The sequence below is a fragment of the Dictyobacter formicarum genome (assembly GCF_016587435.1).
The window spans coordinates 173,015-230,685 of the sequence record NZ_BNJJ01000003.1 but is presented as its reverse complement, the minus strand read 5'-3'; the positions used below and the strand labels follow the sequence as shown (position 1 = coordinate 230,685).

General features: G+C 51.1%; 46 protein-coding genes and 1 pseudogene (2 of these 47 running past the window's edge). 21 read left to right on the top strand and 26 right to left on the bottom strand.

Annotation, left to right across the window (positions count from 1 at the left end; genetic code table 11):
- Positions 1-1,509: the end of a sigma-70 family RNA polymerase sigma factor gene (locus JMI88_RS06090; RefSeq protein WP_201360908.1), read on the top strand. 2,529 nt of this gene lie to the left of the window's left edge; 1,509 of the gene's 4,038 nt are visible here — the last part of the coding sequence; its start codon lies off the left edge, out of view; the stop codon is at positions 1,507-1,509.
- Positions 1,510-1,580: 71 nt separating this feature from the next.
- Positions 1,581-1,991 carry an MrfA Zn-binding domain-containing protein gene (locus tag JMI88_RS06085; RefSeq protein ID WP_201360907.1) on the top strand — a complete coding sequence of 137 codons (411 nt, stop codon included), beginning with the start codon at positions 1,581-1,583 and terminating at the stop codon, positions 1,989-1,991.
- A 222-nt stretch (positions 1,992-2,213) separates the two neighbouring features.
- Here the strand turns inward: JMI88_RS06085 and JMI88_RS06080 are convergent, their stop codons facing one another.
- Together JMI88_RS06080 and JMI88_RS06075 are read right to left on the bottom strand one after the other, a co-directional pair.
- Positions 2,214-3,170, bottom strand: coding sequence for a phospholipase D-like domain-containing protein (locus JMI88_RS06080; RefSeq protein WP_201360906.1), 957 nt, complete (start codon positions 3,168-3,170; stop codon positions 2,214-2,216).
- Positions 3,171-3,835: 665 nt separating this feature from the next.
- A complete protein-coding gene (locus JMI88_RS06075) occupies positions 3,836-5,914 on the bottom strand; it encodes an IPT/TIG domain-containing protein (protein ID WP_201360905.1) in 2,079 nt (692 codons plus the stop codon).
- 484 nt (positions 5,915-6,398) lie between these two features.
- On the opposite strand from JMI88_RS06075, the gene JMI88_RS06070 reads away from it, so the two are divergent.
- Positions 6,399-7,220 carry a hypothetical protein gene (locus tag JMI88_RS06070; protein WP_201360904.1) on the top strand — a complete coding sequence of 274 codons (822 nt, stop codon included), beginning with the start codon at positions 6,399-6,401 and terminating at the stop codon, positions 7,218-7,220.
- Between the two features lie 342 nt (positions 7,221-7,562).
- Here JMI88_RS06070 and JMI88_RS06065 read toward each other — a convergent pair whose 3' ends face one another.
- Entirely contained in the window at positions 7,563-8,468 is a 906-nt protein-coding gene (locus JMI88_RS06065) for an SDR family oxidoreductase (RefSeq protein ID WP_201360903.1), read from the bottom strand.
- A 976-nt stretch (positions 8,469-9,444) separates the two neighbouring features.
- Here JMI88_RS06065 and JMI88_RS06060 point away from each other — a divergent pair.
- Positions 9,445-10,626 (top strand): CaiB/BaiF CoA transferase family protein, encoded by a 1,182-nt coding sequence (locus JMI88_RS06060; protein WP_201360902.1) that lies wholly within the window; start codon positions 9,445-9,447, stop codon positions 10,624-10,626.
- Between the two features lie 131 nt (positions 10,627-10,757).
- Here the strand turns inward: JMI88_RS06060 and JMI88_RS06055 are convergent, their stop codons facing one another.
- The 5 genes from JMI88_RS06055 to JMI88_RS06035 form a co-directional block, all read right to left on the bottom strand.
- Positions 10,758-11,192: an Hsp20/alpha crystallin family protein gene (locus JMI88_RS06055; RefSeq protein ID WP_201360901.1), complete on the bottom strand. Its 435-nt coding sequence runs from the start codon at positions 11,190-11,192 to the stop codon at positions 10,758-10,760.
- Positions 11,193-11,297: 105 nt separating this feature from the next.
- On the bottom strand, positions 11,298-12,425 hold the full coding sequence (tal, locus tag JMI88_RS06050) for a transaldolase (protein ID WP_201360900.1): 1,128 nt from the start codon (positions 12,423-12,425) through the stop codon (positions 11,298-11,300).
- A 112-nt stretch (positions 12,426-12,537) separates the two neighbouring features.
- Entirely contained in the window at positions 12,538-12,984 is a 447-nt protein-coding gene (locus JMI88_RS40585) for a carboxymuconolactone decarboxylase family protein (protein WP_201361179.1), read from the bottom strand.
- 38 nt (positions 12,985-13,022) lie between these two features.
- Positions 13,023-13,226, bottom strand: a complete 204-nt coding sequence (locus tag JMI88_RS06040; protein WP_201360899.1) for a hypothetical protein — start codon at positions 13,224-13,226, stop codon at positions 13,023-13,025.
- Between the two features lie 15 nt (positions 13,227-13,241).
- A complete protein-coding gene (locus JMI88_RS06035; protein WP_201360898.1) occupies positions 13,242-13,424 on the bottom strand; it encodes a hypothetical protein in 183 nt (60 codons plus the stop codon).
- A 321-nt stretch (positions 13,425-13,745) separates the two neighbouring features.
- On the opposite strand from JMI88_RS06035, the gene JMI88_RS06030 reads away from it, so the two are divergent.
- The 7 genes and pseudogenes from JMI88_RS06030 to JMI88_RS06000 all read left to right on the top strand — a co-directional run bounded on the left by JMI88_RS06030 (position 13,746) and on the right by JMI88_RS06000 (position 21,931).
- On the top strand, positions 13,746-14,036 hold the full coding sequence (locus JMI88_RS06030) for a site-specific integrase (protein ID WP_201360897.1): 291 nt from the start codon (positions 13,746-13,748) through the stop codon (positions 14,034-14,036).
- A 414-nt stretch (positions 14,037-14,450) separates the two neighbouring features.
- Complete coding sequence (locus tag JMI88_RS06025) at positions 14,451-15,086, top strand: dual OB domain-containing protein (RefSeq protein WP_201360896.1); 636 nt, start codon at positions 14,451-14,453, stop codon at positions 15,084-15,086.
- Positions 15,087-15,137: 51 nt separating this feature from the next.
- Positions 15,138-15,635: pseudogene (locus JMI88_RS06020) on the top strand (SMI1/KNR4 family protein).
- A 16-nt stretch (positions 15,636-15,651) separates the two neighbouring features.
- Positions 15,652-16,209, top strand: coding sequence for a hypothetical protein (locus JMI88_RS06015; protein WP_201360894.1), 558 nt, complete (start codon positions 15,652-15,654; stop codon positions 16,207-16,209).
- A gap of 333 nt (positions 16,210-16,542) precedes the next feature.
- Positions 16,543-17,436, top strand: a complete 894-nt coding sequence (locus JMI88_RS06010; RefSeq protein ID WP_201360893.1) for a PrsW family intramembrane metalloprotease — start codon at positions 16,543-16,545, stop codon at positions 17,434-17,436.
- A gap of 374 nt (positions 17,437-17,810) precedes the next feature.
- Positions 17,811-20,171: an eCIS core domain-containing protein gene (locus JMI88_RS06005; RefSeq protein WP_201360892.1), complete on the top strand. Its 2,361-nt coding sequence runs from the start codon at positions 17,811-17,813 to the stop codon at positions 20,169-20,171.
- Positions 20,172-20,281: 110 nt separating this feature from the next.
- Positions 20,282-21,931, top strand: a complete 1,650-nt coding sequence (locus JMI88_RS06000) for an eCIS core domain-containing protein (RefSeq protein ID WP_201360891.1) — start codon at positions 20,282-20,284, stop codon at positions 21,929-21,931.
- Positions 21,932-21,936: 5 nt separating this feature from the next.
- On the opposite strand, the gene JMI88_RS05995 is transcribed toward JMI88_RS06000, so the two are convergent.
- The 15 genes from JMI88_RS05995 to JMI88_RS05930 all read right to left on the bottom strand — a co-directional run bounded on the left by JMI88_RS05995 (position 21,937) and on the right by JMI88_RS05930 (position 39,076).
- Complete coding sequence (locus tag JMI88_RS05995) at positions 21,937-22,299, bottom strand: hypothetical protein (RefSeq protein ID WP_201360890.1); 363 nt, start codon at positions 22,297-22,299, stop codon at positions 21,937-21,939.
- Between the two features lie 78 nt (positions 22,300-22,377).
- Complete coding sequence (locus JMI88_RS05990; RefSeq protein WP_201360889.1) at positions 22,378-24,846, bottom strand: hypothetical protein; 2,469 nt, start codon at positions 24,844-24,846, stop codon at positions 22,378-22,380.
- 20 nt (positions 24,847-24,866) lie between these two features.
- Complete coding sequence (locus tag JMI88_RS05985) at positions 24,867-26,531, bottom strand: phage tail protein (RefSeq protein WP_201360888.1); 1,665 nt, start codon at positions 26,529-26,531, stop codon at positions 24,867-24,869.
- 48 nt (positions 26,532-26,579) lie between these two features.
- Positions 26,580-28,730: a putative baseplate assembly protein gene (locus JMI88_RS05980; RefSeq protein ID WP_201360887.1), complete on the bottom strand. Its 2,151-nt coding sequence runs from the start codon at positions 28,728-28,730 to the stop codon at positions 26,580-26,582.
- Positions 28,731-28,732: 2 nt separating this feature from the next.
- Positions 28,733-29,122 (bottom strand): GPW/gp25 family protein, encoded by a 390-nt coding sequence (locus JMI88_RS05975; RefSeq protein ID WP_201360886.1) that lies wholly within the window; start codon positions 29,120-29,122, stop codon positions 28,733-28,735.
- Positions 29,123-29,154: 32 nt separating this feature from the next.
- Positions 29,155-29,583 carry a hypothetical protein gene (locus tag JMI88_RS05970; RefSeq protein WP_201360885.1) on the bottom strand — a complete coding sequence of 143 codons (429 nt, stop codon included), beginning with the start codon at positions 29,581-29,583 and terminating at the stop codon, positions 29,155-29,157.
- A 14-nt stretch (positions 29,584-29,597) separates the two neighbouring features.
- Positions 29,598-31,253: a phage baseplate assembly protein V gene (locus tag JMI88_RS05965; RefSeq protein WP_201360884.1), complete on the bottom strand. Its 1,656-nt coding sequence runs from the start codon at positions 31,251-31,253 to the stop codon at positions 29,598-29,600.
- Complete coding sequence (locus JMI88_RS05960; protein WP_201360883.1) at positions 31,250-31,879, bottom strand: CIS tube protein; 630 nt, start codon at positions 31,877-31,879, stop codon at positions 31,250-31,252. The genes JMI88_RS05965 and JMI88_RS05960 overlap by 4 nt, the downstream gene beginning before the upstream one ends.
- A gap of 6 nt (positions 31,880-31,885) precedes the next feature.
- Positions 31,886-32,866: an eCIS core domain-containing protein gene (locus JMI88_RS05955; RefSeq protein WP_201360882.1), complete on the bottom strand. Its 981-nt coding sequence runs from the start codon at positions 32,864-32,866 to the stop codon at positions 31,886-31,888.
- A gap of 76 nt (positions 32,867-32,942) precedes the next feature.
- Positions 32,943-33,086 (bottom strand): DUF6760 family protein, encoded by a 144-nt coding sequence (locus tag JMI88_RS40580; RefSeq protein WP_373323780.1) that lies wholly within the window; start codon positions 33,084-33,086, stop codon positions 32,943-32,945.
- 8 nt (positions 33,087-33,094) lie between these two features.
- Complete coding sequence (locus tag JMI88_RS05950) at positions 33,095-33,460, bottom strand: hypothetical protein (RefSeq protein ID WP_201360881.1); 366 nt, start codon at positions 33,458-33,460, stop codon at positions 33,095-33,097.
- A 1-nt stretch (position 33,461) separates the two neighbouring features.
- Positions 33,462-33,902 carry a phage tail protein gene (locus JMI88_RS05945; protein ID WP_201360880.1) on the bottom strand — a complete coding sequence of 147 codons (441 nt, stop codon included), beginning with the start codon at positions 33,900-33,902 and terminating at the stop codon, positions 33,462-33,464.
- Between the two features lie 12 nt (positions 33,903-33,914).
- The gene (locus JMI88_RS05940; RefSeq protein ID WP_201360879.1) at positions 33,915-35,882 is read right to left on the bottom strand and encodes a phage tail sheath subtilisin-like domain-containing protein; all 1,968 of its coding nucleotides are present in this window, start codon (positions 35,880-35,882) and stop codon (positions 33,915-33,917) included.
- 105 nt (positions 35,883-35,987) lie between these two features.
- Positions 35,988-36,854: a Pvc16 family protein gene (locus JMI88_RS05935; protein ID WP_201360878.1), complete on the bottom strand. Its 867-nt coding sequence runs from the start codon at positions 36,852-36,854 to the stop codon at positions 35,988-35,990.
- 14 nt (positions 36,855-36,868) lie between these two features.
- On the bottom strand, positions 36,869-39,076 hold the full coding sequence (locus tag JMI88_RS05930; RefSeq protein WP_201360877.1) for an AAA family ATPase: 2,208 nt from the start codon (positions 39,074-39,076) through the stop codon (positions 36,869-36,871).
- 414 nt (positions 39,077-39,490) lie between these two features.
- On the opposite strand from JMI88_RS05930, the gene JMI88_RS05925 reads away from it, so the two are divergent.
- Complete coding sequence (locus JMI88_RS05925; protein WP_201360876.1) at positions 39,491-40,534, top strand: zinc-dependent alcohol dehydrogenase; 1,044 nt, start codon at positions 39,491-39,493, stop codon at positions 40,532-40,534.
- Positions 40,535-40,631: 97 nt separating this feature from the next.
- On the opposite strand, the gene JMI88_RS05920 is transcribed toward JMI88_RS05925, so the two are convergent.
- Together JMI88_RS05920 and JMI88_RS05915 are read right to left on the bottom strand one after the other, a co-directional pair.
- Positions 40,632-40,985 carry a hypothetical protein gene (locus JMI88_RS05920; RefSeq protein WP_201360875.1) on the bottom strand — a complete coding sequence of 118 codons (354 nt, stop codon included), beginning with the start codon at positions 40,983-40,985 and terminating at the stop codon, positions 40,632-40,634.
- A gap of 417 nt (positions 40,986-41,402) precedes the next feature.
- Positions 41,403-44,738, bottom strand: a complete 3,336-nt coding sequence (locus JMI88_RS05915) for a lectin (protein WP_201360874.1) — start codon at positions 44,736-44,738, stop codon at positions 41,403-41,405.
- Between the two features lie 673 nt (positions 44,739-45,411).
- Between JMI88_RS05915 and JMI88_RS05910 the strand changes: the two genes are divergently transcribed.
- The 4 genes from JMI88_RS05910 to JMI88_RS05895 all read left to right on the top strand — a co-directional run bounded on the left by JMI88_RS05910 (position 45,412) and on the right by JMI88_RS05895 (position 50,388).
- A complete protein-coding gene (locus tag JMI88_RS05910; protein WP_201360873.1) occupies positions 45,412-46,530 on the top strand; it encodes a LacI family DNA-binding transcriptional regulator in 1,119 nt (372 codons plus the stop codon).
- A gap of 87 nt (positions 46,531-46,617) precedes the next feature.
- Complete coding sequence (locus JMI88_RS05905; RefSeq protein WP_201360872.1) at positions 46,618-48,474, top strand: GH39 family glycosyl hydrolase; 1,857 nt, start codon at positions 46,618-46,620, stop codon at positions 48,472-48,474.
- Between the two features lie 25 nt (positions 48,475-48,499).
- Entirely contained in the window at positions 48,500-49,039 is a 540-nt protein-coding gene (locus JMI88_RS05900; RefSeq protein ID WP_201360871.1) for a glycosyltransferase, read from the top strand.
- A gap of 353 nt (positions 49,040-49,392) precedes the next feature.
- A complete protein-coding gene (locus JMI88_RS05895) occupies positions 49,393-50,388 on the top strand; it encodes an alpha/beta hydrolase family protein (RefSeq protein WP_201360870.1) in 996 nt (331 codons plus the stop codon).
- Positions 50,389-50,605: 217 nt separating this feature from the next.
- Here the strand turns inward: JMI88_RS05895 and JMI88_RS05890 are convergent, their stop codons facing one another.
- Positions 50,606-51,397 (bottom strand): alpha/beta hydrolase, encoded by a 792-nt coding sequence (locus JMI88_RS05890; protein WP_201360869.1) that lies wholly within the window; start codon positions 51,395-51,397, stop codon positions 50,606-50,608.
- 465 nt (positions 51,398-51,862) lie between these two features.
- On the opposite strand from JMI88_RS05890, the gene JMI88_RS05885 reads away from it, so the two are divergent.
- The 5 genes from JMI88_RS05885 to JMI88_RS05865 form a co-directional block, all read left to right on the top strand.
- Entirely contained in the window at positions 51,863-52,333 is a 471-nt protein-coding gene (locus tag JMI88_RS05885) for an SRPBCC family protein (RefSeq protein WP_201360868.1), read from the top strand.
- A 159-nt stretch (positions 52,334-52,492) separates the two neighbouring features.
- Complete coding sequence (locus tag JMI88_RS05880; RefSeq protein WP_201360866.1) at positions 52,493-53,659, top strand: hypothetical protein; 1,167 nt, start codon at positions 52,493-52,495, stop codon at positions 53,657-53,659.
- A gap of 238 nt (positions 53,660-53,897) precedes the next feature.
- Entirely contained in the window at positions 53,898-54,689 is a 792-nt protein-coding gene (locus JMI88_RS05875) for an SDR family NAD(P)-dependent oxidoreductase (RefSeq protein ID WP_201360864.1), read from the top strand.
- Between the two features lie 204 nt (positions 54,690-54,893).
- The gene (locus JMI88_RS05870; RefSeq protein ID WP_201360862.1) at positions 54,894-55,937 is read left to right on the top strand and encodes a medium chain dehydrogenase/reductase family protein; all 1,044 of its coding nucleotides are present in this window, start codon (positions 54,894-54,896) and stop codon (positions 55,935-55,937) included.
- Between the two features lie 662 nt (positions 55,938-56,599).
- Positions 56,600-57,671, top strand: the beginning of a protein-coding gene (locus tag JMI88_RS05865; protein WP_201360860.1) for a protein kinase domain-containing protein. Its footprint extends 2,504 nt past the window's final position; the window shows 1,072 of its 3,576 coding nt (coding positions 1-1,072); it begins with the start codon at positions 56,600-56,602; the stop codon falls past the right edge of the window.

The following is a 57,671-nucleotide window of genomic DNA, read 5'->3' as shown; positions in this document are numbered from 1 at the left end:
ATGCAGTTTGGAACCCCTTATATGTTCCAGCAATATCGGGACCGACTACCGCTGACTACTCCCGGCTATCTGGAACAATTTCTCGCTACAGCGGATGCGCAGCAGCGTCGGAGCATATTGGCCGCTATGGCTCAGCAGTACAGTGAGGGCGACATTCGACATGTGTTTGAAACATTGTTAGTCGAAATAGAGTACGCTGAAGAAGAGCCAGGTGAAATTGAGGCAGAATTAGAAGCATTTTCTCTTTTTCAAGAGTGCCTGTTAAATTCTCCCATATCGCTCCTGCCTTTGTTGAAGCAGCGCGAGTCTTATTATACAAAGTCGGTGGTTCAGAAGTTCAAGAAATGGCTTTATCTTATCATTCCTTCTCTTATTGATCTAGCCAGTCAAATGGATGATAACACGAACACTATCCCTGTATCGGCGCTTACTGAGATATTGCCTACTTCAATCACGGATACATCAGTGTACCCTGAAGTTATTCATCAATTACAGGATGTTGGAGTCTCTATTTCTGAAGAATATGAGCATGAAGTTGATGAGTTTAGCCTTGAGCTTGAAGAAGAGCGTTCCAGACCAGTACATGTGGATGTTGAAAATGATGGTTTCTGGATGTATTTGCGCGAGATTGGGGCCTATAAGTTATTGAATGCCGAGCAAGAGAAACGTCTGGCATCGTACATTGTGGATGGGAAGTTGGCACAAAATGAGCTGTCTCTCATTGATGAGCAAGATTCTGTTGCTCCAATCATTCTCAATGCTCGTATCCAAAAAGGACAAACTGCTCGTGAGCAGTTGATTATTTCGAATTTACGCCTTGTCATAAGTATTGCAAAAAAGTTTACCGGGCGTGGCCTCGAATTACTGGATCTGATTCAAGAAGGAAATATAGGGTTGATGCGAGCCGTAGATAAATTTGATCCGTCGCTCGGTCATCGGTTCTCAACCTATGCAACATGGTGGATACGACAAGGAATTACGCGTGCCATAGCAGATCAATCAGGCATAGTACGTTATCCTGTCCATGTACTTGAAAATATAGAAATGCTGAAGCAACAAGAAAAATTGCTTATGCAAAAACTAGGGCGTGAGGCGACTGAGGAAGAGTTAGCATTGGCTTGCCAGCAGCCTGTTGAAAAAGTGCGCGAGTTACGCTTATTAGATGAGCGTTATAATCTTCTCTCCCTTGATGCACCAATCAAAGGTGATGATGAAGATGGAACGTCCCTGGGTGAAATGCTCGAACGCAAAAATGCAGACCCTCAAGATACTGTGTTGTTATCGATGAAACGGCAATATCTTGATGAGATCTTTACCACATTGAAGGAACGTGAGCGCAGAATTTTACAAATGCGTTTTGGATGGGATGATGGTGTTGAGCAAACACTTGAAGAGATTGGTCAAGAGTTTGGTGTGACACGAGAGAGGATACGGCAACTTGAGAGCAAGGCAATAAAAAGACTTCAGAAGCCAGATGTTCACCAAAAATTGGTTGATTTTCTCAATTAACGATATCAATGGTATAGCAATAGCTTTGCATAAATAAAAGAGCAGAACTCTAACTGTAGAAGAGAGAATATATGAGTACACTTCATCCACTGAAGACCGTCAAAGTTGTGAAAGATAGCTATCTGGCTCGGAATGCTTCGAGCCAACTCTGGCGCTCATTTCTCTATGCGCTTTTGGAAGGGGCTGCTCAGTCACTGCATATTCGCCGCGATGATATTGATGGTACCTTGTACTATCATGCCAGAAATGAACCACCAGCTCTGATCCTCTATAATAACGTTCCAGGAGGCGCTGGACATGTGAAACGGATTGCTGATGAACTGCCTGCAGTCTTTAAAGGAGCATTTGATCGCGTCAACAATCAATGCTGTGGACCAGAAACAAGCTGCTATGAATGTTTACGGAATTATCGTAACCAGGTATATCACGAAGAATTACAACGCGGCATCCCACGCGATTTTCTCGCTCAAATTCTTTACTAGGCTTGCTTGCATACATATTATTTGATATTGCCGCCTGGATAGACCTGCAAATATGATACTTTTAATAAATGCACAATCATCGACAGCCTGCTCAACAATCGTCAATATAGAAAACTTTTCTTCCTAACCGAGACTGCGAAGTTTAGGTAAGGCGGGTTGACCACGCTTATGGAGTCAACCCTCCTTAACTATTTACCGAAGAGCTCTTATTAGGAATGTCTGCTATGAATGATGGATTTTTGATGCCAGAGCCTGAGCGTGTTTCCAATCGGCATTGAATGTTGCGAGCAGGCTTGATACGACGCTGGTATTTGAGATCATGATACCAACCTCACGGCTGTAGTGGAGCGATTGGTGGCTGAGGTTCTGTGAACCTACAAATGCGAGCTGCCGATCCACAATAATCATTTTTGCGTGCATAAAATATGGTGGCGTCACATTGACTGCAACAGCAGGGGTCAGGGTACGATAGGTTTCATTGTTATCAGCCGATGGTGCACCAAGCGGTTGGGGTGAAAGCGGAGGTAACATCAACTGGACCGCGACTCCACTCCTGGCTGAATGCAGGATGATCTGCTTTAGATTGAGTGCGCCTTGGCCGGGAGGATCGTTGAGATATTCTATCTGGATCGCCAGGCTGTGTCTGGCGGTTCGCAGCAACAAAGGCAATAATGAAAGCGCGTTGATGTCAGAGACAATGAGATTGGACGTATCGGGTATCGTGGGTAGCGGACGACCGGCTTGATCCGCTAAGAAGATCGCTTTGAGCAGCGCAATGTCGCGGGGATCGGTATCACAGATGATGTATTCGCGATTAGCATAGCCCGCACGGTTGCCACCGAGCGCCTGTGCAGTAAAATTGGCGGTCATGATATACGCTTTCGCCTTCCCTGGCACATCAGCATCGACAATGATGAATTTAGCGTGATGGACAGAGACAGGCTGGCCATCTGTACGAATAGCTTTATTGGGAGTAGCCCAGGCAGGAAAATGCCGTGTGCCGGTGGGATCAAGGCTGGGCGGCAAGATTGGTTGATGATAAAGGAGACGGAGATCCAGGCCGGGATGGGTGGCCTTCTGCCTGAGCAGCATCTGCGCCACATGGTCGTTGTCGAATAGATACATTTCAATCCAAAGCGATTTTGTGGCTGATGTAATGATATCTTGAATGATTTTCATGCCTGAATCTGGTTGGATGCCAACGAGAGAGATATGTGAGTTGGCACCTGCGGGTAAAACGGGGAAATGAAAAGGGCTTTTTGCAGGAGCGTGGTGAGGCCAATGTGGGTCCATATATTATGCTAACTCGCTTTCCAAATTTCGTTTCTGCCCTTGCCGCTCCAGATACGGCGTCAGAGGGCCAACGTTTCGACTCCACAAGACGCTCGTAACCTCAAAGCAGATGGGATGGGTTGCTTCATCAATACTATAACACATTCTCTGAGCCATAGATATTGATCCAGGCGCGTTATTTACATTGAAGGGCTTGTGATCTTTTGTGCAGAATGTTCTATCTGTCTGGTTATTGCCCCTTTCTTTTTCTTATATCCATTTTGTTTGATATCTCAATAATGGGAGCGCTATGATTATTAATGCTATGATTTGGCATGTGTTATCATTGCATTGCTGAGTGCGCAATAATACTGCCTATCTGGCACTCGTTTTAAGATGTGCATAGAGATATTGATGATGGGTATCGAATGAGGAACTGGGTCGTTTTGAAATGCAACGAGGAGGCGACGAAAAGCACACTTTGTTTTTCGTCGCCTCCTCGTTGCATTATCACTTCTCTTACAGGGCAGCTAAGTCATCACAAATAGGGCGCTTCATGTTTCCCTGTATTATTATTGAGCGATAAAAGTTACGGTTACTACTATTTGTAAGTAGGATGGGTAACTGAGCGCTGTGACGTGGTAGGTCTGACCACTGACCAGGTCGTTGGCTTGAATGGTTTGTGTGAAACTGCCATTCTGGTCAGCATTGACAGCGGCGTACGTTCCTGGTGGATAGCCGATGTTATTGGGATTGTATGGGAATGGTCCATCCCAACCGATGGGGATGGTTACACCGGCAGGGAAATGGGCACCTGTAACGGTGATTGTTGTTCCCGATGGCCCTGTGGTTGGTGTAATGGTGAGCGTTGGTTGATAGTAGAAGGTGATGGCATCGGGATAGTATGAACCGGCTACCAGACCACTGGTGACACCAACGGCTTTTACTTTAACGTTTCCTGCGCCAGCACTTACCGTTTCGAGTGCAGGAACCGTAAAGGTTGCTTTATACGATCCATCTGCCTCGCTCGTGGTTGTGGCTACAACTGTATCGTTAAATGTAATATTGATTGTTTCACTGGCGGCAAAGTTTTTGCCAGTGAATGTCAGGGTATCGCCAGCGTTGCCAACGAGATCTGTACCATTGTCTGGTTGTGGCACAATAGTTTGCCATCCAATGTGCGTTCCTGTGGCAACCAGACCTGTTGTTTGCCCGATAGCTGCGAAAGGAACGGTTCCTTCATTTGGTGTGCTTGGCCATGTGATGTTTGCGCGTGCATAGCCGGTGGCATCAGTGGTAAGCGTTATCAGGTTGGTCTGGTTCGATTGTTGATAGCGATCTACAATTTTCACACTTTCATTGGCGCCAAATCCTGCAACTGAAACAGAGCCTTCAGAGGTATCTGCTCCATAAGAGTTACCAGTGAGACTTGCGGTTGGTGTGACATAGGTAAATTGTGCGCGTGTGTGGGCCGTGTCCGCCGTGTTCTTTGCATAGACGTAGTAGGTTGTGGTTGGAGAGTACTGGAAGGGGACCTGGATAGTTGTGCTGAAACTGCCTGTGCTATCTGTGGTCGCGGTTGTAATGCCATTTTTCGTGGTTTGGAAATAGACGTTTACCTGTTCATTGGCATTGAATCCACCACCATTGACCGTTAAGGTCCCACCTGGATTGCTTTTTGCGTTATAGCCATTTTGGGAATAGAGGCTAATTCCTGGCCCGATGTTCATAATAGTGCTGACCGATAGACCGCTTGTACTGCCTTGCGCCGTAAGTGTGTGTGGGCCTAATGGAGCTGATGGAAGAGAGAACCAAAATTTGAATGCACCAGTATTATCAGTACTATCATTATAGAGTTGCTGACCGCCATTCGCATCCCAGCTAAGATTGACATATTCACCCGGGACAAAACCAGTTCCATGTACCATGACCACCTGCTGGTTTTTGGCACCGCCAGGAGCCTTCAGCGTCAATGGATAAAGTTTGATGTGGGCAGTCACTGCGGCTGGAGTTTTGTTGGGGCGGACTATTGTGACAGGATATGATCCTTCATCAAGGTGTTCTGGTACGGTAAATGTGAAGGACAGCGAACCGCTCCCATCACTGGTTGTTGTGCCTTCTGGTGTGCCGGTTACGGCATCACCAAAATAGATCTTATCCGTTTCAAATGCAGTAAATCCTAGCCCTTGCATCGTAATCGGTAGACCGGAATTGCCGGTGAGGGATAGAAGCGTTGGGAGGACCTGAATGCTGGTTTGTGCTGTGACAGGAGTTGCGTCATTCCTGTATTCTGGATAAAGCAGTACCAGATAAGTGCCTTGCAAAACGGGATAGAAGTTTGAGATAAAGGTAATGGTTTGTGATACGTCCCCATTGGCATCTGGCCAGATGTAATCGCCAAGTGAGTATCCGGTGTTCCCCCGATTGGCTAGCAGGAGTTGATATGGAGTGGATGGGGGCAATCCATGTCCCGTGAGTGTCAGCGTTTGCCCAATGTAAGCTGTCTTGCTGCTGAGCGAGATAGTGGGTCCACTTGTCGTTGCTGCATGGGCTGTACTCTGATGTCCAAAGAGGTTAGTGCCGTTAGTAGAGAGGAAGGCAGTGAGTACAAATGTAACGACATACAAGAGAAAACGTTGTTTTGTGCGCATCAATACACCTTTTCGCTTCTTTGTAGTAAAAGATAAATATATTTATGGAGAAGCCTTAAAGAATATAGAGTAAATATAAAGGAAAGTCAATATTTATAGCAATTATCGCTGTATTGGATTATTTACTATTTAAAGAGGAAGGCAGACTTTTTTGCAAGTATCTTCAATTTGGAAGCATGCCAGGAATTAGTCCTTGTTAGGTGCTTCTCAATCCAGCATCTACAAGGACTAATGAACGAGAATGGTCGATACCAAAGATTATGATAATAATATGAGTTATTCATGTTATCTTTTGCTGCCTGGACGTCATTAAAATTTAATGAGTTGTAAAATGTATAGGTATTGCTAAAGATCTTCGATCATCTGTTTCTTCTAATATTGACAATTTTCTTGATGAATGTTATGTTTTACATAAGCTAGTTTTACTGCCCTCTCTGTTCATACATAAATAGGTCTTCCTCCCTCCTGAGGAAATACAAACACGATGCTTCATTTAGCTCAGACTGTCTGGCCCCGTTTCGGAGGCGATCAGACAAATTGTGCTCTATCACCTATTTCCGGCCCTCATACAACGCCGATTTGGCGGAAAATCTCATTGCCAGTACATCACTCTGTTCGTTCTCCAGATAGGGAAACTATCAGCGGCGTTATTGTTGCGCCTGATGGGACCCTTCGCATCTGTCATGCAGGCATGCTTTCTGCAGTCACATTCAATGGCACCATTTTGTGGCAGCTAGATCTTGGTGACGTTATGCCAGAGGATGAGCGTTTTGTCTATTCACTGCCAACCGCGCTCCAAACCGGAGAAACACTGCTTGTTCTTCCTGACGCTCTGTTAATTGTTGATCGATTGGGAAACATTCAGGGAAAAGTAAATAAGCTTCCCACTCTCAACCGTGAGCAGATTGCTGCTGTTGGATCAACTGATGGGTTTTCTGCGTTTGTCAGATCAGATGGAACGCAGATAGGCGAATACAACCATTCAGCTACATTTGCTGAGTATATTGATGGTGGTTGGATCGCTCTCTCAAAGCAGCGCCTGGCACGATTAACAACAGAGGGCAAGGAAGTATGGGGATGTGAAATCTCCCGCACGACCAATCTTATATTTGTTGAGCAACCACTAGTTGATAGAGATGGTTTCATTTTTGTAAGACATCAAGAAGGCTATCTGTGCTGTGATGCTTATGGACACGTGGCATTTAACGTGCAACTGTCTGCTCCACCACAGGGGCTTATGAGCATTATTGCCCCTGGCGTAACGGCTTATGTTATGGAGAGCGAGTTGTTCATTGGACAGAGCTGATCTCTCGATGGAGCGGTGCCACTGATGAATATGTTGTGCCAGATGAGGTGCCGCGCAGAAATTCCCTCTGGCACTGGGTGATATCTCATGGGTGTCTTCCTTCCACCGGTTCCATGCCCCTACTCCTTGAGTGAGCAGATCGAGGTATTCTTGGTCGGGCATAAGCTTCCTCTCCTGCTCAAAGTGCTTGCACTTTGAGTTGTCATTTCATTCTGGGTAACGTGAATATAATCTTACGCTATTTTTGTTAGCTCAACAATAGATTGTGAAGTGATCTCGAACTTTTGAGATTACTCCAAAAGTTCGAGATCACTCCGGTTTCCTCAAAAAGGAGCGTGTGGTTCACTTCTTCAGCTTCTGTTTCTCTTTCTTTGGTGCGAGGGTTGCCAGGGGGAGATTGAGCGTCTCGAAAAAGGATCGAGTCGCCTGTGTGACGGCGTCGTTTATCGCCTGGGGAGCCTGGCGTTGGGCAACCGGCGCGACAACAGTGTGCAATGGCCGCTCCCCCGCTGGTTGGGTGATGATTCTGGCCACCGCGTCGGTCACCTCCTGGGGATCGGGAGGTGTGGCGGATCGGTTCTCTGCGAAAAGTGGCGCCATAAACTTATCCATAGCAGCCTGATAAAGAGCAGCACGCTCTGTATCTGCTGCACTCTGATGCTTCTCTGCAATGGCGGTCGGGTAGGTTCCAGGCTCAATAATGGCGGCGTCGATGCTAAAGGGAGCGAGCTCATAGCGATATGACTCGGTGAGTCCCTCCAGGGCAAACTTCGTCGCTCCATAGAGGCCAAGAAAAGGAAGGGCCAGGCGTCCAGCAATGGAGCCTATCTGCAAGAGCAACCCGCTGCCTTGCCGACGCATGTGTGGCAGAGCCGCGCGGTTTACCCGTAACACGCTAAAAACGTTGGTATCGAATTGCTGTTGGGCTTGCTCAAGGGTGAATGCTTCCAGTGGGTCATTATACGCCATCCCGGCATTATTGACCACCACATCAAGACGCCCCGTGATTCCTATAAGGGACTCGATTGCCTGCTCCACTGAAGAGTCATCCGTGACATCGATTTCGATGATATGCAAAGCAAGATGTTCTCGTTCCGCCAGAGCTCGTAGTTCTTCTGCCACAGGTGCATTTTTTCCTGCCATAGCGCGCATTCCCGCAAAAACGGTATATCCCTGGCGTGCCAGGGTTTCGACCATCAGACGACCAAAGCCACTGGTACTACCAGTGACAAGTATTGTTTGCGCCATCGATATGTCTCCATTCTCCTCAAAACGGCATGAGCGTTTCTACTTTCTTTGGTGCAAAAACAAGCGAACTGCTAGAGGCAGTTCGGAGAGCAGCGATAGGAACATCCCAGGTTGCTCTCCCCAATGTCGCAGTTATGGTCTCCTAGAAGCCCCTCATCACATCTGTCGGCGCTTGCTTCCCCTTCAAACCCTTTACCTGCTTGCTGGAAGAGGATGGCATACTCTAGGATTTTGCTTATAACGTATCTCCCATTCTCTCAAAACGCAAACTGAGGCAAGAGGCAGATGTGAGCGTGCCCCTGTTGATCTGTCACGATGCACCTGACTTTTTGAGCGCGTGCCCTACCAAATTGTAGGTATCCTCGATTCGTCCCGCCCCCCACAACGGGCTGCTATCCAATGCCACGTGTAATGCCCGCGGCCCAAACGCCTGACTTTGGTTGGCAATCTCAATGGTTCGTTTACCTCCACCTGAGTAGTCTGGTGACCAGGAGCACCAGGGTGGCAATTACCAGGCCAACAATCAAGGGAGCGGGATAGTCTGGCTCGTCTGGCTCCAGACGAGCCACGGTGCGGCACCAGGGAACATGCGTACCTGCTTCGTCAAAAGAAAAAGGCAGCAGGAGATCGTTGACCCGCTACCTTTTTCACTCTTGCGCTGAAGTGATGTTTTTCTGGATCGCCTTAAACGGTATCTCCTATATAGTCGTTTCTTCTTCTCTAAGGATGTGTTTGCATTTTTTTCGAGGACATTAGAGGATTTCTGCTAGAAATGGAGGCAAAAGAACACGACGCATGGTTCTCCAACGAAAGGAACGGCAACCCTGCAGGGGTATCGGAAACGGAGCTAAAGTCAAATAAAAAATCAAGACAATCACCGCATGCACAATCATCTGAGCATTTTGCGAAGATCAGGTGGGAAGTGATATAACCTTAAAAAAAGCTGTTCTTTCTATGCGAAAAGAAAGGGGGCCTTGTGAGCCAGCCATTAGAAAGGATACGTGTGCTTGACCTTTCGCGTCTGCTGCCGGGTCCATATGCCTCGCAGATGCTTGCCGACTTCGGTGCCGATGTGATCAAAGTTGAGGAACCGGGCCGGGGAGACTATGCCCGCGAGATGGCGCCTGCAGACGAACGTGGCCTGGGTGTGCTCTTTGGCGCGATCAATCGGAACAAGCGCAGTATAACGCTCAACTTGAAAGTCGAGCAGGGATGCGAACTGCTGCGTGCTCTGGTGCGAAGAACTGATATCGTAATAGAAAGCTTTCGACCGGGAGTGATGCAGCGATTGGGTTTGGACTATGAACAGCTGAAAAAAATCAACCCCGATCTCATCTATTGTGCCATCTCCGGCTACGGACAAGACGGTCCCTACCGGGACAGGGCCGGGCACGATCTTAACTACCAGGGGTACGCCGGCTTGCTCGACTACCAGCGGGACGCACAGGGAGTTCCTTCTCTTCCAGCCACGCAACTAGGTGACCTGATTGGCGGGAGTTATAGCGCCGTTGTTGGTATCCTGTTAGCCCTGGTGGAGCGTGCGCACAGCGGGCGGGGGTGCTTCGTCGATGTTGCCATGACTGAGAACCTGTTGAGTCTGATGCCCCTGGTCACTTCGCTGTATCTGCACAGCGGTGTGAGCCTGTCGCCGGAGCGCTCGCCACTGAACGGTGCTCTCCCCTGCTATCACATCTACGAGGCAGGTGATGGCAAGTATGTTACTCTCGCCGCTCTGGAGCCAAAGTTCTGGCGCACCTTTTGTGAGCGCATTGGACATCCTGAACTGATAGATGCGCATATGCCGACCACTGCAGAGCAGCGGGATGAGACCATACGCGCCTTGCAAGCCATCTTCAAAACGCGCTCGCGTGATGCATGGGTTGAGGTATGTCGTGGCGACGATACTTGCCTGGGTCCCGTCTACAGCATCGACGAAGCCTTCAACGATCCCCAGGCACGGGCGCGCCATGTTGTGCGCACTGGTGAAGCAGGCGGAAAGGAGCTATCCACATTGGCGCGCTTCCCACGCCTGGTTGGAGGCGAGCATGTGACACCGCAGCCTGTCCCCCGCGTCGGTGAGCATAGTGAGGCTATTCTGCAAGAATTGGGATATAGCGCAGAGCAAATTCAAGCCTGGAGGAGGCAGGGTGTGATTTAACGTGTCTATGCTACCCTTCCTACCAGAGATCTTTATGAGCGAGCTGGAACGCGGTGTTCCGCAAAGATGCGACTCCGCGCCGTGCTCTGTCTCACCATGTTTCCTGAAAGGAGCGCAAACCGCTCGCCCCCTCATGGCTGAACACAGGTGGGAGGATGTCCGACATTGCCTTTGCGTTCCCCGTGTGTCGGCGTGATGCGGTCGAGCACGAGGCGTGCAGGGAGGGTGTGTTGGCTGATTGGCAAGGTCACGAGCAACACGCCATTGCCGTAGGTGACGTTGGCGCACATGGCATTGACCGGGATGGGGAGAGCCAACTCGCGGTGATAGACTCCCACGCTCCATTCATCGAGCAAGAGTTCCTTGACCCCTTTGAGCATGCCGCGCAGGTCTCCATGCAGGAGGAGGTGACCATCGGCGGTGACTTCGACGACGATGTTCTCGGGTTCCAGACCAGGCATGGGGGCGGCGACCATCAAACGCTCCTCTGTCCGGTAGATCTTGACCGGAACAAGCTGCTGCTTCATCTGCTCAGGCATACGCTTCACCTCTCCTCTTTCACTCATTGTTGGTTCCACTCATGACTTGAGAGCTTGATCTCCATCACAGGAGGCGCAAAAGGGAAGGGAGCCTCCTTTCTCATTTCCTGGAGCGAACAGCTCCCCTCGCCCCTACGATTGCAGCCCCTTGCGCTTGTTCTCAATGCACCCAAACAGCTTCTGGAAGGAGTCGATGAACTTCTGCACTCCCTCCTCTTGCAGTTGTCGCGTGACCTGGTCGTAGGAGATCCCGATCTGCGCGAGCGCCGCCAACTGCGTTTTCGCTTGTGGGAGCTGATCCTCGATGGAGAGGCGCGCGTTTCCATGCTCGCGGAAGCCTTCGAGCGTTGTGAGCGGCATGGTGTTCACGGTGTCGGGACCGATCAGTTCCTCGACGTAGAGGACATCGCGGTAGGCCGGATTTTTTGCGCTCGTGCTGGCCCATAAGGGCCGTTGGACACGCGCTCCCTCAAGCTGGAGAGCCGCAAAGCGTGGCCCGCCAAACAGCCGTTTGAACTCCTGGTAGGCCAGGCGCGCATTGGCGATGGCGGTTTTGCCCTCCAGATCTTTAAGCTGAGGCTTTGCGCCGGTGCCAGCAGCTTTGATCCTGTCTTCGAGCAAGGCATCCACGAGGACATCGACGCGGCTGACAAAGAAGCTGGCGACCGAGGCGATGCGACTGATGTCACGGCCATCGTCCAGGCGCTCCTCCAGGGCACCCAGGTACGCCCCGGCCACCTGGAGGTAGTTCTCGATGGAGAAGATGAGTGTAATGTTGATGTTGATGCCAGAGGCGAGTGCCCGGTGAATGGCAGGAATGCCTGCCGGTGTGGCCGGGATCTTCACCATCAGGTTCGGACGATCAATCGTCTGCCAGAAGCGGCGCACCTCTGCAAGCGTGCCTTTGGTATCATGGGCCAGATAGGGCGAGACTTCGATGCTCACAAACCCGTCCTGCCCTGCGGTTCGTTCATAGGTGGGACGCAGCAGATCAGCGACCTGCCGAACATCGGTCATTGCCAACGTCTCGTAGATGGCCGGGGCATCCTTGCCCTGTGCGATGAGCTGCCGCATCTGCTCATTGTAGGCTGTGCCATGATCAATAGCGTGTTCAAAAATGGTTGGATTGCCAGTTGCCCCAGAGAGGCCATCCTCGTTGATCAGTTGCTCAAAGAGACCAGAGTACAACTGTGCCCGGTCAATATCGTCCAGCCAGACACTTTGCCCCAGCGCTTCCAGTTGTCGGAGTGAATTACTCATGGCGGTGTCTCCTTTTCTGGGTGTCTCCTGCACCGATGACATCACAGAAAGTCCCCTCATGCCTCGTTGATGGTCTACCAAACGTCGAGTCAGGCAGGCTCTTTCGCGCCTGCTACCCAGGAACGGTGCGGAAGCTGATTGCCAGCCGGTTCCAGCCGTTGATGGCAATGATCGCCAGTGTCAAGTAGACCAGTTCTTCGTCGGTAAACTGCTTGCGAACTGCCGCATAGACCGCATCTGGCACGTGGTCAACGGAAACGAGCGTCACGGCCTCGGTCCAGGCCAGAGCGGCCCGCTCGCGTTCGGTATAGAAGGGGGCCTCACGCCAGGCCACCAGCTCATAGAGGCGTTGTTCGGTTTCGCCGCGCGACCGCGCGGCTTGGGTATGCAGATTGATTCAATATGCGCAGCCATTGATCTGCGACGCACGAATTTTCACCAGTTCAATGAGCAACGGCTCCTGGTTTGCAAGGGGGGATGACCGGACCAGGTGGTCTAAGCCCCCCATTGCTCTCCCTAAACCGGGAACAAGAGAGCCGTAATCGAGTCGTGGTTGCATCTCCATAGAGTACCTCCTGCTCTTTCGAAAGATGGTTGTCATGCTAACTTGCTTGTCGGGAACGCATAGCGCAGAAACAGGTGGCTCCCGCCTCGTTTGACGCTCACCAGGGTGCCCCAGAGGGGATGTTCGGGCGCAAAAAGGTGTCCCTCGACCAGTCCAGGCCGCGCCGTCGCGCTGTCTCGACCGGCAATCTGTGGAGCCAGCGTCAGGAACAGTTCATCCAGGAGTTGCTCCGTCAAGAAGGCTCCCAGCACCTATGGCCCGCCTTCGACCAGGATGATCTGGCACGAGCGCACCGCGCACACCGCCTGGGCAGAGAGCAGGTCGGTCTGGAGCACGCCTGTGACCTGCACCGCTGGAGGGATGCTCTGCTCGTGGAGACGCGTTGCGCCCTGTGTGGTCGTGACGATGAGCACAGGCACCTCCTCATGGTACAACAGATGGATGGCTGCCTATCGCCCCTCTGATCAGGACCAGATCCGGCTCCTCCCCAGGCAAGCAATGAAGAGATCCGGCTGAAGTCGATGCGTCCTCGCTCGAACGTTCGGTCTGAGCGCAGCATCCTGACGGCGGCAGGCAAGACGAAGCGGAGTTGTGCAGATCAGCTTTCTCTGGAACGCCATGCCCTGCTCATGCACAGCAGGAATACCCGAGGCGATGGGCTCGTTCCAATCTCAACTATATATCGTCCTACAATAGGAGCTACGATAGGAGTATAGCACATTGGAGAAGAGCGGGAAAGGAAGATTCCCCCCTCTTTGTATGAACAGGAAGAACGCGTGCCCTTCCAACTCGCTGTCCTTACACTGATTGCCTTGATTGGCTATCGCAACTTTTTGCAACACGAGCAACACAAATCCATCAGTACCATCAACCTGCGTATCAGTGCCTTGCGTGCCTGGTGCGCTTGGCTGGCCGATCAGGGATATCTGCCACTCGATCTGGCAACACGGATGAGGTTGGCCAGCGGGGAAGCGGGAAGCACTCGCGAGGGACTATCCCATACACAAGTCAATGCACTATGGAGGCATAAATTGGATATTGCTTAATCTATACATAACCTATGTCTGCGTTCCTTTCCTGGACAGTCTTCTACTTTATTGCCAGAGCTTTTAAAGGACAGGGAGAATAAGTAGAATATATTTATAGCTGTATGTTGTTCTATGTTCCGCTCCAAATCATTAGCGGATTGCTGCTTCTTATTCCATTTCTGGGTTTCTTTTTAAGCTTCGCAATCAGCATCTACTCGTATATTCTGATGATCTTTATGACCATGGCCGTCCATCGCTTAAGCGGAGGAAAAGCCAGCATGGCGGTACTTATCCTGCCAATTAGCGCGCTAATTCTATCGATTACCGCATTTATTCTGCTTTTTATTGTATTTAGCTCTATCATATCTGGTGCTCTTTCACAATAATTTGAGATTACTTTAACAGTACAGGAAAATTTCGCAAGGATGTGCAATGAAAGTTTGGATCACTGCAAAAATTGCGTATGGGAGCAAGATTTGTTTACATGGTTTGACAGAAGATAAGAAAAATGTTCGCTTGTTACGCAACGATGGGAGTTATTATCCTGCAGCCACAGGGTTCAACGTGGGACAAATTTGGGATATGACCTTTTCTCGCGCTCGTCGCTTGATTGCTCCTCATAGTGAAAATGTGATTGTTACTTCCTGTAAACTCATTGGTCAGGAGGCAGATATGAGAGCGTTTCTCTGTGCTCACGTTTCGCTCTGGCAAGGAGGTCCTGATCAGCTTTTCGGGGGTTCGTTACGATCGGTTTTAAATAAGAAAAAGCTCTTTATTTCAGAGGGAACATCCTTCCAACCGATAAGTATGGGATATTGGTTGTCCGATACCCCACTGATCAAATGGCATGATGAGGAAGACCATCCAGGCTATCGTTACTATACCTCTGAGACAGAACATCTCATTGATTATCAAGGAGCAGCCGTACAGGTGTTTAAAATTCCGGCAGATTCACTTGTACATGTTGCTTTAACTCGCTGGTGGGTGCCATCAAATCGCTATGCAGCCCATGAAAGCACAAAAGTGAAGCGCCGTTGTTATCTTTATATCGCTGGTTGGTATGAATAAACACAGCCTATTACTATAGCAGAACCAGTCATTTATAGATAAGAGGTTTTGATGGAAATAGACAGTTTAGTTCATAAAACTCGTGCAACGCCACACTGTCAGGTGTATGAGCCTGTAGGGCTTCCAATTTTAGAACCGAATCATATTTTACCGGAAGATGTGAAACACTTCTATACGACATGTGGGGATGTAAGCCTGTTTCGTGAACCAGATGTAGAATACTCTCCGTTAATCATTGTGCCACCTACGCGTTGTGTTCTTGCTAATCCGGTGATCATCGGTGAGATTGTTGAAGGCGACATCACTGCGAGCTGGTATATCATTGGTGATGATACAAATGGTGATTACATAACCATTGATTTCAGTAAAGAATGACTGGGGCGATGCTATGATAGTTTTCATGAAACGCATGGGCTACGTGGAGATTGTCCGATTATAGCGACCTCTTTTACGGACCTTCTTTCCCATCTCTATAGCAATGTTGGACAGTATTGGTACTGGCTGCAGCCAGATTTTGTGCCTCTCGGTGATGCCTACGATAGGCTGTAAAATGAGGAGCATTTTCATGGAATCAAAACAGGAAGTCGAACTTCCTGGGAGAATGTATCGGTTGGCAGAACAGCATCGCGTTGGCCAGCCTCTCGCGCTCTACCACATACAGACAAAGTGGAAGCGCACTCTAAATCTACTCAATTATTTTTTACTGACGAGTGTGATCTGTTGGGTGTTATTTGTACTCGTTGCATTTGCTGTTTTCTTCTATCAATTGCTTGCGCATCAGATTGTGGATGTTCAATGGCAACTTCAACTGATCCTCATTCGTAGCTTTGGTGGTTTATGGGGTTGTCTTGTTTTTATATATGCTAGCTATACGATTACTCAACGGTGTCGCATATCTTGCCTTGTTTGTACAGAAGGGCTTTTAATGATTTCCCGAAAAAAGGTAGAGGAGATTACTTACTGGAATGAGGCAAGAGGATTTCGGGAAGTGCCAAGGTTTGGCATGCCAAAGCAGTACATGTTTTTCCGTGTCAACCGCGATCCACTCTCATTGAGCAATATTTATGAGGATTTTGATGGCCTTATCGATCTCATCAGACAACATATCCCAAAACAATTATAAAATTTGTCATTTGTATTGTGTTATCTAGTTACTAGCTGGCCTTCAGAACCAGCTAGCAGCCTTCAATTTTGACAGCAACGTGATAGCAACGCGGGTGGATTCGCTTTGATTTTGCTGCTTTATTGCGCACCGGCTTTTATGATCTTGTGTTTCAAGTCCAGGGTTGCCTCCATATATTTGCCTTCTTCGTGTTAGAAGTATTCATGAATAGCATATATGTAGTATCGGCATAGTAACGCATCTTTTCGGGAATGGTCGAGTGTTATGGCCCAGCCTTACATTTAGCATTGGGTGGGGAAAGCTTCAAGCTGTTAGACTGTATGGAGATATAGAATGAATCAAAATATGTTAAAGCCGCAGACGACTGGCTATTATATGGCACGTGGTCAGCGCGGCTGTCTATCCACATTTCTGCTTGGAATTGTCCTCTTTGTGGCAACGGCACTGGCGTTGCTTTTTACGGGAAATCCGAATCTGTATCCCACGGTGATCATCATTGGCAACTTCCTCATTCCAATAGTTTTTGTCGTATTTTTATATGATCACCAGCATCTGAGTTCCTTGAGCCCTGGGACAATCGGGCGTAGTTTTGGCATTGGAGGTATTCTCGGGGTACTTGGGGCCTCAATCCTTGAATCAATCTTGCTTCCTCGGCCAGATACTCCTGATCAGGGCCTGACGTTTTCAACCGCATTATTGGTTGGGCTTATCGAGGAGGGTTGTAAAATTCTCGCCGTAATCATCCTGGCCAGGCGCATGCAACCGCGTTCACAGATGGACGGTTTGTTGCTGGGGGCGGCAGTCGGTATGGGCTTTGCCGCTTTTGAGAGCACTGGCTATGCCTTTACCGCTTTTTTGGCCACTCAAGGGCATATCTCTGCATCGCTCTTCTCGACTATTCTACGTGGTTTACTGGCTCCCTTTGGTCATGGAACCTGGACAGCCATCCTTGGAGCTGTCTTATTCCGCCAGAACCAACGAGGGCATTCCTTTTTCAGTCTACCGGTCATTCTAACATACCTGTTTGTCTCTGTTCTCCATGGTTTATGGGATGGTTTCCCGCTCTTCCTCTTTCCCTTCATCGTCGATGTATCTGGTATTGACATTCCACTGGCAACGATAATCATCGGCCTGCTCGGCCTCGTCATCCTGACCGTGGTTTATCAAGGTGCGATCCGCCAGCGTATTCTGACCGGCCAGTTGCCGCCTTTGAATAGGCTTCCATAAATATAACCCCTTTTCACCGCTAGCCTTCGAAGCAATGAGGATATCCTCGTTGCCTCAAAGGCTGGTCATGGTAAAATTGGAATACTCATAATTCTCGGTAAAAGACTACGGCAAAATTGATAGCTGACTTATTACTAATTGGGCGAAACATGCCAACTACATAGTCAATATGCTCTACAAGGGAATCGGCTTGAGCTTTTGATCGTGCTATCAACAATCTTGAGGGTACGGTGACCAGAAAAGACCATTTTGGCAACACAGTTAAAATAGAGTGCTATATGGTAAAATATTTAATGAGTATTTTTAAGATGCTCTGTCAATTTCGCCAGCATAATACTATGTGAGCCATTCAGGGCAAGCAAGAGGAGCGCTGCATGGACTATCAACGAGCGATGAAAGCAGCCCAGAAGGGACAGCCGAAGACACCTGTTCCCTTGCTACGCCAGCCATCCTTCGATCATGCCACAACACATCCACTCCTCGAACTTCAGCACACCATAGGCAACCAGGCTGTGCTCAATCTGTTGCGCTCCAGGAATATACAAAGCGATACACCAGCACAAGCGTCGATAGAACCATACTTTGATTATGATTCGAGTCAGATACCTGCTTACCCCTTACTCTCGCCAGTACTCCAAACAAAACTAGTGATCAATCAGCCGGGAGACCAGTATGAGCAGGAAGCCGACCGAGTTGCCAATCAAACTATGACAATGCCAGCGGACCACTCCATTAGTGTCGCATCACTGAGTATCCCACGTTTCTCTGGGCAATCCAATGGGCAGATAGATACGGCGACCGCCAGTGTGAACCAGGCTCTAGCTACTCCCGGCAGACCTCTGGAGTCGACGTTACGACAGGACATGGAGCAACGCTTCGGGCGCGATTTCTCCCAGGTGCGAATCCACTCTGGTGTGTCTGCCGAGCGATCAGCGCATGAGGTAAACGCCAATGCCTACACCGTGGGGCATGACATTGTGTTTGGGGCAGGTCAATTCGTACCAGAAACGCAAGAGGGGCGGCGGTTGATTGCCCATGAACTGACACATGTGGTGCAGCAGTCTGGTATAGACGGGGTGAACGTTGGTCAGCGAACTAATAACTGTGATCCGTTGTCCCATACTACGCGCTTGCCATTAACGGTTCAGAGAGACTCACCCAAGACCCCCGCTTCACCGCTCCCTAAACTTCCACAGAAGATTATTCCCGGTTCCACGCATCTCAGTCGTCAGACGCAAGCCTACCGTGTGGATCATCCCAACTTGCCGGGAGGCACGAACCTTGTAGCCTTCGAGTATTCAGTTGGTAATGCCGAGCGGCAGGTGCAGGTTATCGAAAATCGTGCTGGAGTCGCCCACTCTGAAGAGATGATGGACGAGTTCCTACAACAACTCCGCAGAAAGGTACGTGCCCCCATCACCGTTCATGAAATCTATTCCGAGCGACAGCCTTGTGGACCTTCTGAACACGACTGTGAAGGATTGCTGCTCAGACGCTACCCTCAGGCAAAAACAACCTTTGGCTACAACTATCAGGAAACGTTCGATCCGGCTAGTGAATCTAGAGCCGGGCGGACGCGGACAGCAATAGATGCTGCCCACGAGCGTCTCACCAGGACCAGGCAGTTGGAATGGGATTTTGAGAAAAAAACTCCTCCTCCTCACTATGAGCGTTTAGAGCCGGGTACGCCTTCGACCCGGCCACGACGACAACGCTCAAGGAATACTGCTGATACTGCGCGTGCGATTGCCGAGTTGGATGCGCAAACTGCCAGGGCTCAGGGCTTCACGGCGCGTATCCGTACCTATGTGGCCGCCTATGGTGTTCTACAACATACACTCTCGCTCCTTAACACGATCGAGTTCGCCGAGCGAATTTTCTTCGACGGCACAGTATTTCCAAGCGAGCAGCGTGATGCTAACCTGGTTGAGGGCCAGAGCGAAAAGGCTTTGTCAGATGCGGAAAGTGTGGTTACAGAGCAAGCCCATATCTCGGCCTTTATCGCGGCAGGGGAGGCGCTTCGAGGCGGGGACCAGCAGGCCCTGTTCGCTTTGGAAAACTCTCTTGTCGCACTCAACAAGGAGGTGTCCGACTCAGCCAGGGACCTGAGTGGCATGTCCGCAGAGATCGATGCACAGGCGCAAGCGATGCTGGAGGCAAGTAAGCATAACAAGCAGGCGGCAACTCAAGGTATGGATGATGCGGCAATGGCCCAGGCCGCCGCGCTGTACATCTCCACTGAGAAATTGGGCAACACGTTGCGAACAGCGGCTGAGAATTATAAGTCGGCGGCAGAGATGCTCAGTACTTATTCTACCCAGATTAACTCGATTGCAAGTCAGGCTGAGGAAGCAGCGTGGAGCCTGGGTTACGAACGAATCATTGAGGCACAGCATGAGATCGATCGGCAGGAACGTGCTAAGCTCCAGCCGCTGACTCCTGAGCCGACGTCGACCGCGAGATTGACTGTGCAAAGTCGGGGCTTTGAGGATGAGTTGACGGAGAAGAGCAATGATGTGCTGCGGTTTTCTAAAACGGGAGAAGAAGTCACTGCTGACCGCCTGATCTCCTGGGCCAAACGGAGCCATCCACGCGGCTTAGACGATCCGACGCTCTTGAAAGATCTTTATAGCTCACACGAATTCAACGGTTCAGATGACGCACATGAGCGGGCTGCCGTTATGTTAGTACTCAAGTTGCGTGAGGAAAAATTAAAAGCTCGTACAGCAGAATAGCAAAATTAGACCCTACATTATAAACCGTTCAATGAATATTTGAAGGTATTAGTGATTTTCACTAAACAATAGTACAAAAAGTCATTCCGGGCAGACAAGAGGAGCGCTGTATGGAATATCAACAAACTGCCAAAGATGTCCAAAATGAACAGCCGAAGACGTGTTCTTCTTCGCTACATCAGACATCGTTCAACCTCGCCAAAGTCTATCCCCTTCTTGAGCTCCAGCGAACCATTGGCAATCAAGCTGTGCTCAATCTGTTGCGCTCCAGGACGCTACCAAGCGATTCATCAACACAAGCGCCGATAGAACCATATGTCGGTCACGATTTTAGCCGGATTTCCACCTATGCTCCTGCCACAAGAGTGATACAGACGAAACTGACAATCAATCAGCCAGGAGACCAATATGAGCAGGAAGCCGACCGCATCTCCCAACAAATGAGTGCAACGCCTGCGTATGCCGCTGCTAGTGGCGTCGCACCACTCATCCAGCACTTCTCGGGGGAATCGAATGAGCAGATGAATGTAGCGCCTGTTAGCGTAGAACTTGCCCTGGCCAGTCGCGGCGGCCCGCTGGAGCCCGTACTGCGACAAGACATGGAGCAGCGCCTTGGCTATGATTTCTCAAGTGTGCGGATACATACTGATGCGCAGGCGGCGGAGTCAGCGCGGGACGTGAACGCCTATGCTTACACTGCGGGGCACGACATTGTGTTTGGTACAGGGCGGTTCGCACCGGGGACGCACGAAGGACGGCGGTTGATTGCCCATGAGCTGACACATGTCGTGCAACAGGGGGATTTAAATGCTAATGTGGTACGGCGTTCGCCACCAGGTGGCAAGGTTCCAGAGGCTAATGGAGAAATTCTTGGCGCATCAGAATCCACTTCTGAAACGGTAGTGCTGTATCATTATGGAAACCTTGAAGGAGTGGATTTATTTAAATCTTCCCCAGGTTATCCGAGGCTAACAGATTGTGGCATAGCTACTTCTCAAGCTGAAGTAGCGGAATACACAGGCACCCCGGTAACGAATAACCTTGTCTATAAATACGAATTAAAGATTGATCGCGCGTATTTTGAAAAGAATTTCATAGACACTGGAACACGAAAAGGTTATTCGGAGTTTGTTACAAAGCAATCAATTCCAATCAAGTATTTCCGAATAGTTCTTAAGCTCACGCCTGCTTCTACTACGCCTGCGACAAGCATCACCGGCCAGATCACGGTGCCGCAGCGCGGATCAGTAACCCCAACAGGAGGGTCGGCCAGGCCGGTGACAAGCGTTGCTGGCGAGATCACGGTGCCGCAGCGCGGATCAGTAACCCCAACAGGAGGGTCGGCCAGGCCGGTGACAAGCGTTGCTGGTGAGATCACAGTGCCGCAGCGCGGATCAGTGACCCCGACCGGGGGAACAACCAGGGCGGTAACAAGTGCCGCTGGTGAGATCACGCCGAAGGCCACACCACCCACTATTCGACCAACCACGATGGGTCGCATAGTGGGTGGTGCATCAACTGTAATTACGGTGGTTGGTTCAATTGCTCTCCTAAAGCAGCTACAAGACGCTTTCGCAGGGCGCGTCGAAATAGAATTAAAGGATTTGGATCCAGGCGACTTCGAAGTTGGGCACGAATTTCGCCAGGTTCCTTTTGTTAAGGATGAGCATGACCAGCAATGGTATATAGACATCAGAGTTGAGAGAAATTTATTCTTCATGAAGAGGTTCTATGCTGTTAATATATACACAATCGCTTGAGCTATTCAGCCTGATAGCCCGCGTCTGTGTGCTACCCGCATCAGCGCTTCCAGTTCCCAGGGATTGCCGTTTACGTCTGGACGCTGGATGATCCTCTGAAAGATCTCCAGTTCGTCATTGTGATCTGGGGCGAGGGACTGGATTACGCTCAGGCGCAGCATCTTCTGGCCCGTATCCCATATTGGAGTGAGCAGTTGCTCCTTGTACTCTGCGTACCTTTCTCGTACCAGTGGGCACAGGTCTGGCCAGCATCCATGTATCGTGTGTTCAAAGTGCTGGAGAAAGCTTTGCAATCTGGGGTCATTCAGGTTATACAGTCCAGCCTCTAACCAGGCCTGTCGCACCATTTGTCTGCTCTCGTCTTGCATGGCATCACCTCGCTATCTAGAATGCAGGAGAAACGATCAGCCAGAGACAAATTGTTCTGGCTGATTTTGTTAGACGGGTTAGGAATGACGAAGGGTGTGACTATGCACGGCTGGATCCGCGCCATTTTCTGCCGGGTGAAGATAGTGCCCCTGCTCCTCGGGCTGTTTCATCTCTTCGACGCTCAGAGGATGGGCGCATGCCCAGGCATCCTGCCGAATGCCCGTCACCTGCCAGGAAACCTCCATCTCAGGCTTGCCTCCAGCGATTTTGAAACTGCTACCATGTATCTTCTGACTGATACAAACGGGTGCGTAGCCGCCGATACAGGTAAGCTGGTAGCGTACATCCCGATTCAGCGCTGTGAACCATTCAGGTAGTTCAACGATGGCTTCTCCGTTGGCATCAAGAATGGCGATCCCGTCATAGATATTTTTTCTGTCGGGTGATTCGACAAAGGAGTGCGTGAGGTATTTGTTCTGTGGGTCGCATGGATGATCGATCTTGAAACCACCGCCGCTCTTGCTAATCGGTCCGCTGACATGCAGGCTGCCAGAAATGTTGACGTTGCCGGTAAAGTCTCCTGCATATTGTGACGTGCCAAGTTCAGCCTGAATACCTCCGTTCGCTGCTCGTAACCCGACACCACCCTGAGTGGCGAATCCACCAAGCGCCCAGCCACCGCCGGAGGAGTTTGCTGCAGTTACATTTCCTGTGGCGTAGAGTGCTTTGGTGTTAATTTTGCCATTATCACCATTGATAATACATGTCGCAGCATGCGATTTATCGTACGCCGTAATCGAGCCACTGACGCCGGAAGCGCCAGCCTCAATCGTTGCAGTGTTCGCGTTGAGTATGACTGTATCCGTACCCTGGGCATTTTTGACAGCAATTTCTCCAGTAGCAGTGATCATGCCTGTACTGAGGTTGCCACCTACTGTCGAGACATCGCCTGAATTACCATTAATGGCAAAGCGTTCCATCCAGCCAGTGTGATTTCCTGATGTTGTACTCCAGACCTGGAAGCGGGGCACACCACTGTTGTCATCCATTTCGACCGTCACAGCGGGGTGCGAGGTGTCCGGGAAGACCCACTGATTGTTCGCGTCATTGTGATGAGCATTGTAGGTCAGGCTACTCCAGCCAATCCCTCCGCTCATATAAAGACTGTTTTGACGAACACTGAAGTCGGCACTCAGATTGGCGCTGGCGATGCTGCCTGACTGCGTATCGATTGTGACGCTCTCGGTCCCATTATCGCGCCGCGCGACAACTGCTTGAGCGCCTAGTGAGATTTTGGCGACGTTATGACCGTCGTCCCGCTCCATATGAATCTCGTCGGTCGCGTTGGGAGCGGTGATATCCAGTCCACCGGTAGTGTACGCGCGAATTGTACCAGACTCATCATTGTTGATTGCCTTCTTGTTGGTTGCTGGCGAGGTGGTGATGCCTCTCTGAATAGAGATGTTACCGACCGCAAGGCTGGTTTCCTGACGCTGATCCAGGGCCAGGTCGGTGACTAGTCCTGCGTTTGCGCTTGTACCGAATGAAACCTTTGCCAGGATGATGCTTGTGCCATCGTTCACAAATCCGGCCACATCCTGGAATCGAAGCCAGGGGGTATGTACAAAGTGAAAGGGAGCGACGCTTTGTAGTGTTGTGGCCAGCGTTTCGCTGGCGGCTGTCTCCCAAAACTGGATGGTGAGATATTTGTCGCCAATCAAACCGGTTGTGGGAATGACCACGCCGGTATCGGTGATAGGTACAAGCCTGGGCGTGGCTCCTGGAGCAGCGGCATTGGGGTCAGTTTCGGCCTGCCCTCCGTTGGCCAGAGAGATATATTGTCCGTTGCCGTCCAGGGCGATGCCAGGCAGTACGGTGACTCCGGCACTATTGAGTGTTACCATGACACCCAGACCCGCGGCGACGCCTGCGCCGTGAATACTGGCTTCATGCGTTCTCTCGACGTGCCAATCGGCCCTTTGCCGCATATCTGCGAGCGCAGCGATCTGTCCTGTTGTACTTGATCCAAACGAAACCTTTGCCAGGATAATACTGCTCCCATCATAGGTGAGGTGAGTTGCATCGACGAAATGCAGCCAGGGCGTATGTGTATAGCGAAAGATCCCATTGTCTTGGGCCTGGCTATCAAAGGTTTCCCAGAACTGGATGACGAGGTATTGATCTCCTGTCATGCTGGCGGTAGGAATGACCACACCGCTATCGGTGACCGGGACGAGTGGAGTCACCCCGGGCGTATCTTTGCTGATCTCGGCCTGTTGACCGCTGATCAGAAAAATATGCATCCCATTGCTATCCAGGGCGATGCCGGGCAACACTGTGACACCTGTCCCGTTGAGGGTGGCGGCCACGCGCAATCCCGCGGCTACTCCCCATCCGTGAAGGCTGGATGCGTGAAAGCGTTCCAACGGCTGATAATACTGTTCCATATCCAATGCGCTCTCACCGCAGGTTGGGTTGCCAGGACGTACCTGTCCGTTGAGATCGCGATACGTTGTACGTTGAAGCTGAAGTGGTTGACCTGCCATGACCTGGCTCCTTTCCATTTTTAGGGAGGCCCATACACCATTGTCCAGATGGTATGGGCTGGTTTTTCCTGATCGACGATATCTGCGATGTTTTGATAGATCTGGCGTTGCTCTTGCTGCGTCGTTGGGCGCTGTTGAGAGAAGTGGACCGATACGCCGAACTCATGCGGCGCGGCGCGCCACACACGCAGCATCTGTCCTGCAAGCTGTGGATCGGAATACTCGCCTCGGTCAGCGATATAGAGCGTTTCCCATTGATCCTGAACCATGCCTGTGGGATGTACCAACTGCCTCTGCTCGGTGGCTCGTGTAATGGTTGGTGGTGTCGATCCCAGATCGATCGTGTAGATACTTGCTGTCTCGGCCATCGTGCGAATGAAGGGCTGACTACCGGAGGAAAAAACTGGTTTAAGGCCCAGGTCCAGCACGAAAAGGTGTGTATCATCCAGGCGCACCATGCTCACCGGTGCGATGAGAGGATTCTGTCCCGGTGGTACCGCAGTGAATTGCAGGGTTTCTACCCAACTGGTGTTGTTGCTGCGATTGACGTGGACGATATCGGCGGGTACCGCTGCGTTCTGCCGTCCGTCTCCGATGAGCAGATCGCCATTGGGCAGGACTGTGAGGGAAAGCGGTTCAACGACCTGTGTGAACGTGTGTGGCGTGCTGACTTGCAGTGGGTTGATCTGTATATCGATCAGGCGTGGCGTGGCCGTTGTTCCTGGTGAGTTTCCCCGGTCAAGAATGAGCAGATGTCCATTCGTGTCGAGGGCCATCGCGACAGGATAGCCAAACCCGAGAGCGCTTCTTGTCGCGAGCACATTGGCGGTAGCAAAGTTCGGTGAAGCAAGTTGATAGAGAGCATTCGCCCCTGCTGCGGAAACATTGTCGAGCACATAGAGTTGCCATGGGGTTGCGTTATCGATTGCTATGGCTACCGGGTCTGTGAGTGTGAATGTTGAAGGACCGAGACGCTGCGGCTTGCCCGTCGTAGTGGATTGCGTATATTGGCCTGACGGAAGCACGCGCCAGATGCCTTTGCCAGTCGCTGGATTCCAACCCAACGGTGTGCCACTATCGACGACGAGCAGGCTATTATCAGGAGCCAATAGTATGCCACGAGGAGCCACCAGACCATCGAGCGCGACATTCGTATTGTTAGCATAGGGACCCTGTCCAATTAATGTAGATATTGGAGCGAAACGGCCAGATTGGGGCCGGGTGAATAAGATTCTGCTCCCGTTGTCTACGGCGATGCGCGGTCGCTTATCGGCCAGAGTGTAAAGATCGAGATACTGGCTCAAGCCCTCTTTCAGGCCGCGTTTGCTATAAATTTGTACAATCTGGGAGATGGCTCGACGGCGCAAATATTCATCCCAGATCTGGATATGGCTGTGTTGTCCGGGGTCCCATATGGTGGGAAATGTAAGATCCACCCAGGAAGCCAGCCAGTCTAACAATTGGGGCGGAGTATGCCAGGGATCAAGTAACTGGTCCAGGCGCGCGATGGCCTCTTCCAGAGACTGGTGGGTGTGATCACCATGCTGGATAACCTGCTCATCGTCGATGCCCGTCAGCAACTTTTCGAAGATGAGTAGTAACCGCCCCAGTAGCGGAGCCTCTCCCTCCCATAAAACCGGAGGCAGGTAACGTAGATAGCTGCTCAATCTGTTTTCATCGCTCATCGCTCGCTCCTGGATATGTCATCTACAAACCTTTCATTGAGCATGTGTTTATAGTGTTGTGGGTGTGATCTTACTGCTGGTTCCATAACAGCTCAGTTCGTAGTCGGCCACGCTGACCCAGGCACCGGGTGATGCTGGTTGAGCGGGGCGTGTGTTTGGTGTATAGGCAGGTGCCTCGGCAGCCAGTGTTAGAGACGAGATGAATCCGATATTTTCGGCCGGCATGATTGCCTTAAAGAGGTCGGCAATAAAGACGCTCTGCCCTACTTGCCAGCCTTTCCCATCCAGACCTCCATAGATGGGATGGAGATATTGCTGTAGTTTATTTTGTATATCCGTGACGACATCGTTGGGACCTCCGATCATTCCCTGTGAGATCGCTCTTTTCCATACGGTAACATTCACGGTAACAGCAATTGGTAGATAGTATGGTCCACTGACCAGCAGGGAAGAAGTGAGATCTCTACGCCTATCAAGGTAGGTCTGCACCTCCTGAAGCAGGTCCTTGCTGGGGGTGGGACGAGCAATGTTTATGCCCTGGTCGGGGACAATAATCACGTTGACGTTTCCTGGTGCGCGGTTAATGCCAGCGAACAGCCAGGGATCTCCTATATTCCAGCCGCCGGGTGTGCTCTGATCATCGTGCAGGCGTGGTGGTAGACAGCGGACGATGGCAACCTCTTTGCTGGCCTCTCGGGCCAGCACTTCATAATCTTCTACGGTAACAGCCCGGTCCCGGCTCTTCAATGCCATCGGGGCTCGGCTGAGCGTATCCTCGATTGTTTCTTCATCGGCGGCATCAAATGAGGCAGAGAGATTGGTAACGCTGGCAATACCAGGAAGGAGTTTGCTCAGCGCAGTGACCTGCCCGATGCCAACGTTGCCTGATAGCCCACCGGCGATGTAGCGGTATGTTGCAGCGGTAATTTGTGCTCCCACTGGTGGGATCGTGCCATGGGTTCCGGGCTGTCCCCGTGTTGGATCAAAATTGCCGAAGCTGATCTCGCCGGTTACAGGATTGAGGCGGTAGAAATTCCCCGCTCCAGCTGGAAAGTCATCGACCTGCGTCCAGGTTACGCCATTGACCTGGATCACCAGGTGATCATATGGCATGTTAGTACCGGGCCGCTTGAAGAGTGGTCGATTTTTGAGCTGAAAGACCTGGAAAGGCGTCGTTCCATCGCTTTGTCCTAGTAGTTCGGGATTAGGGATGGTCAGGGCATTGTGAGCAGATACGGCGTTGAATAGGAGGTAATTGAAGCCAATGCTGGTTGTGGTCGCCTGGGTTGTATTGGTCAGCGTGATAGCGAGCCAGAAACGTGCATCGTTGATTGGATTGGTAGAGGGAGCTGGCGTTACGGTTGTCCATGAGGAAGGAGCCTGACTCGTCCAGTTTGTCGGTACAGTGATAGAGACGGTCCCATCGCGCAGCAGACCGCTTGTATTATCTATCACGCTGGAGGGCGTGAGCCAGTTGGATGGCTCATTGGTAGCGCTCGAATATGTCCAACTGACTGCTACCTGTATCTGGTCGTTTCCTCCACTGCTCGTTACCTGAACAGGCTGAGAGAGTTGTAGGCGCAACTGGATTGGTAGGGATGTAGATCCATCAAATCCTAGCAGAATCTGAACGGGTGTTGCCGGTTGGGCAGGCATGGTCACTGGATAGCCACTAACCAGCGCAGCGGCCAGGTCGCCGGTGATATCCGCGTAGGTGCCCTTTTTGGTAGTGGTATTCCAGGTATCCCATTTTATCAGGAGTACAGTCTTTAAATTGAGCGGTAGAATATTTACGTCTTCGTCTGTCTCAAACGTGATAGGTGATTCAGTCTCGCTCCCGATGGTGTGCGCCTGTGTCTTTTGAGGTACCAGAATCGGTGCCGCCGGGTGTCCCGCGGCCGGGGGCTGAGCCGTGAAGGTCAGGAAGACATGCGCCGGGACCGCCGGGTCGCGCGTAATGCCCAGAAGGTTGAGGAACGCAATATAGTTTTTCTCGGGAACCCGATTGAGCCGGTAGATCAGTCCCTCGACGAGCCAGGCAAACAGCTCAATGAGCGTTCTTCCAGGATCGCCGGGGCTGTAGTCGGTCCATTGGGGCGCGTATTTGGGGATGAGCGCCAGCGCTTCATCAACCAGATCCTGCCAGACGCGATCATCAAGGTTCGGAGGCTGAATACGGCCTCGATCTGAGGTAAGCATAATTATGGCGCCTCCAAAGAAAAGGGAACAAGCGTGCTGCGCACTTCTTGCGTTGCTCGCAGACGGTAATGAATTTCGATCAGGAGTAGACCATGCTGATTGTCATTCTCTACCAGCACCTCAAACACCTCGATACGCGGCTCCCATTGAGTTAGTCCTTGCTCGACATAGTAGCGGGCAAGGTTGGCCGTTGCCTCGTTGTTGGGCGCAAAGACCAGGCTCTTGAGGTTACAGCCGAAGTTGGGTCGCATCACACGCTCACCATATTGCGTTCCCAGAATAATGCGAATCGACTCCTCGATCCTCTGTACCCCACTCGACGCACGAATGCCGCCACTCGTGCTGATTTGTAGAGGATAGGCGATGCCAGTGCCAAAAAAGCCGATATTCACGGCGTTCTTCTCCTTCCTTATCGCTCTTCCATCTAGACTGCTGCCAGCTTATTCTGTACAGCAGTCCCTTGTAAACCTGTTACTGGGCTTACACCACTCACCATACCATCCGTTTCCCCTGCAAGGCCGCTCGATTGTCCGGCTACTGTCTCTAGCATGACAGGCATTTTCCCAACCATGAGCTTTTTGGAGCGACCATCTGAAATCGGTGAAGATGTCGTTTCTGTGGGGGGAATAGGAGATGTCCGTCCTGTAGCAGATACGCTAGCACATGAGAAGGAAACATATTTTCCTTGTGCTTGCGTTGTCGGGGTTGCACAGTTCTGGATCAACATACCGGTGATACTGCTCTCCAGGAGCACCGGTTTGCTATTCACCTTCAACTTTGCTGAACTGCTAATCTGTACCTGTCCCTGGTGACCGCACGTCACATTACTCTCCGTTGTCAATACTTTAGACATAACAATTCCTCAATTCACGAGACGTTCATTTCTTGAGTCACATTCACATCTACTTTATTAGCCCCTAGTGTGATAGATCCGCTGTTCTTGTCCGCGTTCAGCGTGATGGACCCTTTAGCCTTCAGTACCAGGTCTTTCGCCGCACTGATGGTCACCGTACCATCCTGATTCATTGTTACTTGGCTGCCACCCTTGTCCTGAATGACAATTTTTTCGTCGCCTTTGGTATCGTCGAGCGTGATGGTATGCCCGGATCTGGTTTTGATGAGGCGAATATTATCCTGTCCATCGCTATTGCTTGTTGGTGGTTGCTGGTCGGCATTCCACAGGCTTCCGATAATAACGGGGGAGGCCAGGTTGCCCTGCTCGAAGGCAATCAGTACTTCGTCTCCCACTTCTGGCAGAAAATACATGCCGATGTGCGAGCCTGCCATCGGAGTCGCGCAGCGCGCCCATCCGCTTTCAGCATTATCCGAAAGCCAGGGATATGATATCTTGACCCGCCCCATCGGGATGCCGCTCTCGGTATCGTTGTTCTGCGTTACTTTGCCGATAGCCACGCCATAGAACTGTTCGGACCCGGTTGGCGAGGAGACTTCTTGCAGCGATTTGCGCAGCAGGGGCAGCAGGCTTGTGTTGTTCTTCTGTGTGACATCGAAGCTGGTGCGATACCCTCCTTCGTCGATCGTGTGAGTGGTCTTGCGGATACGATAGGTGCCGCTAAAGCGCTTGCCGATGCCCTGGATCGTAATGTACTGGCCTGCTTGCAGATCAGGGATGCCAATACAACTGCCCGACCCCTCGTACATCCCGTCAAGGATCTCCTGCATCATTGATTGGGCTATAACGGACGCATCGATGGCCGATTCTACCTTCTCCTTGTGTAGGACGCGACGACCCAGTGAGAGCAGGAGATCGAGGGCGGAGCTACCGAGCTTCTCCTGTAAGGTATCAGGGTTAAAGTCGGCAGCCATAGCGAACGCAACGATGGTCTGAGCCAGTTCTTCGTTATAGCTGCGTACAATCTGCGAACCGGCTAATCCGGTGTTGGAGATGCGTGGTGAGAAGCTTGATAGGTTTTTTCCCCACTCGAGCACGATAGCCTGGGTCTGTGGACGTGGTAACTGAAAATAGAGCTTATCCCACCTGGCGTAGACTTCAAAAAAGTTGGCCTTAGCCAGCTTCTTGAGCAAGGCCATGTCGTTTCCAGAATGTTGCACCTTGTCTTTGTGGAAGATAGGAGATGGGTCCACTATAGGGATCAGGCCTGCTTCAGCAGCAAGTTGCGCCGCGATCCTGCTGTCGGTGACATTTTGAAACGAACGATCCTGTTGATTGTTGCGCATCTTGTAGGACAGGTCATAGCCAGAGATCCTGAGTGCTGGCGCTCCACTTTCAGGAAATGATGGCTCAAGTGAGGTGATCTCGCCCAGTATCATCGGGTGAAGATCGTTGCCATACCCCATATAGACCTCAACCCTTTTGCCCAGATCAAAGAGCGCAGAGTCCAGAAACTGGTTATCGGGATTGCGCATGGTGATGGTGAACATAGAGGCCATATCCAGATCGCTATCATAGCTGATGCTCGTTATCTGGTTGCTCACGTCAGCGGAGAGCGTCAGACCAGATATCCGGATATCGAAATGCGGGGCATAAAACGCATCGATCATGACTTCCCACCTCCTGGAATGATTAACTGGGTACCAGGAGGAATGTGAAATGGATCATCGATATTATTGGCCTGCGCTATTAGCCGCCATAGTCCTGGATCACCGAGGTAATCGGCCGCCAATCCGCTTAAGGTCTGCCCCTGCGTGATATTGTGCAGCGTTGGTGGACCGATAAATAGTCCCTGCTGCATAGTGATGGCGATGCGCACATATTCCTGAAAGCGAACGGACAGCGTTGCGCGTACCGGAGTGCCATCGCGCAGAAACATGGTAAAGCGTTGCCCCGCATCAACCAGTACGCACTCGAAGTTAAAGCGACCCATAGAGAAGAGCAGTACTGGCGGGGCCTTGGTCTGTGGTAGCGTATTGAGCAGATTAACGATCTGGCCGGTGTAGAGGCGCACATCTTGCTGGCTTTCGTACGTATCAAAGAAGAGGTCCATCGTCAGCGTCCGCGATCGTCCGCGCACATATTGTATCGGCGGTGCGTTCAGACCCGGAATGCCTATCTCCGCGAACGTATTTCCCTGATCGAGCTTAAATTCTTCGGGATTATACATAACGGTAATTTTATTGTTGGTGGCAGTATTAATGATGAGGGCCTTTGCCAGGTTAGTGAGTGCCACGATGCTCTATCCTCCTCTCTCAAGATCTGCCTTGATCTGTCTCATCAGATCACGGTACAGCGCGCGTTTCAATTCATCTACATCTGGTGTTGTCGGAGTTGACATTGTTCCCTGTTCAAGAGATCGGTCGGTTGACGCTCGCATAGGATGTGGCATGGGATCTATTGTTGTAAATCCTGAAGGTGCCATAGTGGCTGGCCTGGCCATATGTTGCGGGGTAAACCCTGGAGCCTGTCTGAATAGTCCTGATCTCTGCGCTTGTAATGGTGGTCGTGCTGACAGTGGAGGTGAGGTTGCTACAGATGATGGATTGCGCCTGGCTGCCAGCGCGTTGTTTTCGAGCGTGGCTGCTTCCTGTTCTTCTTCTTGGATACCTGCCTGGGTGGTGCGGCGCCATGAGCTGTCAGGCTGCATAAAGCGTACGACATGTAGTGCCTCATGTGCCAGGAGCGCGAACCCCTTGATCTCCTGGGGGCGAAAACGATCCTGGCGGAAAAATATGTGTTGCCCCACGGTGACAGCGTCGGCTCCTTGTGCCTGCGCAAAATCATGGGCCACTTCGTCGTTGTGGATACGAACAGACTCTGTACCATGCCCTACAAAGTTTTGCAATTGCTGGCGTAGATGGGGCGCTAAGGGTTGACCCTCCATGAATCCATGAGGTGTTAGCTCTTGTGGTTGTTGTTGGCTCCTGACTTGATTGGGCGGCCACTGTGAGGGATGATTGTTGTAGTTGGGCAGAACTTCGATACGCTGGAAGTGTTCCTGGGCAGGAACAGGAAGCGTTGTCACACGCTCCATTGCCGTTGCCAGCGGTTGCAACCAGAGAAACGTGGGTATTCTGCGGCTCACGATACGGCGGGCCTCGTGTGCCAGACGTTCTCCTAACGTAGGGAAAGGGAGCATCTGGAATGCTCTTGTTCCCGCCTCGCTGGTTATATTTTTCTGCTCGCCAGCCATCTCTCGATAGCCATCATTAGAGGACATTGCGTCTCCTATTGCAAAATAAATGGATCCTTTTGGCTTTATCTCATAACATTTCCATAGGGCCTGGTGTCACTCGCTATAGCGGTTCGCTTTGAGCAGATTGCGACATGATCTCTGCGAACCAGCGCTGTCGTTCAACGTGATCCATGTGTAGGAGCTCCTCATATGTCCAGTGAACATGGGCTCCAAGATAGGCTACCTCCTGGTAGACCCTTGCCAGGGGGTAGCCTATGATCCCCCCAGGTAGGGGACCTCGGTATCGAAGGTCTGGCCGCAGTGGGGGCAGTGTACCGCGACCCGTTGTGGTGCCAGACCATTAATCCGGTTATAGAGGTCTTGTAGATAGGCCAGGTCTTCGGCAAAAAGACCCTCGATTACCCCTGGATTGATCTCCGAAAGTTTGCCCAGCTTAACTACAACGCGCGAGAGCAGAATGACGATCAGGTAAGCCGGGAGGTTTTGCACACGCGGATCCCTCATCGGAAATATCTCGTCGGCGGCGGTTGCCAGGCGCATCACGCCCTGGCGGTGCAAATTGCCTTCTTTGTCCACATAGCCTTTGGGCAGTTCAAACTCATGCTCAATGCTGAACATCTTATACCCTCGTAATTCCTTCATGTGAGAGCGTTAGGGTGCTGATAGCGATATCATTGCCTTTAGCGTTGAAGGCTGGCCCTTCCCATTTGGAAGGCCACGCACTGACAAAGTTCCAGCGTGCGACTTCGGTGCTGTTCGCCAGGTCATAGACTACGATCGAACCGTTTTTGCGTACAACGTTTCCCTCGATGATCTGTTGCCGCCAATCCCAGAGTTCTGTGGAATTGGTCAATCCCCACTTGAGGACGATATCGGTATAGGTGGTCTTGCCGGGCAGCTTGCGTACCGTTGTGTTGTCTCCGCCTTCGCGAGTTTCAATCACCTCCGTCGTCGCACCTAGCCCAGAGCATTCGATAAAGCTTGCCTGAGCGATACCATCCAATTCCACCAGAAAGTTAAAGACTCGGTATGGATCGACTCGCTGTGCTGTCTGTGTCATAATTGTCCCTCCTTAACCTGCACTTGTCTGGGAACCGCCATCCCACATGGCAACGCGTACAATCACGAATTCGGCTGGCCGCACAGGGGCTATACCGATCTCAATAATGATCTGTCCGAGTTCTTGAACTGAGGGTGGGTTCAGTTCTTCGTCGATCTTCACATAGAACGCATCACTGGCCTTCTTACCGAAGAGGGCACCTGAGCGCCATACGCGCGACAGGAACTCGCTGATTGTGCGCTCCAGCTTCTTCCACAGGCCGGGATTGTTTGGCTCGAAGACGGCCCAGCGCAGGCTTTCGATGAGTGATTGTTCGACAAAGATAAAGAGGCGGCGCACGTTGATGTAGCGCCATGCTACCTGATCCAGAGGCGCCGTAGTACGTGCACCCCACACAACAGGGGGCTGACCAGGAAAGATGCGTAGCACGTTGACGCCGATATTGTTGAGCACCCCCTGGTCCGTGTCACTGAGGAGTGTTTCCAGACCTCTTGCTCCAGTGATGAACTCATTGGCGGGTGCCTTATGGACACCGCGTTGGCTGTCACTACGGGCGTAGATACCTGCCAGGTGCCCCGAGGGAGGAACCAGCAGGGTCTCATTGCCTGTTGGGCCGGCGGGATCATTAACGAGGAGCCAGGGATAATAAAAGGCTGCATACCCCTGTTTGGAGACAAGTGCACCGACCTGGGTCGTCAAATTGTTAGAGCCAGACGGTGAAGAACCCTGCGCGGCATCGAGAATGGCGAAGCGATCTTGTTTCTGTTCGCAGTGGGCGATGGCTGCAGCCTGGATGGAACTTAGCATAGAGGGATCGCACTGATCACGCACGCAGAGACAGATCAGGTTGGCATCATTGATGGAGGTGAGCGCGGTCAACGCATTCTGATATTGGTTTACTCCAATCGAGCCCAATTGATCATCCGCGCCGCCAGCGAGGAAGGTGGTGTTCAGTGGCGCTGGAATGTTATTGGGGGGTGGCTGTGTGTTTGGCACGGTAGGCAGCGTGCTATTGACCAGTTGGGAGTTCACGATCCGTGAGAAGTAGCGGTTGTGCCTTGGGTCCATCGAGAGGTTGGGAAATTGTTCGGAAATCGGTGGCTGCGCAGATGGTTGAGCAACTGTGAGTGTGAATTCAGTAGTGGTGATGGCAATCGGTGCGGCTGCTTGTGTAAGTTGGTACGCATTGGTCAGGCCGTTGCCGCTCAGTGTCACGAAATTGTTGACCAGATCATCGACGATATGGGTTTCTTGTGTCGAGCCTTGCGCCAGGTTGATGACACTGCCTGACTCGATGCCTGAGCTGTTCTGAATGCGGAACGTTTTCTGATTCGCTACGAGATCGGCAATGCGTACAAAAGCGGTCGCTCCATATGTTCCTGTCAGATTGCTCGCCAGGATAAGCTGATTGCCCTGGATCTGGGTGATCGGTGTTCGCTCAGCGCTCCCTTCTATGGTAATGACATCTCCACTACGAAACTGGGATGCATCGGACGCATTTTGCAGGGTAACCTGGTTATTGGCAGCGGAGGTAATCGCAGCGCGTGCCTTCTGGACGCTGGCGTTCTGGGCGCTATTGACGATCTGCGCGTTCTGTACTCCTACCTGGATGCTATTCCCGATGGATCCATCGCGTTGAGCGGTGATCACCAGTGTCGGGGCTGATCCACTGCTGGCACGGTCGTTAAGATTAAGAAACGCTGTTTTCGCCGTTCCTACCCGCACCATGTAGGCAATAGTCCCCCCATTGCTGAAGAACCCACGAACAGCGTAGGGCGTAAAGAACCTTTTAGCTGGATCAAGAGCGTAATCACCAAAAAGCGTCTTGAATTGTGTCCAGTTCGTGATCCTGGTCGGCGTATTGATAGGCCCGAACAGCGTTGGCCCGATAAAGGCGACGGTACTTGTTCCGACGCCTGGGATTGGTCCGGTCGCCGGGATCTCTTCAATGAAGACGCCCGGTGTTGTATAGTTTATCATGGTGTTCTCCTCTTAACGCTTTGTATGTAGAGACATTCTGGACAGTTGTTATCTGCTGGTTTGATCCCACAACAACCTTGAGGAATGTTGCTACGTACGCAGTACCTATAACGGTGTAAGATGCACGTCGTAGAGGTGCGTTTGTGCAGGTACATTCACACTGCGGCCTCCCTCCTGAAAGCCGACTGCACGGACGGTTAGAGTATAATTCCCGGCCTGGATGCGTTCGATGAGAAAACACCCGTGTTCATCAGTGACATAGGTATGCCCGATCTGGTTTAACCGCACCCAGGCAGAAGCGACAGGCTTAGGAGGCGTATTTGCGTCCCAGACAGTTCCGCCAATTGTATAAAATGGATCATCACCTGCCAGGCGAAGGCTGATGGAGGTGACCATTGGGCCCTGGACAGGTTGCTGATAGGGGAGCGCGATGGTGACTTTATATTCGAGTGATGGCCGGAGCTGTCCTCCAATGGCGCTCCAGAAGTCGCTGGTTGCCTTGCTGCTATCAGGGAGGATGATTGTTGTATATGGTAGCGGCTCCTGACCCACCAGTGACCCTTGCAGGGCTTGTGACGGCAGTAGAGGATATTTCAATAGTACCTGCAATACCAGACTGAGCAAGGTATGCTCGTCCATCTCCGGGCCAGCGCCGGGCGTGGCCTGCGCTGGGCTCCAGGCTGTAATGCAGTACGATAGCTTGATGCGAGTGGGCGCCGGCAGCCTGTCAATCGTTCCGTCGGCGTTGCGGTGGAAAATCGGCTCAACGCTGCGCAGTTCACGATCTTCATTGATTTCGTAGAGGTAGCAGTTGAGCGTGCTCCTGGTTTTTGAGAGGGGCGTAAAGTCCTTGTCAGGAATGGCAAAGCTGAGGTCAAAGTCCAGCGGATTCCCGAACTCCAACAGAAATAATTGTTCCAATGTTCTATCGAGGTCGCTGATCACCGTAAGATTGCTGACGACCACTGGCATATCCCTCCTGCTGACTACTGTTCTTGAATCAAAGGGAAATATTTACCGAAGATCGCCTCGGTACAGGTCTTGCCCATTTTCTGGAACTCGCGTCTGGCGGCCAGGATCAGATGCTTCATATGAATGCACTTCTCATCGCCAGCGGCCAGGAAAGAGGCGTTGAGCACGATATTTCTGATGTTGCCGCCCGCTAGTTTAAACTGGCGCGCCAGGAAGGTAAAATCAATATCGTCACTCATGGGCGCTGCGGCAGGGAAATGTCCCTGCCATATTCTGTAGCGGTAGGGCTCATCGGGAAAAGGGAACTCGATACTAAACTTCAGACGGCGAATAAATGAGTCATCCATATTGTTGCGCATATTGGTCGCTAAAATGGCGATGCCATCGTACTCCTCCATTTTTTGCAACAGATAGCCCACCTCAATGTTTGCGTAGCGATCATGCGCATCGTGGACCTGGGAGCGCTTCCCGAATAAGGTATCCGCTTCATCAAAGAAGAGAATGGCGTTTGTGCTTTCAGAAGCAGTGAAGATACGGTCCAGGTTCTTTTCCGTCTCTCCAATATACTTGCTGACCACATGTGAGAGGTCGATTTTGTACAGGTCGAGCGCCAGTTCATGTGCAATGACCTCGGCTGCCATCGTTTTGCCCGTTCCTGGTAGCCCCGAAAACAGCACATTAAGGTCCTTACCGAGGTGCATTTTACTATCAAAGCCCCACTTCCCATACACGATATGGCGATATCTTACCTGATTGCAGATTTCTCTCAATTGAGCCAGCTGATCGGCTGGCAGGACGATATCATCCCAGGTATAGCCCGGTTCGATTTTGCGGGTCAGAACTTCTATATCATGGCTGGATTGCCTACGGGCTGCTGCAAACAGATCCTCACGAGCAGGTTGAGCACTCAGGAGCGCAGAGCCCTGTTCCGCTGCCGGCAGGGTGTTCTGAGTAGCGGCTCTCCAGATGGCGGCATTGCAGGCTGAGGTAACGGCATCTCGAATCTGTTCTGCGGTGAGACGGAAACTAGTGGCCAGATCGTCTAAATCCTGCGTTTCTAGCAGCGCTGTCCTATCCCCAAGACACATCTGCCAGTACCTGCGGCGTTCCGAGAAAGCTGGTGCTGGAAAATGTACGAAGATTACATCCGACGCAGTATAGCGGCTCTGTACCGGAATAGGAATATGTGATTGCGTACCAGCCAGAATCGTGATCATCTTACTCTCGGCCAGGGCAGCTAACAGGGCCTGTAAAGCGTGCTCATCGGCACTGAGACGATCCAGGTTGTCCAGATACAACAACGCTTCCTGAAACTGAGCCTCGCGAAACACGCGATTGAATAGCAATTCTAGACTGTCGTTGGTATTGAGGGTACCCGACAGGTCAACGACCAGCAATGGCTTGAACAACTTCGCCGCTAGTGTCTTTGCAACACGGAGTTTTCCCGTACCGCGCTGACCATGAAAAAATAAGCGTAGCGGATATTGCTCTTTGAGGCTCTGCTGGACCAATGTCACTGGTATGTTTGATAGTTCCTCGTTCCGCTCGCTGTGCTCCATCCCTGTGCTCAGGTAACAGAAGGATGCGAGTGAGGGGCTCACATCTGGCTGTGCCAGCAGCAGGTGGACAAGTTGCTCATCCAATCTCAAGAAGTGTGATAGGAGCGATGGTTGAAGCTGATTAGGATCTGGAATGAGGTGCAGAAGGCCATGCCTGATCAGTGGGGAGCCGGGACCGAAGCGAGCGAGACAAGTCAGCTTACTTTCAGGAGTAGCGCATAAGAGGTTGAGCACTAGATCAACGCCTGGAAGCTTGCGCGTTACATCGTCTTGTAGATAGGCATAGAGCTGCTCATAGCGCAGATCAAGTTCAGGAGCCAGCGCGATCATCAATACATCGACGTCAAAGGGAGATAAATCAAACTCCTTGATGAGCCAGACCAGCGATCCAGTATTGTCCCCTTGTTCGCTGAACGACGGTCGCTGGTTTTTTTCTACGTAGAGTAAGGATGCTGCAGGTGGAGTGGCCAGCAGCTGTACGACTTTTTCATGACTGATATGAAGACCTCGAAAAGGATCATTTGCTCTCTCGGGTCCAGCAATCTCTTGGACGATAGCGCAGGCTCGTTCCAGAAGATCATCCAGCCGCTGCAAAGCCGCCAACAGGCTACCCAAATCGGCTCTCCGTTTATTCGCCTGAAGTGAAGTCGAGCTTACTTCCATAAATCCATCATTTCCTATTTCATAACTGATCTCCTTATATTATACTCTCTAATGTTGTGTTTCTTGTGGGCGAAAATTGCTCGTTTTATACTTGAAAAGTTAAATGGGGATAGATAAGTGCGCACTCATTGCTTTCGCTTAAAAATTTGATCAGGCTATAAACTGCAATCTGGGCCATACCAGACCCAGGAAGGAATATTTGACGCCAGCGCAGTTTTGTGCTCAAATGGACGCGACCTTTAAGCAAGTGCGTGCCCAGCGTATCATACCCGCTATTCCGAAGAGGCATCTCTAATGCTGCTGGCACCGGTATACCGATATTCCTGTGGGGTTTTCTTCGTGGTTGCATGGTGTCGTTACAACGCTGACTGATAATGAATTCAATGAAAAAGTGTATTTAGAGAAGGAGCTAATATGTTCAAGGGCTTGTATGTTGATAAACCAGAGAGTGTTGTTGTTCTGGAAGAGCAAGAAGCTGACCTCCAGGCAAATCAGGTGCGCATTCAAACAGAATTCGCTGCTATAAAGCATGGGACGGAATTTCACCTCTTTAGTGGGAAATCTCCCCATGCCGAGCAGCGATTTGATGCTGACCTCAGACTTTTCGTCCCGGTGAGCGAACAGGAACGGTCACAGGCATCGGGACGACGATCATCAGTTGGCAATATGGCGGTAGGATGTGTGATCGAGATTGGAAAAGCGGTGACGAAAGTTAAACCGGGCGATCGCGTTTATTGTTATGGACCCGCCTGGGAACTGCTTACAAAGGAGGAAACCGATGTTGAGCCTTTATTCGAACCGATGAGTCCCCAGGATGCGGTCTGCCTTGATCCAGCTCTTTATGCCTTTACTGCAGTACGAGATGCCAGGGCACGTCTTGGAGACACAGCGGTTGTTTTCGGACTGGGAGCGATTGGCCTCTTCGTGGTGCAGATGCTGAAAATGAGTGGATGTTTGCATGTAGTAGCAGTTGATCCTATCGAAAAACGTCGTACGCTTGCTGAACGCTATGGTGCGAACCTGACCCTGGATCCGACGCAATGCGATGTCGGCCTGGAGGTACGCAAGGTTTTGGGGCAGGGGGCAGATATTGCGATTGAGGCCAGTGGACATTATAAAGCGCTCAGTGGAGCAATGCGGGCCGTTCGCAATTGCGGACGAATTGTGACATTGGGATATTATAAAGGCCGAGACTCCGAACTGGAATTAGGGGCTGAATGGCATCATAATCGGCTGGAATTGATTGGAAGTATGCCCGTCTGGGATAATCCATTACGCGACTATCCACTCTGGGATAATGAGCGCATTTCACGAACACTCATTGAGCTCTTTCGTCAAAAGCGTCTCATCTCTGATGGGATCGTCGATCCTATTGTTGATTTTGAAGATGCGGCTGCAGCTTTTCTTGCAATCTATCGCAATCCGGCGAATGCAATCAAGCTGGGTATACGATTTTAGTCGCTATTTCACGCGGAGCATGATCTGCAAAAGGGATGTCAGAGAGAGCCTTGCCAGGCCAGAGATGGTCATATCGGAGACCTGGTTTAGAAGGCTCTCATTTTTTCGCGGCATCAATCATTCCGTGCAGATGGGCTGCTGCATTTTCAATGTCGTTGTGTTTATATTGTCCGGCCCTGTTTTCTGCTGAAAGCACTCCGCAACGGTGAACCTTTTCAAAATCACCATATGGAAATTTGTATCGGCCTTTGTTATCTTCATCCTGTTCTGTATCGATCCCTAGATACCATTTCCCATATTCGCCAAACCCATGCGCTTTAAGATACTCGTTCTCTACGTGGGTAGATGGCTGATGCTCACTCCACATATCTTTTTCGTCAAATACAAATTTCCCTAGATCTATCAGCTTTTTGGCATGTTCAAATGCTCGTTGATTCAGTTTGACTGCCATAGCTCGAATCTCCTTTTTTAACTCATCAAGGCGAACCCTATCTTTTCATGACAGAAGTATAGTTGGGGGCGAGCTGGAACGCCTGGTCTTCTTTTCTTTACAGTACAAAGTATATATTCTGTATGCCACTTTATCAAGTATTTATGTTAAAAAGACATCCTTTTTTAAGGAAAGTAAATATATTTTTATATAGAGTTTATTGTTAAGGAATCAATTGCGCAGTCACTCCAGGCACGGAATTTCTCGATGATCCAGGCGGCTAGACCTGCTGGAGAGTCACTCAATCGCACTCTCTTAACTCGTCCAGGCGCTGTTGTGAGGGCAAGGCGTGCTGGTTCACATTTTGTTGAACCAGCACGCCTTCTCCTTTTTCAAAGAAAGGTGACCGTGCCTCTATGGACATACGTAGGAAACAGATCAGGAGACGGCCAGAGCGAAGACGTGGAGTGCGCCCTGGTCGACTGAAGCAGGGAACGTTATGCTCGCGACCTGCTTGCTCGCATTAAGCGAGATAGGTGCTGACGCAAAGACATAGGTTGCCACCTGATCTCGACCAGGTCCAGCGTTACGATAAGGGGTTTTGACAGCAACCACATTACCGTATGAAGGCTGAGAATTGCCCGCTCCCAGTGTCCAGTCGCTGAAACCAAGTTGAGCGGTCTGGGTACTTCCATCGGTATAGGTAATCGTGACGTTGCCCGAGGACGGCCCATTCGTAGCGCTTCCGAGGAAGGTAAGGTGTGTCGCTCCGACCTTCGCATCTGGCGTTTGAATGGTTTGTCCAGCCACCTGAACATTGTCAAATGTCGCCACTGCTACATTTGGCCATGTATATTGGATACCGTTGACGGTGACTGTCGCACCCGGTGTGTAGCCTGCTGCATTGAGTTGCTGCGCGGAGTAACTGTAGCCATCACCATCGAAATCAGCATTTCCCTGTCCATCATTAGAGATACCAGCGTTATTGAATAGTCCAAGCAGGTTCCCTGGTTTCGCCACAACGACGGTAAGGGCAGAGATAGGCAGTTTTACCCCTGTACTGGTCTGCGCGGTGAGCGGAATGCTGTAGACACCTTCTGCCATATTCGCGGCAGCCGCGACAGTGAAGGACTGATTCGCATTGCTGTTGCCCGCAACAGAAAAGCTTCCAGAGGCAGGAGTAAGTGTCAATCCTGCTGATGGGGTTGCGCTCCATTGTACGGTCGTCGCATCGTTACTGATATTCTGGGCGGTAATACTTGCCTGTGCCTGGGCGCCCGGTGCGACGGTGATGCGACCAGGATTGAGAGACACAAGCGTTGGGATTGAGCCATACTGATAGGAAGGCGGGGCATCGTCAGGGCTACTCCCCCAGGTTGTGTTTGGCGTACTCCCAACGGCGTACTGAAGCGTGCCTCCATCAGAGACGAAAGAAGCAGGCAGCCAGGGATGTGTACTGGTCGTGCCATTGACCTTCAGGCTCTGGACATAATAATTGCTATCTGTGATCCCTGGCGCTTGAATGGTGATTGTCTGACCGGTTGGACGCGTGACCGTGATATCTGGGAAGAGTGGGCTTGCCAGCACGAGATTGGCTGTACCCGGAGTCTCTGGGAACATACCCAGACTCGCCCAGACATCCCACGCGGACATTGTGCCAAGGTCATCATTGCCCGCCATCCCACTGGGGCCAGGGAACCAGAGTGAGCTTTCCACATTATGGACGATCTGCTGGGTCTTGTAGGGGGCGCCAGCATAGTCATATTCCCAGGGTGTCTCAATGGTTGGCTCATTTCCCAGGAAGGCATACGGCGCATTCGGGCCAGCATTGAGTTTCGTAAAGAACGTATCGAGTTGCTTCACAAACCTGGCATTGCCACCTTCAGCACTGATAAGACCACCCAGATTGAAGGGCACCATCCAATTGTATTGCGCACCATCGCCCTCAACCCAGCCACTGCCACTGGTTGGGTCATAAGGACTGGGGAAAGAGCCGTCCATATTGCGAGGCTCGAGGCTGCCGTTGGCAGGATTAAGCAGATTTTCCCAATCTTGTGCTCGCGTCGTAAACTTCTGGTAGTTCGCGGTATCGCCAAGTGCCTGTGCAAATGAGCCAATAGCGAAGTCCGCGGTATTGTACTCGAGCGTCGTTGACGCGGGACCGTAGAAGTTACAACAACCGTAGCTGCCACCCAATGGCTCGTAGCCAAGACTATCCAGATAGTTAAGGCCAGGACGAATGTTATTCGTCTGCGTCGCCTCTTTAATCATGGCCGCCAGCGCTGTCCTGGTGTCAAAATCACGGGCGCCGAAGGCATACGCATCGGAAATGATCGCATCAGCAGGATCACCAACCATCACGTAGGTCTCACCGTTTGCCGCAGCCCATTTGGGCAATTGCCCACTTTGTGTATAGTCGTTGACCATGGATTGAATGATATCGCTGGTTTGCTGAGGGGCAAGGAGCGCGAGTAACTGTACCTCAGAACGGTAGATATCCCATCCCGAGTAGTTCGCATATTGGGCGTGACCTTTCGGGGCGGTATGAATCTGTCCATCAAAACCACTATACTGACCATTGACATCGGAGAAGACGTTTGGTTGCAACAGTGTATGATATAACGACGTATAGAAGGTGGTCTGTTGAGTTGATGTCCCACCGGAGACCTTAATCTCGCCCAACTTCTGATTCCAATCCTTCTGCGTCTGCTGCAAAACGGTGTTGAAGTTCCCGGTTGGGTTTTCCTGATTGACGTTCTGCATTGCGTTGGCGACACTGACGAAGGAGAGGCCAACTTTTACAGTAATGGCTGTATTCTTCGTCGTATTAAAGGTGACATAGGCACCAGAGCCAGGGCCTGAAACCGTCGTTAGAGGGGGAGTACTGGCAACCTTCACATCTGCGGGCGAAGCTGTTCCCCGGGCTACTTTTGCCTGTGCCTGCTCGAACTGCTTGACCGCTGGTGCTACTGTACTTGAGCCTTTTACCGTGGTATTCCCTGGTGTCACGATGTCGTTATACCAGGTACCGGTGGTCGCAAATGGCTGGCTAAACTGCGCATAGAAATAGACGTGGTAGGTATCGTTGGCGCCACAGAAACCACCACTTACAGCTGAGCCAGAGATGTAATCCTTCCCAATGGTTGCCTCGGCATCATTATCTCCATTGATTGATCCCGAGGGATTCACCAGCATGGTTGCCGTCTGTCCTGCGGGATAAGTAAAGAGGCCAGCGCCACTATGCTGGCTGGCAGTTAGCTGTACATTTACGCCATTGTCAAGCTTCACCTGGTAATAACCAGCACTGGCCGATTCGTTTGCATGCGAGAAAGTCGAAACGTACTGGGAAGGGTTTGTAGCGGGCGATTGGCTCACCGTGCCGACGTATGGTGTGAATGGAATATCGCTATACACATCACATCCGGCCCCACTGAGATGTGTCAGGCTAAAGCCCTTAATCTGATTATTGCCATAATAGTAGCCACCTGCCCAGGCAGTTGCATTATCAGGGCTAAACTGTACCATACCAAATGGAGCGTCGGCGCCTGGAAAATCGTTACCAACGTTCCAACCGCCGGGTCCGTTGGTTGAGGAACCTGTCGCAGTAAATGGATCAACTAAGTGAGCCAGATCCTGTGTAGGTGAAGATGAAGATGGAGCCGCGGCTGGCGCTGCTTGCGCGTTGCCCGCGGGTACAGCCAGGCAGATCGTAAACAGAGTCGTCAGTATAATCATAATACTGACGATTGTACACTTCGGACGTTGAGCGCGCATGATTGCTGTCTCCTCCTTGTTCCAGCAAACAACATAAACATACCTGTATAGAGAAGTAGCTGCACGCATGAATGTACAATACACAGATATGCGACTACATAACCTTTTTGACAGGCATAAGAGGTATGCTTGCTGGCAATTCCTGTAATCAAGCTCTGATAACGTGAATTGCCGATTGAACCCCCTTGCTGTGAATTGTGTTTCCCAACAGGTATGTTTCCAATGAGTCCAAGTGCCTTTCACTCATCACTGTCTGACATTTCTTCTGGCCTATTCGTGTTCTACGTACGTCGGTCATCCTTGTCCTTTTACCATGAATTAATTACATCTGAAGAAGAAACGTCTACTCAGTGCTGACACTTGAGGTGCGCTACAGATAAATAAAATCAATTGATTCATATATCTGAATACATACATAATGGTAACATAACATTTATAAAAGAAGCAAGTAGTGCATGAAGTTTTTGCATCTACTTCTGTGGTACTAAAATGTGTCGCTATCTGGCAAAATTTGAGTTTTTTTTCTCCCACCAGGACATTCAAATGTTCCTGGCTCTATCTATTATTTCCTTGACAGAAACACAAGCAGCCAATTATAATAAAAACACTGCTTCTGGGAACGGTCCCGGGAACGGGACCGGAACATCTAATTGTATAGCGAGGAGAGGCACTGATGCCTAAGAAGCTCACGATACGAGACATTGCGGAACTGGCTGGGGTCTCAAAGTCTACCGTTTCACGAGTCTTAAACGCGAAACAGGATGTTGATCCAGCAACGCGTGAGCACATCCTGAAAGTTATTGAAGAGCATACCTTCGTGCTCGATATGGCTGCATCGAAGCTAGCAGGAGGGCGCAGTCGGCTGATTGGATCGCTCATTCCATCATTGGCATGGCCTTTAATGCCAGAGATCATGCGTGGTATATCAGAAGTGGTTGCCCAATCTCCATATGAGCTTATCCTCTATAGCATCACCCATGAACAGGTCCACCATGACAAAGAGCAGCGCGACATTATCTCACGAATCCTGCACTCTAATCTGGCTTCGGGGATACTCGCTGTTTTTCCAGGTCCTTCAATATGCTATCTGACCGAACTCTACGAGGAAGGCTTTCCAGTGGTTATTATCGATGATCGCTCCGAGCCGACCAGCGTACCTTGGGTCAGTGCGGATAATCGCTTAGGAGCACATGCAGCGACAAAGTACCTGTTACAACTGGGCCATCGTCGTATTGCGCACATTCAAGGGCCAGCTGACTATAGAGCCTCGCAGGAACGCTATCTTGGCTATTGTGACGCTTTACAAGAAGTCGGTCTGGCACCCGATCCTGATCTCGTGTGCCCTGGTGGTTTCACACCTACGGATGGACGTTCAGCGGCAAGCCATTTTATAACTATGCCCAATCGCCCAACGGCTATCTTTGCCAGTAACGATCATGTTGCCTATGACGTATTGGCCGCTGCCGATGAGCATGGCATACGCGTGCCTGAACAACTCTCAGTCGTGGGTTTCGATGATATTGCACCCTCGTCTTATTCGCGACCACCGCTGACGACGGTGCGACAACCATTCTATGAGATGGGAAAACAAGCCACAGAGATGTTACTTGCTCTGTTAGAAAGACCCTCTACACAGAGAAGATTACAGATCGCAGATTCACCATATGCGCCTGAAATTCATCCCAAAGCACCGCAACTAAACCAGATGCATAGTCCTACCCGCGTACGGATGAGTACTAATCTAGTAGAGCGCTCATCATGTAGTCCTTATAAAGGCCATATTGATTGTTAAACGGACAATCTTTCATGCGCATATATTTACAGATTACAAATCACAAATCTGCTGTTGACGCTAGGAAGCGAAAGGCAAGTTTACAAAATGAATAAAGACTTACCACCAAATCAAGACGCGCGCGAAGATTGGGAAACACGTATTGGGATGCGCATTGATGATGCCCAGGCCGTGGAGACCCAAATACAGAAACAGGCAACTTTACCTGCACCAGCAGAGCTCGTCGCTGAATCGGGGGCGGGTCAGGTAACTCTACGCTGGCAGCCGGTACCGGGAGCAGTCGGCTACCTGGTGCATCGGGCGGATGGACCAGAGGGTCCTTTCACGCCGATCGATCATGGTGGACGTGATGTGCTGGTAACTCCTGGTCCCACCTATGCGGATACCACCGGCCAGCCGGGCACAACCTACTGGTACGCTATCACTGCTCTCTCCGATCCTAAATATGCTCCCAGCGCATTAACGTCACCAGTTGCTGGAACGCTTCTCAACACAACAGCTAAACCAGTCCAGGTAACAGTGAAGACCCAGACCAGTGCAGGTACCCTTAATCGAGTCTGGCATATGATGGGTTCTGAGCATCTATCTCAGCTCTTCTACGGCGAAGGTCCTGGTGGTAGCAACATTGGTGAAGAGTTTGCACAAGCATTGCAAAACGCACGTGATGAGCTTGGTGCTACGCATATTCGTGCGCATGCTATCTTGCATGATGAGAACCATGTCTATACAGAAGTCAATGGCGAGGCTCACTACGATTTCTCGGCAGTGGATCGCATCTATGATCGCCTGCTTGAGTTAAAGTTACGTCCAATTGTAGAGCTGTCATTCATGCCGCACGATCTTGCACGAGATCCTGAGACGTCGGTTTTTATGTATCGCGCTCTGAACGCCCCGCCTAAAGACTGGGATCGCTGGGCGGAGCTCTGCCAGCGCCTCGTCGCGCATCTTATCGAGCGCTATGGACTGGAAGAGGTTTTACAATGGGGCTTTGAGGTCTGGAACGAGCCGAACCTACAAGTCTTCTGGACTGGCACACAAGAAGAATATTTCCATCTTTACGACATAACTGCCCGAGCAATCAAAGCAGTCGATGCGCGTCTGCTCGTTGGTGGTCCCGCGACTGCCGCTGCAGAGTGGATTGCGGACTTCTTGCAGTACGTTCGTGAGCATAATTCACCCCTCGATTTTATCGCTACACATACATATGGCAATATGCCACTAGACTTCGCTCAGGCTTTGTATACCTATGGCTTCCCCGATGTCAAAATCTGGTGGACCGAATGGGGAGTCACACCAACTCACTTCTATCCAGTGAACGATACGGTTTTCTCTGCCACCTTTACGCTACATGGTATGAAGAACGTGCAGGGACGCGTTGATGCTCTGGCCTACTGGGTACTAAGTGACCATTTTGAAGAGCTGGGTCGTGCGCCACGCCTGCTGCATGGTGGCTTTGGTTTACAAACCATCGGCAACCTGCGCAAGCCACGTTACTGGGCACTGGCACTGGCTGAAAGTCTGGGCTCGAACCTGGTGCAGCTTGATCTGAACGGTGATGGTGCCGGATCGCTGCTCGACGGCTGGGCTACACGTAAGGAAGATGGCACTATCGATCTGCTCGTCTGGAATGGCACGTTAGATCAATCCAAGCTGGATGGCAGCATTCTCCTCAACCGCCAGCTCAACGTGAATCTTGAGCAACTGCCACAACGGCACTACACGGTCAGTATCGCACGTGTCGATAGCACGCATTCAAATATCGCCCAGCATTGGTCGGGCGAACAGGACTGGCCCACTACTGATCAATGGAGCGAGTTACACAGTGCCGACAAACTACACGAGACCATACAATCAATTGTTGTAACCGAAGAAGGTAACGCATCGCTCACGCTAGATCTTCCTATGCCGGGCATAATTCGCGTACGATTGGTGCCACAAGGATAGATCAGCAGAAGATGAGTCGGTCCCTATGAAATCTGGCACCGGTCCCACGGTCCTGGTGAGCTTCTCCACGAGCAACCAGGGTCAGGGCGCAGTCATACAAGTTGTGCTCGATGCTCTCGCCACGCTCCCGGCCCGCGGCATCGTGACACTGGGTCCTGCGCTGGAACGCTCACACTTTCGCATCCCCGAGAATGTGGCCGTTTTCGATCATCTTCCGCACTCCGCCGTCTTACCTGGTGCAGCGGCGGTGATTACGCATGCTGGTCACAGAACGGTGATGGCGGCTCTGGCACATGGTGTGCCGCTGGTGTGCATCCCCATGGGCCGGGATCAGTACTATGTGGCCGGACGTGTTGCTTCAGTCGGGGCTGGCGTGGTCGTCGATCGCAACAGTACAGCTGACGTGATCGGGCGCGCCATCCGCGAGGTGCTTGAGCATCCCGGCTTTCGGCAGCACGCCGAGGAGATCCGCCGCGCAATAGACATCACGGTGCATAGCGATCTTGCTATGCACGAGCTCGAAAACCTGGGGTCTGCTGCCCCATCTTCGCAGTTAACTGATTGACCGAAGAAGGAACTCTCCACCTCCCATATTCCACAGTTTTAATCCGGAAAAATGAAATGCCTTTTTCGGCCAATTACCCTGCGAAGTGTGAGTTTATAGCATTTATCTGAGGCAACACCTGCTGTATATAGTCTTCGATCATACGTGGCGTTGCCAGGAGCACACGAACTGGTGAGCCTGGGCAACCCCCTCTCCATCTGGTATACTTTTCCTGAGATGTGTAAATTGCATTCATTGTCTTGGACTGACTGATCGTTGTAGAACACGGAAGATGACCACTCGTGCAGGAGGGATGCCGATGGTCACACCGGTTGTAGAAGGCATTGATCTGTTCAAAATTAAGGATGTGAAGAATGGCTGATCAGGATTTGCATGCAGAGAGCTCGGAAGTCACCTGGAAACTGGACTCGACGACTGTTTATGGCACGTTGGTCAGGCCGTTTGGCCCCGGACCGTTTCCTGCTGTGGTGATGGTGGCGGGAAGCGGCCCTACTGACCGCGACTGGAATTCACCACTCCTGCCGGGATCCAATGGTAGTGGTCGCCTCATTGCGGAGGCGTTAGCACGGGCAGGGATTGCCTCACTGCGCTACGATAAGCGTGCTTCTGGTCCCCATGTTCGCGAGAACATACAAGCCATGATCGGCAAGTTGAGTATGCAAAGCCATGTTGACGAGCTTGCCGGAGCTGTACGTACCCTGGTAAGCCAGGGGTATGTACGTTCCGACCGGATCTTCGCACTCACCAATAGTGAAGGGGCCTTTCATGCCCTGAACTACCAACTGCACAGCCCCGCGATGCCATTCGCCGGACTCGTGCTTACCGCCCCTCCTGGGCGGCCCGTCGGCATTGTTGCTCGGTCCCAATTAGCTGCGCAGGCGTCTGGCATGCCGAATGAGGGTGTGTTGCTGGCGCTCTACGATGCCGCCATTGCCCGCTTTCTGGCGGGAGATCCCATCGCCCCGGATCCGTCGCTGCCTGAGGGTGTCCAGATGTTACTGATGAGTCTGGAAACGCCGGCCAACCTGCCCTTTGCCCGTGAGCTCTGGATAGCAGATGCGGCTCCCCTGCTCAGGCAGGTGAACATCCCGGTGCTGGTCATCATTGGGAAGAAGGACATCCAGGTAGACTGGCAAGCCGATGGCGAACCGCTCCAGCGTGCCGCTGCGGGACATGAGGAGGCGACCTTCCTCTTCCCCGAGAATGCGAATCACGTCCTCAAGCAAGAGTTGCGGCCTCGGGAAGACGTGAGGCTAGCCGAGATGGCCGAGCACTACAATAGCCCCGATACCCGCCTGGATCCGCAGGCCCTGGCCAGCATTCTGGAGTGGTTGGTTGCCCACGCTTAACCACGTTGCGCGCAGATGCCGCTCCTGGTTGTGTTCGCGGATGCGGTGACGCGCAGTGAACATGGTCTATGAGTGTGTCATTATCGCTTTAAAGGCAAGCAATTATTGCATTATTTCCTGAAGACGAAAGAAGCAAGTAGTGCCAGAAAACAAGGAAGCGGTGCTATGACCACGGCACAGTCCTTGTGCCGTGGTCATAGCACCCGATAATAAGAGTTTATGCGCGTATTGGTGGAGTAAAGACCTGCCATAACCATTCGGTGGAGAGTTTGTGCCAGCCGCTAATGTGTGCATCCTGGCCAGTACCGTCGTCCGTTTCAGCTGTTGCAAGTGAGAGACCGTGTGCACCGTGGGGATAGATATGGAGTTCGAATGGAATATGCTGGGCACGCAATCCTTGCGCGAAGAGCAGCGAGTTCTCAATGGGCACCGCGCTATCAGTGACAGTATGCCAGAGGAACGTTGGTGGCGTTTGCTCATGGATGTGATGTTCAAGTGACATCATATGTAAATCTTCGGGCGACGCAGCTGGTCCTAACAAATTCTCAAACGAGCCACGATGGGCGAAGGGGCCTGAAGAGATTACCGGATAACAAAGGATGAGCGCATTGGGTCGATTTTGTCCATGTGTCAGGCCGGGAATATCCGAGCAATATGGTTGATTCCAAAAGACTCCCAGGCTTGCCGCGAGATGGCCGCCAGCGGAAAAGCCACACACCGCGATGTGGTGCTCTTCGATATGCCAATCATCTGCATGAGCGCGAATAATGTTCATCGCACGCGACACGTCTCGTAATGGTTGAGGATGGCGCGCAGGTGCTACACTGTAATACACCACAAATGTGTGGAAGCCCGCGGCCACATATTGAAGTGCCACTGGTTCGGCCTCGCGTGGTGATGTAAAGCCATAACCACCACCGGGGCAGATCAACACCGCCGGCCGTCGTTTTGTGCTATCCAGCACATAGGTTGCCAGCGTCGGCATGAAATCGGCATCGCCCTGTGGCACATACTGGCTCTTTTCCCATAATGGTATTGTCGTTGCAAACACAATAGACCTTTCTAGCTAGATAGTAGATCATTCTCTAGCAATCTTAGCACATACCAGCGTATAAAGTGCCGATACTCCACCCCGATATGCATGAATGCCTCCTTTTATGTTCTTTAGTACAATAATAGTCGTTAGGATTTACTGCATGAACAGCTAAAATCTTCTATATGCATTGTCAAATACATATTTAATTGTTATAGTATATTGAACTCTTCATGTTGGTATCAGGTAAGTATATAACGGGTGAAGGAGAAGAATGGATGGAGCTTCTGCTCTGGTACATTTCGTGTGCCAGAGCGCTAAAAATATACTTAGCAGATAAAAACGGGTGATTCATTCTATTTTGTCAAACTCCACTTTTCGGAGTACGCCTTTTTAAGAAAAGTGCTGGAGTAATAACTGGAGTAATAAAAGGATTCAGTCATGGCTCAGTCATCGTTTGAACAGGATATTTTCATACAAGCCTCACCAGAAAAGGTCAAGGCGTTTCTATCCACCCTGGATAATCATCGGCAGATACACCCATTGATTGTGAATATTCAGCATACACACACAAGTACCGCGCCTGATGGTACAACGATCAATCACTATGTTATTCGCGATCGTATGAAGCAAGGGCCTTTTCTCATGACATTTTCCTATCGTGTCAAGATGAACATTAACACCCTGGGAATCATTGTCTATGATGCGCATCAATCTCCTGGCATCTACTTGCACAACACCACGCAGTGTCTACCGGAAGGGAGCGGAACACGCGTAAAAGAGCGGGTTGAGATTACCTCTCCTGGTTTGCTGGCAAAAACAGTATATACACAGGCTCGGGCCTCACATCAAGACATGTTCATCAATCTGAAAAAACTACTCGAAGAGGAATCCACCAGGACCGCATCCTGAAACAGATCGAAGGAATCGGAAAAATCTATGTTGTTCCCTGTTCCTTCAATGATGGACTCTGCTCGCTGAATATTCTCTCTGACCATTTCAGGAGCATGTGGCTCAGGGAAGGTATGATAATATCAGCCTGCATAGGCCTTGTAGAAAGGATTCAAGACAATGTTGCAATCTCCCAGGCGTGAACTATCTGTAGATAATCAACAGGAGCAAAAGACGCCCACGCAACCTCGGGTCAACTGGTGGTTGCGTATAGCGAGTACTGGTTGGGATCAGCCCCAGGAAACCATTGAGCAGCGTGAAAAAGTGCGCCGTAGTCGCCTGATGGCCTGGATCATCCTGGCCATGTTATTGTGCCTGCTTGCATTTATTCCTGCCACATTCAGCGATCGGGCGTCGGCTATTACAGTTGTGGTTACGACAATCTGTGTGGTGATCACGGTTGTTTTGAATCGTAAGGGATTTGTCACCGTAGCCGGAACATTTCTGGTTGTGTTGACGATTGCGGCGGTCATGGGTGTGATTGTTGGCTCTACCGATGGAAAGATCCACCTGGTCTATTTGCCAGCTTTCGACATTCTTGTGGTCTCGGTGATCCTTGGGGCATCGATTTTGCCACGTATCGCTGCGTTTATCATTGCCTCTGCGAATGTTATTTTGATCTATGCGGATTTATTGCTCCAGCCCTGGTCTCCTGATCTTCACCAGGCGATTGCCCAGTATGGCATGCCGGTTATCGCAGGACGGCCGGTTGCTATTCAGATTGTTGCGGCTATCATTGCCTTCCTCTGGACCCGTGGTATGGATCAGGCTATACGGCGTGCGGACCGTGCTGAAGAGTTGCGTATACTTGAGCAACGTTTCAAAGAATCTGAGGCTGAGCATGCCAGGATCATCGAAGAATTTATACGTAAAATGATTACCGCAGTTGAAGCGCTTGCCAATGGGCACGAAGGGATGGTGATACTACCACCCGAGCATCCATTACAGGCGCAGGCAACGTTCGTCAACACACAGCTCAAGCAGTTCTACAAACTCAAGCAGTCCAATAGTATTACGAATGAGCAGACGCTTCATGCTGCCAGGATACTCTTAACGATGTTGCAACGAATCAATAGCAATCAAATGATGATTAATGGACTTGACCCGCGGCAATTCACCACGCAGGTGCCGGTAATTGATGAGATTGCAATGTATCTGTACTTTTTCTTGCATGGGAAGCGTGTCCCGATGAAATCATCGGCGGGAACTTCCGGATCAATAACGAATCCAAATCAGCGCTTTACAAATCCAAATCAATATTCTCCGCATTCAAATCAACAATGGTAGTGCTGAATTGACAGTATTCAGGATGCAAGAGCGGTCCTTGAACGCACGGTACGCGCGCTTATCTCCTCGCTTGTTCCCGGCTGGAAATCGTGAGCGAAGAGGCAGCTGCTCCGCAATAGCTATCATTCCTGACAGACGGCTTATTTTGACAATTATACGCATAGATTTTTACTTTGAAAACATCGTTACCAAAGTAAAACAACGTTTCAATAGGCAGTACACAGAAGGAGAAAGATTCATGTTTACCTATCAAGGCAAAACCGCACTTATTACTGGCGCGTCATCAGGAATCGGGCAGAGCTTTGCGTATGCGCTGGCGGCCCGCAACGTTAACCTCATCCTGGTTGCTCGTTCTGAGGAACGTCTGCGTGCGCTGGCAGACGATCTGGCGCAGAGACACGCCATCAAGGCTGAGGTTATCGTCTCCGACCTCAGTCAGCCGCAGGCTGCACAGACGATCCGGCAAGAGGTTGAGCAGCGGGGACTGGTGGTAGACATGTTGATTAATAATGCTGGCTTTGGCCTCAATGGTTACTTTGAGACCATCGAGCCTGAGCGCGATCACCAGCAGGTGATGGTCGATGTTGTTTCAGTGGTCGATATGACACACGCGTTCATACCCGAGATGCTCAAGCGTGGCGGCGGTGCTATCATCAATGTTGCTTCGACAGCTGGCTTCCAGCCCTTGCCATATATGGCGGTCTACTCGGCTAGCAAGGCTTTCGTATTATCTTTCTCGGAGGCGCTCTCCGAGGAGTATCGCCAGCGCGGTCTGCGCGTGCTTGCCCTCTGCCCCGGTGCCACTGAAACGCCGTTCTTCGAGGTCGCCAGTGAGGCTGCTGCCGTGGGACGCAAGCGTACAGTAGAGCAGGTGGTCGCGACCGGCCTGCGCGCGCTTGAACGAGGACAGCGCATTGCCATCGACGGCCGCGCCAACGCGCTGCTCGCCCAGCTACCACGCATCTTCCCACGAGCCATCGTTGCCCGCATCGCGGGTCAGGCCGTACACCCACACGAAGATAAGGCATAGTTCTGACGCGTTGGCCTCTGTAGGGATTCCCCAAGGTTTTTGTGGGTGACAACCAGGAGATGGCCTGGCCGGACTATCTCCTGATTACCACATAGTATAAACTGAATCCTGGATCTGCTATAACTTATGGGATGGAGCGAGCTGCAGACCGGCAAGGTGGAGAGGCTCTGCAGGGGTTAATAAGGAAAGCATAGTTGGTGAACGATGAAATATCAGCGTGTGATGCTCACAAAAGCTGGCGGCCCACAGGTGCTGCAACTGCGCGAAGACGAACTACCCGAGCCTGGCCCCGACGAAGTGCGCGTCAAGATCCTGGCGGCTGGTGTGGCCTTCGCCGACGTGCTCATGCGCTATGGTAAATACCCGGGCCTGCCGCGCTTACCCTTCACGCCGGGATACGACCTGGTCGGAATGGTGGAGAAGTGTGGCGCGGCCGCGAGAACATACGCGGTTGGCACCATGGTTGCCGCTTTGCCGCGCTTCGGTGGCTACAGTCAGTACATCTGCCTGTCCGAGCATGAGCTGGTTCCCGTTCCCGGGGAGATTGATCCGGCCGAAGGGGTCTGCCTCGTCCTCAACTATCTGACGGCGTACCAGATGTTGCACCGCGTCGCCCATGTCAAAGTGGGCCAGCGCGTGCTCGTTTATGGAGCCGCCGGGGGAGTTGGTACGGCCCTGTTGCAGCTCGGCAAGCTATTTGGACTGGAGATGTATGGTACGGCGTCTCCGACCAAACACGAGACCGTTGCTGCTCTGGGAGCGATCCCCATTGACTATACCCGCGAGGACGTCGTGGCCCGCGTGCGCGCGCTCACCGGCGACGGTGTCGATGCCGTCTTTGACCCCATCGGGGGCAATCATCTCCAACAATCCTTTCGCACGCTGCGCCCGGGCGGTACCCTGGTCGCCTACGGTTTCTCATCGAGCATGGGAGGACTTCCCATTGCACTGACGCTGCTTATCATGGTGCTGCAACTGGCCTTCTGGTCGATCTTTCCCAACGGGAAGCGCGCCACCTTCTATAGCGTCGTCGGTTTCCAGGGCTTCAAAAACAACCATCCTGATTGGTTCCGCGAGGATCTGCTTACCTTGTTCGATCTCCTGGCTGCGAGACAGATCAAACCACTCATCGCTGCGCGTTTGCCCTTGAGTCAGATCGCACAGGCCCACGAACGCATGGAAGGAGGCCATGTACAGGGCAAGCTGGTGCTGATCCCCAATGAAGAGAAAGCTTCTACAACACATTGAGTGACATAGAGTGGGGAAGCATTTTTTCTGTTCATGCATTATTATCTTTGCCATCCTGACACTAACATAGTGGTTGATGTGTCTGACTTTGTGTTTTCTGGCTTCCACTCGCCTTCCCTGATAAGCATATTGTGTGCATTTCGTGCGTTTACTCATCCATATTGTGCAACATTTTGCTTATCAACTTTTATTATTTGTATCTTCATGACTTGCATTATACTCAATAATGTGTCATTCTGGTAAGTAAATATATTTGTGTGCATCGTTAACTGCTACATTTTATCGAAGTCTTGTAGAATTTTCTGCATGCAGCGATGAAAAAGAAATTAGTCGGTATTTATTTTTGGAGAGTTCTTAAGATTAAATGAATTTTTTAGCTCAATTGCCAATAATTGTTGCTTTTTAGTAATAAAATTGGTATATATAAATGTCGTCGATAACGAAGAATTTTCTACGGGCAGTAGCGGATATACTTTTTGTGAGAAAAATAGTATATATGCCGGATTTATATATACAGGCCAATCGAACGAGATATCGTAGTTCAGTACCATCTATTACGTTTTTATGTGAATGAATTTTATATAGAACTGCATTCTTTATTGCAGTTACCAGTCAAATTGTTTTTGTGGAATCATCATTTGTGTACGGATTAGGGAAAGTATATGATTAATCTGGTAGGTCATCAACTGGGTAATTATCGTGTACTTCGTCTCCTGGGACGTGGAGGCTTTGCTGACGTTTACCTGGGGGAACAGATTCATCTTAAGTCTCATGCGGCGCTCAAGGTGGTACGTACGCAGGTGAACAGAGAACAGAGCGCTGCATTTTTGCAGGAAGCACGTATCCTGGCACATCTCAAGCATCCTTATATTGTGCGCGTCCTTGATTTTGCAGTGGAGGATGACATTGCATATCTAGTACTGGAGCATGCCCCTGGGGGCTCGCTACGCACCACTTTTCCAAGGGGAACGCGTGTCTCTCTAGATGTCATGCTCCGCATTGTTCGGCATGTTGTGCCGGCTTTGCAGTATGCTCATGATGAGGGATTTGTGCATCGCGATGTTAAGCCCGAAAATCTCCTGTGGGGCTCTCATGGAGAGGTGTTGCTCAGCGATTTTGGCCTGGCGGCCTTCGCCTCAAATGCACAACTGTATAATGACCAGGATCTCGCCTTTTCTGGGGCAAGCACTTCCCCTTATCTGGCACCTGAACAACTGCAAGGACAGCCATTGCCAGCAAGTGACCAGTATGCTCTGGGAACCATGATCTACGAATGGCTCACTGGCATGCCGCCACTACACATATTGCAGGCTGCTCTGCCACAATTGTCGCTTTCTCCCTCACCATTATATACACAGCCACCTGACATTCCACCTGCCATCGAGGAGGTCGTGTTACGGGCGCTGGCCAGAGATCCAGGGCAGCGCTTCGCAAGTGTGCGAGACCTGGGGATTGCCATGGAACGTGCTATGCAGGGAACACATGCGATTATGCCAGCGCCTCTTTCTCTCTCCTCCTCCACGCGAGAAATCCTTGATTTTTTGAGTCGCAAGCAGTCAGAAAGCCCTCAAACGGTTGAGCCTGTATTGCGTGGAAATGTGCCCGTTTTTCTCACCAAACTTCTCGGGCGCGAGCAGGATATAGAACGTGTTTGCGCCTTCCTCCAGCGTTCAGACGTGCGTGTTCTGACACTGTTGGGGCCAGGTGGCGTTGGGAAAACGCGTCTTAGTCTTG

Bases quoted from the DNA above. Each gene is read 5' to 3' on its own strand.
- JMI88_RS06085 (WP_201360907.1), top strand. From the start codon at position 1,581: ATGAGTACACTTCATCCACTGAAGACCGTCAAAGTTGTGAAAGATAGC.
- JMI88_RS06080 (WP_201360906.1), bottom strand. From the start codon at position 3,170: ATGAAAATCATTCAAGATATCATTACATCAGCCACAAAATCGCTTTGG.
- JMI88_RS06075 (WP_201360905.1), bottom strand. From the start codon at position 5,914: ATGCGCACAAAACAACGTTTTCTCTTGTATGTCGTTACATTTGTACTC.
- JMI88_RS06070 (WP_201360904.1), top strand. From the start codon at position 6,399: ATGCTTCATTTAGCTCAGACTGTCTGGCCCCGTTTCGGAGGCGATCAG.
- JMI88_RS06065 (WP_201360903.1), bottom strand. From the start codon at position 8,468: ATGGCGCAAACAATACTTGTCACTGGTAGTACCAGTGGCTTTGGTCGT.
- JMI88_RS06055 (WP_201360901.1), bottom strand. From the start codon at position 11,192: ATGAGTGAAAGAGGAGAGGTGAAGCGTATGCCTGAGCAGATGAAGCAG.
- tal (WP_201360900.1), bottom strand. From the start codon at position 12,425: ATGAGTAATTCACTCCGACAACTGGAAGCGCTGGGGCAAAGTGTCTGG.
- JMI88_RS06025 (WP_201360896.1), top strand. From the start codon at position 14,451: ATGAAAGTTTGGATCACTGCAAAAATTGCGTATGGGAGCAAGATTTGT.
- JMI88_RS06015 (WP_201360894.1), top strand. From the start codon at position 15,652: ATGGAATCAAAACAGGAAGTCGAACTTCCTGGGAGAATGTATCGGTTG.
- JMI88_RS06010 (WP_201360893.1), top strand. From the start codon at position 16,543: ATGAATCAAAATATGTTAAAGCCGCAGACGACTGGCTATTATATGGCA.
- JMI88_RS06005 (WP_201360892.1), top strand. From the start codon at position 17,811: ATGGACTATCAACGAGCGATGAAAGCAGCCCAGAAGGGACAGCCGAAG.
- JMI88_RS06000 (WP_201360891.1), top strand. From the start codon at position 20,282: ATGGAATATCAACAAACTGCCAAAGATGTCCAAAATGAACAGCCGAAG.
- JMI88_RS05995 (WP_201360890.1), bottom strand. From the start codon at position 22,299: ATGCAAGACGAGAGCAGACAAATGGTGCGACAGGCCTGGTTAGAGGCT.
- JMI88_RS05990 (WP_201360889.1), bottom strand. From the start codon at position 24,846: ATGGCAGGTCAACCACTTCAGCTTCAACGTACAACGTATCGCGATCTC.
- JMI88_RS05985 (WP_201360888.1), bottom strand. From the start codon at position 26,531: ATGAGCGATGAAAACAGATTGAGCAGCTATCTACGTTACCTGCCTCCG.
- JMI88_RS05980 (WP_201360887.1), bottom strand. From the start codon at position 28,730: ATGCTTACCTCAGATCGAGGCCGTATTCAGCCTCCGAACCTTGATGAT.
- JMI88_RS05970 (WP_201360885.1), bottom strand. From the start codon at position 29,583: ATGTCTAAAGTATTGACAACGGAGAGTAATGTGACGTGCGGTCACCAG.
- JMI88_RS05965 (WP_201360884.1), bottom strand. From the start codon at position 31,253: ATGATCGATGCGTTTTATGCCCCGCATTTCGATATCCGGATATCTGGT.
- JMI88_RS05955 (WP_201360882.1), bottom strand. From the start codon at position 32,866: ATGTCCTCTAATGATGGCTATCGAGAGATGGCTGGCGAGCAGAAAAAT.
- JMI88_RS05950 (WP_201360881.1), bottom strand. From the start codon at position 33,460: ATGTTCAGCATTGAGCATGAGTTTGAACTGCCCAAAGGCTATGTGGAC.
- JMI88_RS05945 (WP_201360880.1), bottom strand. From the start codon at position 33,902: ATGACACAGACAGCACAGCGAGTCGATCCATACCGAGTCTTTAACTTT.
- JMI88_RS05940 (WP_201360879.1), bottom strand. From the start codon at position 35,882: ATGATAAACTATACAACACCGGGCGTCTTCATTGAAGAGATCCCGGCG.
- JMI88_RS05935 (WP_201360878.1), bottom strand. From the start codon at position 36,854: ATGCCAGTGGTCGTCAGCAATCTTACGGTGATCAGCGACCTCGATAGA.
- JMI88_RS05930 (WP_201360877.1), bottom strand. From the start codon at position 39,076: ATGGAAGTAAGCTCGACTTCACTTCAGGCGAATAAACGGAGAGCCGAT.
- JMI88_RS05925 (WP_201360876.1), top strand. From the start codon at position 39,491: ATGTTCAAGGGCTTGTATGTTGATAAACCAGAGAGTGTTGTTGTTCTG.
- JMI88_RS05920 (WP_201360875.1), bottom strand. From the start codon at position 40,985: ATGGCAGTCAAACTGAATCAACGAGCATTTGAACATGCCAAAAAGCTG.
- JMI88_RS05915 (WP_201360874.1), bottom strand. From the start codon at position 44,738: ATGCGCGCTCAACGTCCGAAGTGTACAATCGTCAGTATTATGATTATA.
- JMI88_RS05910 (WP_201360873.1), top strand. From the start codon at position 45,412: ATGCCTAAGAAGCTCACGATACGAGACATTGCGGAACTGGCTGGGGTC.
- JMI88_RS05905 (WP_201360872.1), top strand. From the start codon at position 46,618: ATGAATAAAGACTTACCACCAAATCAAGACGCGCGCGAAGATTGGGAA.
- JMI88_RS05900 (WP_201360871.1), top strand. From the start codon at position 48,500: ATGAAATCTGGCACCGGTCCCACGGTCCTGGTGAGCTTCTCCACGAGC.
- JMI88_RS05895 (WP_201360870.1), top strand. From the start codon at position 49,393: ATGGCTGATCAGGATTTGCATGCAGAGAGCTCGGAAGTCACCTGGAAA.
- JMI88_RS05885 (WP_201360868.1), top strand. From the start codon at position 51,863: ATGGCTCAGTCATCGTTTGAACAGGATATTTTCATACAAGCCTCACCA.
- JMI88_RS05880 (WP_201360866.1), top strand. From the start codon at position 52,493: ATGTTGCAATCTCCCAGGCGTGAACTATCTGTAGATAATCAACAGGAG.
- JMI88_RS05875 (WP_201360864.1), top strand. From the start codon at position 53,898: ATGTTTACCTATCAAGGCAAAACCGCACTTATTACTGGCGCGTCATCA.
- JMI88_RS05870 (WP_201360862.1), top strand. From the start codon at position 54,894: ATGAAATATCAGCGTGTGATGCTCACAAAAGCTGGCGGCCCACAGGTG.